This is a genomic window from Geodermatophilus sp. SYSU D00814 (genome assembly GCF_054050055.1).
Genome location: NZ_JBJGYP010000030.1, coordinates 1 through 56,699, shown reverse-complemented (window position 1 = coordinate 56,699; position 56,699 = coordinate 1). Strand labels below are relative to the sequence as shown.

53 protein-coding genes, 2 tRNA genes and 1 pseudogene are annotated in these 56,699 nt (G+C 74.5%); 22 read left to right on the top strand and 34 right to left on the bottom strand.

Annotated features, from left to right (window positions below; all coding sequences use genetic code 11):
• Positions 1-940: 940 nt before the first annotated feature.
• Positions 941-1,708: a TIGR03936 family radical SAM-associated protein gene (locus tag ACI780_RS20015; protein ID WP_456871127.1), complete on the bottom strand. Its 768-nt coding sequence runs from the start codon at positions 1,706-1,708 to the stop codon at positions 941-943.
• Positions 1,709-1,722: 14 nt separating this feature from the next.
• Positions 1,723-3,648, bottom strand: coding sequence for a TIGR03960 family B12-binding radical SAM protein (locus ACI780_RS20010; protein ID WP_457005204.1), 1,926 nt, complete (start codon positions 3,646-3,648; stop codon positions 1,723-1,725).
• A 116-nt stretch (positions 3,649-3,764) separates the two neighbouring features.
• Here ACI780_RS20010 and ACI780_RS20005 point away from each other — a divergent pair, with 116 nt between their 5' ends.
• Positions 3,765-6,116 (top strand): putative bifunctional diguanylate cyclase/phosphodiesterase, encoded by a 2,352-nt coding sequence (locus ACI780_RS20005; protein ID WP_457005202.1) that lies wholly within the window; start codon positions 3,765-3,767, stop codon positions 6,114-6,116.
• 10 nt (positions 6,117-6,126) lie between these two features.
• Here the strand turns inward: ACI780_RS20005 and ndk are convergent, their stop codons facing one another.
• The gene (ndk, locus tag ACI780_RS20000) at positions 6,127-6,537 is read right to left on the bottom strand and encodes a nucleoside-diphosphate kinase (protein WP_089404985.1); all 411 of its coding nucleotides are present in this window, start codon (positions 6,535-6,537) and stop codon (positions 6,127-6,129) included.
• 74 nt (positions 6,538-6,611) lie between these two features.
• Between ndk and ACI780_RS19995 the strand changes: the two genes are divergently transcribed.
• Together ACI780_RS19995 and ACI780_RS19990 are read left to right on the top strand one after the other, a co-directional pair.
• A complete protein-coding gene (locus tag ACI780_RS19995; RefSeq protein ID WP_456871130.1) occupies positions 6,612-6,851 on the top strand; it encodes a helix-turn-helix domain-containing protein in 240 nt (79 codons plus the stop codon).
• Position 6,852: 1 nt separating this feature from the next.
• Positions 6,853-7,389, top strand: coding sequence for a Clp protease N-terminal domain-containing protein (locus ACI780_RS19990; protein ID WP_456871131.1), 537 nt, complete (start codon positions 6,853-6,855; stop codon positions 7,387-7,389).
• 9 nt (positions 7,390-7,398) lie between these two features.
• Here the strand turns inward: ACI780_RS19990 and ACI780_RS19985 are convergent, their stop codons facing one another.
• The gene (locus tag ACI780_RS19985) at positions 7,399-7,779 is read right to left on the bottom strand and encodes a DUF4233 domain-containing protein (protein ID WP_456871132.1); all 381 of its coding nucleotides are present in this window, start codon (positions 7,777-7,779) and stop codon (positions 7,399-7,401) included.
• Entirely contained in the window at positions 7,776-9,116 is a 1,341-nt protein-coding gene (gene folC / locus ACI780_RS19980; RefSeq protein WP_457005198.1) for a bifunctional tetrahydrofolate synthase/dihydrofolate synthase, read from the bottom strand. Before folC ends, ACI780_RS19985 begins: the two co-directional genes overlap by 4 nt.
• A 42-nt stretch (positions 9,117-9,158) precedes the next feature.
• On the opposite strand from folC, the gene valS reads away from it, so the two are divergent.
• The 4 genes from valS to ACI780_RS19960 all read left to right on the top strand — a co-directional run bounded on the left by valS (position 9,159) and on the right by ACI780_RS19960 (position 14,449).
• Positions 9,159-11,738: a valine--tRNA ligase gene (gene valS / locus ACI780_RS19975; protein ID WP_457005196.1), complete on the top strand. Its 2,580-nt coding sequence runs from the start codon at positions 9,159-9,161 to the stop codon at positions 11,736-11,738.
• A 108-nt stretch (positions 11,739-11,846) separates the two neighbouring features.
• A complete protein-coding gene (locus ACI780_RS19970) occupies positions 11,847-12,833 on the top strand; it encodes an asparaginase (RefSeq protein WP_457005194.1) in 987 nt (328 codons plus the stop codon).
• Positions 12,834-12,869: 36 nt separating this feature from the next.
• Positions 12,870-13,751, top strand: coding sequence for a polysaccharide deacetylase family protein (locus ACI780_RS19965; RefSeq protein WP_457005192.1), 882 nt, complete (start codon positions 12,870-12,872; stop codon positions 13,749-13,751).
• An 8-nt stretch (positions 13,752-13,759) separates the two neighbouring features.
• Positions 13,760-14,449 carry a hypothetical protein gene (locus ACI780_RS19960; protein WP_457005190.1) on the top strand — a complete coding sequence of 230 codons (690 nt, stop codon included), beginning with the start codon at positions 13,760-13,762 and terminating at the stop codon, positions 14,447-14,449.
• A gap of 9 nt (positions 14,450-14,458) precedes the next feature.
• Here ACI780_RS19960 and ACI780_RS19955 read toward each other — a convergent pair whose 3' ends face one another.
• From ACI780_RS19955 to ACI780_RS19920, 8 genes are all read right to left on the bottom strand, one after another.
• On the bottom strand, positions 14,459-15,388 hold the full coding sequence (locus tag ACI780_RS19955) for an oxygenase MpaB family protein (RefSeq protein ID WP_457005188.1): 930 nt from the start codon (positions 15,386-15,388) through the stop codon (positions 14,459-14,461).
• Positions 15,389-15,477: 89 nt separating this feature from the next.
• On the bottom strand, positions 15,478-16,395 hold the full coding sequence (locus tag ACI780_RS19950; protein ID WP_457005186.1) for a DUF559 domain-containing protein: 918 nt from the start codon (positions 16,393-16,395) through the stop codon (positions 15,478-15,480).
• A gap of 253 nt (positions 16,396-16,648) precedes the next feature.
• Entirely contained in the window at positions 16,649-17,923 is a 1,275-nt protein-coding gene (clpX, locus tag ACI780_RS19945) for an ATP-dependent Clp protease ATP-binding subunit ClpX (RefSeq protein ID WP_089404995.1), read from the bottom strand.
• A 306-nt stretch (positions 17,924-18,229) separates the two neighbouring features.
• Positions 18,230-18,856, bottom strand: coding sequence for an ATP-dependent Clp protease proteolytic subunit (locus ACI780_RS19940; RefSeq protein WP_089404996.1), 627 nt, complete (start codon positions 18,854-18,856; stop codon positions 18,230-18,232).
• 20 nt (positions 18,857-18,876) lie between these two features.
• The gene (locus ACI780_RS19935) at positions 18,877-19,512 is read right to left on the bottom strand and encodes an ATP-dependent Clp protease proteolytic subunit (protein ID WP_425432458.1); all 636 of its coding nucleotides are present in this window, start codon (positions 19,510-19,512) and stop codon (positions 18,877-18,879) included.
• A gap of 308 nt (positions 19,513-19,820) precedes the next feature.
• Entirely contained in the window at positions 19,821-21,320 is a 1,500-nt protein-coding gene (gene tig, locus ACI780_RS19930; protein ID WP_457005183.1) for a trigger factor, read from the bottom strand.
• Positions 21,321-21,409: 89 nt separating this feature from the next.
• Positions 21,410-21,483: transfer RNA gene (locus ACI780_RS19925), tRNA-Pro, on the bottom strand.
• 38 nt (positions 21,484-21,521) lie between these two features.
• Positions 21,522-22,967: an amidase gene (locus tag ACI780_RS19920; protein WP_457005181.1), complete on the bottom strand. Its 1,446-nt coding sequence runs from the start codon at positions 22,965-22,967 to the stop codon at positions 21,522-21,524.
• A 118-nt stretch (positions 22,968-23,085) separates the two neighbouring features.
• Between ACI780_RS19920 and ACI780_RS19915 the strand changes: the two genes are divergently transcribed.
• Positions 23,086-23,592: an ester cyclase gene (locus ACI780_RS19915; RefSeq protein ID WP_457005179.1), complete on the top strand. Its 507-nt coding sequence runs from the start codon at positions 23,086-23,088 to the stop codon at positions 23,590-23,592.
• 262 nt (positions 23,593-23,854) lie between these two features.
• A tRNA-Gly gene (locus tag ACI780_RS19910) sits at positions 23,855-23,925 on the top strand.
• Between the two features lie 672 nt (positions 23,926-24,597).
• On the opposite strand, the gene ACI780_RS19905 is transcribed toward ACI780_RS19910, so the two are convergent.
• Complete coding sequence (locus tag ACI780_RS19905) at positions 24,598-26,472, bottom strand: PKD domain-containing protein (protein ID WP_457005208.1); 1,875 nt, start codon at positions 26,470-26,472, stop codon at positions 24,598-24,600.
• Between ACI780_RS19905 and ACI780_RS19900 the strand changes: the two genes are divergently transcribed.
• Both ACI780_RS19900 and ACI780_RS19895 read left to right on the top strand, forming a co-directional pair.
• Positions 26,393-26,614 (top strand): hypothetical protein, encoded by a 222-nt coding sequence (locus ACI780_RS19900; protein ID WP_457005210.1) that lies wholly within the window; start codon positions 26,393-26,395, stop codon positions 26,612-26,614. The genes ACI780_RS19905 and ACI780_RS19900 overlap by 80 nt on opposite strands.
• 474 nt (positions 26,615-27,088) lie before the next feature.
• Positions 27,089-27,523, top strand: coding sequence for a RidA family protein (locus ACI780_RS19895; RefSeq protein WP_457005206.1), 435 nt, complete (start codon positions 27,089-27,091; stop codon positions 27,521-27,523).
• 12 nt (positions 27,524-27,535) lie between these two features.
• Here ACI780_RS19895 and ACI780_RS19890 read toward each other — a convergent pair whose 3' ends face one another.
• The 3 genes from ACI780_RS19890 to ACI780_RS19880 are packed head-to-tail and all read right to left on the bottom strand — an operon-like array spanning position 27,536 to position 28,684.
• Entirely contained in the window at positions 27,536-28,126 is a 591-nt protein-coding gene (locus ACI780_RS19890; RefSeq protein ID WP_457005177.1) for a nitrile hydratase subunit alpha, read from the bottom strand.
• Entirely contained in the window at positions 28,123-28,401 is a 279-nt protein-coding gene (locus ACI780_RS19885) for an SH3-like domain-containing protein (RefSeq protein WP_456871152.1), read from the bottom strand. The genes ACI780_RS19890 and ACI780_RS19885 overlap by 4 nt, the downstream gene beginning before the upstream one ends.
• Complete coding sequence (locus ACI780_RS19880) at positions 28,394-28,684, bottom strand: hypothetical protein (protein ID WP_457005175.1); 291 nt, start codon at positions 28,682-28,684, stop codon at positions 28,394-28,396. Before ACI780_RS19880 ends, ACI780_RS19885 begins: the two co-directional genes overlap by 8 nt.
• Between ACI780_RS19880 and ACI780_RS19875 the strand changes: the two are divergent.
• From ACI780_RS19875 to ACI780_RS19865, 3 genes and pseudogenes are all read left to right on the top strand, one after another.
• Positions 28,674-29,126, top strand: a pseudogene (locus tag ACI780_RS19875) (toll/interleukin-1 receptor domain-containing protein); the annotation flags it as partial. The gene ACI780_RS19880 and the pseudogene ACI780_RS19875 sit on opposite strands and share 11 nt — an antisense overlap.
• Before the next feature lie 91 nt (positions 29,127-29,217).
• Positions 29,218-29,844 carry a hypothetical protein gene (locus ACI780_RS19870; protein WP_457005173.1) on the top strand — a complete coding sequence of 209 codons (627 nt, stop codon included), beginning with the start codon at positions 29,218-29,220 and terminating at the stop codon, positions 29,842-29,844.
• Positions 29,845-29,876: 32 nt separating this feature from the next.
• The gene (locus ACI780_RS19865) at positions 29,877-30,362 is read left to right on the top strand and encodes a DUF4231 domain-containing protein (RefSeq protein WP_457005171.1); all 486 of its coding nucleotides are present in this window, start codon (positions 29,877-29,879) and stop codon (positions 30,360-30,362) included.
• Positions 30,363-30,389: 27 nt separating this feature from the next.
• Here the strand turns inward: ACI780_RS19865 and ACI780_RS19860 are convergent, their stop codons facing one another.
• The gene (locus ACI780_RS19860) at positions 30,390-30,581 is read right to left on the bottom strand and encodes a BBE domain-containing protein (RefSeq protein WP_457005169.1); all 192 of its coding nucleotides are present in this window, start codon (positions 30,579-30,581) and stop codon (positions 30,390-30,392) included.
• A gap of 15 nt (positions 30,582-30,596) precedes the next feature.
• Positions 30,597-31,070 carry a hypothetical protein gene (locus tag ACI780_RS19855; RefSeq protein ID WP_457005167.1) on the bottom strand — a complete coding sequence of 158 codons (474 nt, stop codon included), beginning with the start codon at positions 31,068-31,070 and terminating at the stop codon, positions 30,597-30,599.
• Between the two features lie 275 nt (positions 31,071-31,345).
• On the opposite strand from ACI780_RS19855, the gene ACI780_RS19850 reads away from it, so the two are divergent.
• Together ACI780_RS19850 and ACI780_RS19845 are read left to right on the top strand one after the other, a co-directional pair.
• Positions 31,346-32,311: a DUF5715 family protein gene (locus ACI780_RS19850; RefSeq protein WP_457005165.1), complete on the top strand. Its 966-nt coding sequence runs from the start codon at positions 31,346-31,348 to the stop codon at positions 32,309-32,311.
• Entirely contained in the window at positions 32,311-33,900 is a 1,590-nt protein-coding gene (locus ACI780_RS19845; RefSeq protein ID WP_457005163.1) for an asparagine synthetase B family protein, read from the top strand. The genes ACI780_RS19850 and ACI780_RS19845 overlap by 1 nt, the downstream gene beginning before the upstream one ends.
• Before the next feature lie 12 nt (positions 33,901-33,912).
• On the opposite strand, the gene ACI780_RS19840 is transcribed toward ACI780_RS19845, so the two are convergent.
• The 12 genes from ACI780_RS19840 to ACI780_RS19785 form a co-directional block, all read right to left on the bottom strand.
• Positions 33,913-35,076, bottom strand: a complete 1,164-nt coding sequence (locus tag ACI780_RS19840) for a M15 family metallopeptidase (RefSeq protein WP_457005161.1) — start codon at positions 35,074-35,076, stop codon at positions 33,913-33,915.
• Positions 35,077-35,103: 27 nt separating this feature from the next.
• On the bottom strand, positions 35,104-36,252 hold the full coding sequence (locus ACI780_RS19835; RefSeq protein ID WP_457005159.1) for a hypothetical protein: 1,149 nt from the start codon (positions 36,250-36,252) through the stop codon (positions 35,104-35,106).
• Positions 36,252-37,709, bottom strand: a complete 1,458-nt coding sequence (locus ACI780_RS19830; RefSeq protein ID WP_457005157.1) for a hypothetical protein — start codon at positions 37,707-37,709, stop codon at positions 36,252-36,254. The genes ACI780_RS19835 and ACI780_RS19830 overlap by 1 nt, the downstream gene beginning before the upstream one ends.
• Positions 37,706-38,206 carry a hypothetical protein gene (locus ACI780_RS19825; RefSeq protein WP_457005155.1) on the bottom strand — a complete coding sequence of 167 codons (501 nt, stop codon included), beginning with the start codon at positions 38,204-38,206 and terminating at the stop codon, positions 37,706-37,708. The genes ACI780_RS19830 and ACI780_RS19825 overlap by 4 nt, the downstream gene beginning before the upstream one ends.
• 5 nt (positions 38,207-38,211) lie before the next feature.
• A complete protein-coding gene (locus ACI780_RS19820) occupies positions 38,212-39,534 on the bottom strand; it encodes a hypothetical protein (protein ID WP_457005153.1) in 1,323 nt (440 codons plus the stop codon).
• Between the two features lie 36 nt (positions 39,535-39,570).
• Positions 39,571-40,191, bottom strand: a complete 621-nt coding sequence (locus ACI780_RS19815) for a hypothetical protein (RefSeq protein ID WP_457005151.1) — start codon at positions 40,189-40,191, stop codon at positions 39,571-39,573.
• Positions 40,192-40,213: 22 nt separating this feature from the next.
• Positions 40,214-41,179: a hypothetical protein gene (locus ACI780_RS19810; protein ID WP_457005149.1), complete on the bottom strand. Its 966-nt coding sequence runs from the start codon at positions 41,177-41,179 to the stop codon at positions 40,214-40,216.
• Between the two features lie 96 nt (positions 41,180-41,275).
• Positions 41,276-41,764 carry a helix-turn-helix transcriptional regulator gene (locus ACI780_RS19805; protein ID WP_457005147.1) on the bottom strand — a complete coding sequence of 163 codons (489 nt, stop codon included), beginning with the start codon at positions 41,762-41,764 and terminating at the stop codon, positions 41,276-41,278.
• 254 nt (positions 41,765-42,018) lie between these two features.
• On the bottom strand, positions 42,019-42,528 hold the full coding sequence (locus tag ACI780_RS19800) for a DUF4396 domain-containing protein (RefSeq protein ID WP_457005145.1): 510 nt from the start codon (positions 42,526-42,528) through the stop codon (positions 42,019-42,021).
• A 127-nt stretch (positions 42,529-42,655) separates the two neighbouring features.
• The gene (locus tag ACI780_RS19795) at positions 42,656-43,657 is read right to left on the bottom strand and encodes a sigma-70 family RNA polymerase sigma factor (RefSeq protein ID WP_457005143.1); all 1,002 of its coding nucleotides are present in this window, start codon (positions 43,655-43,657) and stop codon (positions 42,656-42,658) included.
• Between the two features lie 185 nt (positions 43,658-43,842).
• Positions 43,843-45,639 carry a bifunctional metallophosphatase/5'-nucleotidase gene (locus ACI780_RS19790; RefSeq protein ID WP_457005141.1) on the bottom strand — a complete coding sequence of 599 codons (1,797 nt, stop codon included), beginning with the start codon at positions 45,637-45,639 and terminating at the stop codon, positions 43,843-43,845.
• Between the two features lie 94 nt (positions 45,640-45,733).
• Complete coding sequence (locus ACI780_RS19785) at positions 45,734-47,374, bottom strand: hypothetical protein (protein ID WP_457005139.1); 1,641 nt, start codon at positions 47,372-47,374, stop codon at positions 45,734-45,736.
• Between the two features lie 244 nt (positions 47,375-47,618).
• On the opposite strand from ACI780_RS19785, the gene ACI780_RS19780 reads away from it, so the two are divergent.
• Together ACI780_RS19780 and ACI780_RS19775 are read left to right on the top strand one after the other, a co-directional pair.
• Positions 47,619-48,917, top strand: a complete 1,299-nt coding sequence (locus ACI780_RS19780) for a sensor histidine kinase (protein ID WP_457005137.1) — start codon at positions 47,619-47,621, stop codon at positions 48,915-48,917.
• On the top strand, positions 48,914-49,579 hold the full coding sequence (locus ACI780_RS19775; protein WP_456872964.1) for a response regulator: 666 nt from the start codon (positions 48,914-48,916) through the stop codon (positions 49,577-49,579). Before ACI780_RS19780 ends, ACI780_RS19775 begins: the two co-directional genes overlap by 4 nt.
• On the opposite strand, the gene ACI780_RS19770 is transcribed toward ACI780_RS19775, so the two are convergent.
• Positions 49,564-49,992, bottom strand: coding sequence for a hypothetical protein (locus tag ACI780_RS19770; RefSeq protein ID WP_457005135.1), 429 nt, complete (start codon positions 49,990-49,992; stop codon positions 49,564-49,566). The two genes, ACI780_RS19775 and ACI780_RS19770, sit on opposite strands and share 16 nt — an antisense overlap.
• A gap of 64 nt (positions 49,993-50,056) precedes the next feature.
• Between ACI780_RS19770 and ACI780_RS19765 the strand changes: the two genes are divergently transcribed.
• On the top strand, positions 50,057-51,295 hold the full coding sequence (locus ACI780_RS19765) for a GNAT family N-acetyltransferase (RefSeq protein WP_457005133.1): 1,239 nt from the start codon (positions 50,057-50,059) through the stop codon (positions 51,293-51,295).
• On the opposite strand, the gene ACI780_RS19760 is transcribed toward ACI780_RS19765, so the two are convergent.
• Entirely contained in the window at positions 51,292-51,786 is a 495-nt protein-coding gene (locus tag ACI780_RS19760) for a ribose-5-phosphate isomerase (RefSeq protein ID WP_457005131.1), read from the bottom strand. The two genes, ACI780_RS19765 and ACI780_RS19760, sit on opposite strands and share 4 nt — an antisense overlap.
• 25 nt (positions 51,787-51,811) lie before the next feature.
• Here ACI780_RS19760 and ACI780_RS19755 point away from each other — a divergent pair, with 25 nt between their 5' ends.
• Together ACI780_RS19755 and ACI780_RS19750 are read left to right on the top strand one after the other, a co-directional pair.
• Entirely contained in the window at positions 51,812-52,486 is a 675-nt protein-coding gene (locus ACI780_RS19755) for a DUF429 domain-containing protein (RefSeq protein WP_457005129.1), read from the top strand.
• Positions 52,483-53,244: an MBL fold metallo-hydrolase gene (locus ACI780_RS19750; protein WP_457005127.1), complete on the top strand. Its 762-nt coding sequence runs from the start codon at positions 52,483-52,485 to the stop codon at positions 53,242-53,244. The genes ACI780_RS19755 and ACI780_RS19750 overlap by 4 nt, the downstream gene beginning before the upstream one ends.
• 58 nt (positions 53,245-53,302) lie before the next feature.
• On the opposite strand, the gene ACI780_RS19745 is transcribed toward ACI780_RS19750, so the two are convergent.
• Complete coding sequence (locus ACI780_RS19745; RefSeq protein WP_457005125.1) at positions 53,303-53,965, bottom strand: mycothiol-dependent nitroreductase Rv2466c family protein; 663 nt, start codon at positions 53,963-53,965, stop codon at positions 53,303-53,305.
• Positions 53,966-54,100: 135 nt separating this feature from the next.
• Here ACI780_RS19745 and pepN point away from each other — a divergent pair, with 135 nt between their 5' ends.
• Positions 54,101-56,650, top strand: a complete 2,550-nt coding sequence (pepN, locus tag ACI780_RS19740) for an aminopeptidase N (protein ID WP_457005123.1) — start codon at positions 54,101-54,103, stop codon at positions 56,648-56,650.
• The last annotated feature ends 49 nt before the right edge of the window (positions 56,651-56,699 follow it).

Here is a 56,699-nt window from a genome sequence, read left to right as displayed (position 1 = left end):
CCCCCCCCCCCCCCCCCCCCCCCCCCCCCCCCCCCCCCCGCCCCCCCCCCCCCCCCCCCCCCCCCCCCCCCCCCCCCCCCCCCCCCCGGCTCCGGCGCGAGCGCGGCGCGGGGGCCTCGTCGTCCTCGGCCGGTGCGGCGTCGTCGGCGACGTCCTCGACGTCCTCGACGTCGGGCGACTCGGGCAGCGGCCGGCGGCTGCGACGGCGGGGCGCCGGCGGGGCCTCGGCCTCCGGCGGCGCCACGAAGCTGACGAAGGCCGGGACCGCCGGCGCGGCGACCGGCGGCGGCGGGGCGAAGTCCCCGGGGTCGGCGGCACCGGCCGGGCGGGTGGCCCGGCGGCGCGGCCGGGCGATGACCGCCGTCGGCTCCGGGGAGCTGAACTGGGCGCCGAAGGGCGAGCCGACCGGCTCGTCCTCGGGCTCCTCGGGCTCCTCGGGCTCTTCCCGGGGCCCGGCGCCGGCCTCCGCCGGCGACTCGGCCGCAGCCGTCTCGGCCGGCTCCTCCGCTGGGGTCTCCCCCGCGGCCGCCTCCCCGGTGAGCACCTCCGCGACGGCGGCGGCGTCGCCGCCCGGGGTGCTGTCGGGAGTGCTCTCGGGAGTGGTCGTGTCGCTGCTGGTGTCGTTGTCCTGGTCGGCCACGAGGGCTCGCCTCCTGTGTGGTGCTCCCGGGCGCCGGTCCCCGCGGGGACAGGCGGCCGCGCAGGAGCACGGGTTGGGCGGGCCGGGCGGCCGCTCCGGGTGCGGCGGCGCGTCCGGCCTGCGAAGTCTGTGGTCGGTCCCGGTCGGCGGTGGCCGCGTCCGGGGCCGGTCTGCAGGTGGTGCGGGACTGCAGGTGGTGCGGTGGTCTGGGGTGGTGCGGTGGTCTCGGTGGTGCCGGGCGGGCGCGTCACGTCTGGCAGCCGTGCCGCTCGACGTCGCGGTGGCGCCCGGGCTCGCCGGTCAGACCGCGGCGTGCTCCCCCTGGCAGCGGGTGCGCGCCACTCGGTCGGGACCGAGCGGATCGGCCACGGTCCCGCTGTCGTCGAGCCGGCCCTGCGCCTCACGCACGGCCCGGGGGGGCGACGGCGGGCGCAGGTCGGCGACGGCAGCGAGAGCGGCCACCACGTCGTCGGGTCGAACGGCGGGCGTCACCTGCCGGACGACCACGTGCAGTATGGCACGTCCCGCCGCACCGCCCGCGGTCGCCGAGGCCACGGGGCCCCGCGCATCGACGTCGCGCAGGCCGTTCTTGGTGCGCTTGGCCACGGTGACCTCGTCGCGGGCGAGGAACGCGGCGAGCGCCGCAGACAGCTCGGCGGGCTCGACGCCGGGCAGCTCGATGCTCCACCGGGCGGCGTCGATCCGGTCGGCGAGCGACCCGCCGCCCTCGGCGGCCTCGACGCACTCGAGCACGTCGATGCCCGGGGGCAGCGAGGCGTCGAGCGCCGCGCGGACCTCCTCGGGGTCGCGGCGCTCGGCCAGGCCGATCTCCAGGTACTCCGCCTCGCTGGCCGCCCCGGTCGGCGCCGCGCCCACGTAGCTGATCTTCGGGTGCGGGGTGAAGCCGGCCGAGTAGGCCATCGGCACCCGCGACCGGCGCAGCGCCCGCTCCAGCGCGCGGGCGAGGTCGCGGTGGGAGGCGAAGCGCAGCGGGCCGCGCTTGGCGTAGCGCAGCCGCAGCTTCTGCACGGTCGGCGGCGGGGGCGGGCCCTCCGGGGAGCGGGCCACCTCAGCGGCCCATCTCAGCGGCCCACGACGGTGAGCGGCAGCAGGCTGCGCCCGGTGGGGCCGATCTGGATCTCGGTGCCCATGGTGGGGCAGACGCCGCAGTCGTAGCAGGGGGTCCACCGGCAGTCGGCGACCTCCTCCTCCGAGAGCGCCTCCTGCCAGTCGTCCCAGAGCCACTCCTTGTCCAGCCCGGAGTCCAGGTGGTCCCAGGGCAGGACCTCGTCCTGGCTGCGCTCGCGGGTGGTGAACCAGTCGAGGTCGACGCCGAACGGGGCGAGCTCCTCGGCGGCGGCGACCCACCGCTCGTAGGAGAAGTGCTCGCTCCAGCCGTCGAACCGGCCACCCTCGCGCCAGACCCGCTCGATCACCCGGCCCACCCGGCGGTCACCGCGGGAGAGCAGTCCCTCGATCACGCCGGGCTTGCCGTCGTGGTAGCGCAGGCCGATGGAGCGGCCGATGCGGCGGTCGGCGTTGATGGCCTGCCGCAGCACCCGCAGCCGGTGGTCGATGGTCTCGGCACTGGCCTGCCCGGCCCACTGGAACGGCGTGTGCGGCTTGGGCACGAAACCGCCGATGGAGACGGTGCAGCGGATGTCCTTGCGGCCGCTGGCCTCCCGGCCGGCGCGGATGACCTCGACGGCGAGCTCGGCGATCTCGAGCACGTCCTCGTCGGTCTCCGTGGGCAGGCCGCACATGAAGTAGAGCTTCACCTGCTGCCAGCCGTTGGCGTAGGCGGTGGTGACCGTGCGGACCAGGTCCTCCTTGGACACGGTCTTGTTGATCACCCGGCGGATGCGCTCGCTGCCGCCCTCGGGCGCGAACGTCAGGCCCGACCGGCGGCCGTTGCGGGACAGCTCGTTGGCGAGGGTGACGTTGAAGGCGTCGACGCGGGTGGAGGGCAGCGACAGCCCGGTATTGGTGCCCTCGTAGCGGTCGGCGAGCTCCTTGGCCACCTGGGCGATCTCGGAGTGGTCGGCGCTGGACAGCGACAGCAGCCCGACCTCCTCGTAGCCGGTGGCGCGCAGCCCCTGGTCGACCATCGAGCCGATGCCGGTGATGGTCCGCTCCCGGACCGGGCGGGTGATCATCCCGGCCTGGCAGAACCGGCAGCCGCGGGTGCAGCCGCGGAAGATCTCCACGCTCATCCGCTCGTGCACGCTCTCTGCCAGGGGCACCAGCGGCGTCTTCGGGTAGGGCCACTCGTCGAGGTCCATGACGGTGCGCTTGCCGACCCGGGCCGGCACGTCGTCGCGGGTGCGGGTCACCGCCGCGATCGCGCCGTCGGGACCGTAGGAGACGGCGTGGAAGCGCGGCACGTAGACGCCGTCGACGCGGGCGAGGCGGGCGAGCAGCTCCTCGCGGCCGCCGGGGCGGCCGGACTCCTTCCACGCCTTGACGACGTCGGTGACGTCGCCGACGGCCTGCTCGCCGTCGCCGAGGACGGCGCAGTCGACGAAGTCCGCGATCGGCTCGGGGTTGAACGCCGCGTGCCCGCCGGCGACGACGACCGGGTGCGTCTCGTCGCGGTCGAGCGCGTGCAGCGGGATGCCGGCGAGGTCGAGGGCCTCGAGCAGGTTGGTGTAGCCGAGCTCGGTGGCGAAGCTCACCCCGAGGACGTCGAAGTCGCGCACGGCGCGGTGGGCGTCGACGGTGAACTGCCCGACACCGTGCGCGCGCATGAGGGCGGCGAGGTCGGGCCAGACGGCGTAGGTGCGCTCGGCCAGGGCGTCGGGCCGCTCGTTGAGCACCTCGTAGAGGATCATGAGGCCCTGGTTGGGCAGCCCCACCTCGTAGGCGTCGGGGTACATCAGCGCCCAGTGGACGGCGACGTCGTCCCACGCCTTGACCTGCGCGTTCAGCTCCCCGCCGACGTACTGGATGGGCTTCTGCACCTGGGCCAGCAGCGGCTCGAGACGGGGGTAGAGGCTCTGTCCGGTCATGACCGGTCCAGGGTAGACGCCGGGCCCGCGGCACCGGACTCCTCCGTCGAACTGCACCCCAGCGTGATCGCTCCTAAACTCATCGTCACCAAACGGGGGACGTCACGAGGGGGACCATGGGCCGGCCGGCCGGGGGCACGAGCACGCTGCAGGACGCCGACGGCGAGCTCGGCACCCGACCCCGGGGCCCGGCGGCACTGTCCCTCCCCCGCGGCCGGACCATGCCCCCCGAGCAGTGGTCGGCCCACCACGCCTTCGTCCTGCGCACGCTCGCCGTCCTGGTCGCGGCCGTGCCGGCCTACGCGCTGCTGCGCGGCCACGACGTGGTGTCCGCGGCCCTGCACACCGCTCCCCTCGCCCTGCTGGCGCTGCTGGCGTGGGCGCCCGGGGTGGGCCGCGACGCCCGCGCCGCGGCCGCCGCCCTCGCGCTGATGACCACCGCCGCGCTCGGCGTGCAGCTGTCCCACGGGGCGACCGAGGCGCACTTCCTGTTCTTCGCGCTGCTGCCGCTGGCCGCGCTCTACGCCGCGCGGGCGCCGTTCCTGCTCGCGATTGCCTTCGTCGGCGTCCACCACTTCCTCATCGGCACGCTGGTGCCGCACGCGGTCTTCGAGCACGACGTCGCGCCGCTGCCGATGGCCTGCCTGCACGCGGCGTTCGTGCTGCTGGAGAGCTGGGCGTGCCTGGTGGCCTGGCGGCGGTTCGACGACCGCCGCGAGATCGTCGAGGCGCTGGTCGCCGAGCGCACCGCCGAGCTCGCCGCCCAGCGCGACGAGCTCGCCGGCCTCGCCGCCGTCGTGCAGTCCACCGACGACGCGGTGGTCACCGCCACCCCCGACGGGCGGATCACCTCGTGGAACCCCGGCGCCGAGCGGCTCTACGGCTGGCCGGCCGCCGAGGTGCTCGGCCGGCACGTGTCGCTGGTCGGGACCGGTCAGGAGCTGCCCGCGGACCTCACCACGATGCCCACCGGGACGATGGAGCGGCGGCAGCGGCGCCGCGACGGGTCGGAGGTCGACGCGCTGGTCACCCTCTCGGTCGTGCGCGGGCAGGACGGCACGGCGACGGGCGTGGCCGCCATCGTCCGCGACATCACCGGGCGCAAGCGCAGTGAGGCCCAGGCACACGCGACCGCCCGCCAGCTCGAGCAGCAGGCCGGCGAGCTGGCGCGGATGGCGCTGCACGACCCGCTCACCGGGCTGGCCAACCGCGCGCTGATGCAGGACCGCCTCGAGCACGCCCTCGCCGACCGCCGCGTCCGCCGGCACGCGGTGCTGCTGCTCGACCTCGACGACTTCAAGGCGGTCAACGACGTCTGCGGGCACGAGGCCGGCGACGCGGTCCTGACCGCCGTCGCCCGGCGACTGGAGTCCTCCGTGCGCCCGGCCGACACCGTCGCCCGCCTCGGCGGCGACGAGTTCGTCGTCCTGATGGAGGACGTCGAGGGCCGCCGCGACGTGGTGACCGTGGCCGAGCGGCTGCTGCGGGCGCTGCGCGAACCCGTGGCCTGGGGCGAGGAGCGGTTCACCGTGGGCGGCAGCGTGGGGGTCACCCTCACCGACGCCGGGGACCGCCGCGGCATGGACGACCTGCTGCGCGACGCCGACCTGGCCATGTACGTGGCCAAGTCCGGCGGCAAGAACCGGGTGCGGGTCTTCGAGCGCGGGATGCGCGAGGAGGTCGCCGCGCAGGACGAGCTGGTGCGCGACCTGCGCCGGGCCGTCGACGGCGGTGAGCTGCGGCTGCTGTACCAGCCGCAGGTCGACCTGCGCACCGGCGCGGTCACCGGCGTCGAGGCGCTGGTGCGGTGGCAGTCACCCGGCCGCGGGCTGGTGGAGCCGGCCGGCTTCGTCCCGGTCGCCGAGGCCACCGGGATCGTCGACGCCATCGACGACTGGGTGATCGCCGAGGCCTGCACCCAGCTGCGGTCCTGGGACGCGGCGGGCCTGCCGGAGCTGCGCATGGCGGTCAACGTCTCCCCGCGCCGGCTGGCCACCGGCGACCTCGCGGTCTCGCTGGCCGCCGCCGCGCGCGCCGCCGGGGTCGACCCCGGGCGGCTGGAGATCGAGGTCCCCGAGGCGGTGGCCGCCGGGCCCGACGCCGCGGCCGGCATCCGCGAGGTCCGGGCGCTGGGCGTGCACGTGGCCATCGACGACTTCGGCACCGGGTCGTCGTCGCTGGCGCGGCTGCGGGAGCTGCCGCTGGACCGGCTGAAGATCGACCCGTCGTCGGTGGCCCTGCTGGGCGACGGGGCGGCGGCCGGCTCGCTGGCCCGTGCCGTGGTCGCCCTCGGAGACAGCCTGGGCCTGGAGGTCGTCGCCGAGGGCGTGGAGCAGCCGGGTCAGCTCGCCGCGCTGCGCGCCCTCGGCTGCGACGCCGCGCAGGGCCACCTGCTCGGCTCGCCGGTGCCGGCCGCGGCGGTGGCCCGCCTGGTCGGCAGCGGTCGGCCGCTGATCAGCGCGGCGTAGGCGCGCCCGCTCAGGAGAGACCGGGGAAGAACAGGCCGATCTCGCGGGCGGCGGACTCGGCGGAGTCCGAGCCGTGCACGATGTTGGACTGCACCTCGAGGGCGAAGTCGCCGCGGATGGTGCCGGGCGCGGCCTTCACCGGGTCGGTGGCCCCGGCCAGCGCGCGGAACGCCTCCACCGCGCGCGGCCCCTCGACGACGAGGGCCAGCAGCGGGCCGCCGGTGATGAACTCGACCAGCGAGCCGAAGAAGGGCTTGTCGCGGTGCTCGCCGTAGTGCTCCTCGGCGACCTCGCGGGTCAGGGTGCGCAGCTCGGCGGCGACCAGGCGCAGGCCCTTGGCCTCCAGCCGCGAGACGACCTCTCCGACCAGGCCGCGGGCGACGCCGTCGGGCTTGACGAGGACCAGGGTGCGATCAGTCACGGGACGGCAGCCTACGGGGACCGATCTGTCAACTCGGGTTGACAGGTCGGCGTTCGTCAACCACAGTTGACACCATGACCGGCCGCACCTCCGACGAGACGCTCACCGCCGCCACCAGCGACGACCCGGCGGTGGGCCTGCGCGGGGTCCGCGCGCTGCGCGACCTCGCCGACCGGCTGGAGGTGCTGCAGGTCGCGGCCGCCCGCCGTCGCGGGTGGTCGTGGCAGCAGGTCGCCGACGCGCTCGGCGTCACGCGGCAGGCGGTGCACAAGAAGCACGCCCGGTCATCCGGTCACTCGTGGGAGGAGTCCTGAGGTGTTCGAACGATTCGCCGCCGAGGCCCGCACCGTCGTGGTCCTGGCCCAGGAGGAGGCCCGCGCCGCCGGCGCGGACAGCGTCGACCCGGTGCACCTGCTCGTCGCCCTCGCCGCCGCCCCCGGCCCCGCCGGCCGGCTGCTCGACGACGCCGGCGCCTCCGCGGCCGGCCTCCGGGCGGGCCTGGCCCCCGCCGCGGGCAGCGGCCCGCTCGACGCGGAGGCGCTGGCGGCCCTGGGCATCGACCTCGACCGGGTGCGGGCGGCCGCCGAGGCCGCGTTCGGCCCGGGAGCGCTCGACCGCGGGTCGCGCACCCGGCGGTCGGGCCACCTGCGCTTCGCCGCCGGCAGCCGGGAGGCGCTCAAGCAGGCGCTGCGCGCGGCGATCCGGCGCGGCGACCGGGTCATCGACGGCCGCCACCTGCTCGCCGGTGTGCTCGCGGTGGGCGACCCCCCGGTGACCGGGGCGCTGGTCCGGGCGGGCGCCGACGTCGCCGGCCTGCACCGTCGCCTGGCCGGGGAGGCCGACGCCGCCTAGTGGGGCTGCTCAGGGCTCCCCGGAGGGGGCTGCCGGCTCGCCGAAGGGCGAGCCGAGCAGCTCCTTGCGGATCTGCAGCAGGTAGAGCCAGATGAGCACGAAGACACCGCCGACGAACCACATGGCGGCGTCGATCAGGCCGGTGAGCAGCAGCGGCACCTGCAGCGCGGTGCCGACCTCCAGGCCGCGCGGGCGCCGCTGGATGCCGCTGGCCAGCACCAGGACGGCGGCGAGCACGAGCAGGACCGTGAGCCGGACGCCGCCCAGGCCGGCCTCGGTCTGCGCGATGGCGCGCGGGACGAACAGCACCGCGATGCCCTCCAGCAGCAGCACCGCCGCGGCCGCGCCGCGCAGCGCCCGGGCCGCGCGGACCGGGTCGGGTGCGGTCACGGTCGCCCGCCGAGCACGGTGCGGGCCTCCCCCGCGGTGACCACGCTGCCGGTGACGAGCACGCCGGAGCCGCCCAGCGCGTCGTCCGGCCCGGCCTCGGCCAGCTCGATCGCCTCGGTGAGCGCCTCGGGCAGCCGCGGGGAGACGCTCACCCGGTCGGCGCCGAACACGTCGACGGCCAGCGCGCCGAGCTCGTCGGCCGGCATCGCGCGCGGCGAGGCGTTCTGGGTGACCACCAGCTCCGCGCAGACGGTCTCCAGCTCGCGCAGCATCCCCTCGACGTCCTTGCCGCGCACGCAGCCGACGACGCCGACCAGCCGGGTGAAGTCGAAGGACTCCCGGATCGCCTCCACCGTGGCGGCCATGCCGGCGGGGTTGTGCGCGGCGTCGACCAGCACGGTGGGACTGGTGCGCACCCGCTCCAGCCGGCCCGGGGAGCGCACCGCGGCGAACGCCGCGCGCACGGTGTCGACGTCGACCGGCCCGGTGGACGCGCTCGCGCCGAGGAACGCCTCGACGGCGGCCAGCGCGGTGGCGGCGTTCTGCGCCTGGTGCGCGCCGAACAGCGGCAGGAACACCTCGGCGTACTCCCCGCCGAGGCCCTGCAGCCGCAGCTGCTGCCCGCCGACGGCGACCTTCCGCTCCAGCACGCCGAACTCGGTGCCCTCGCGGGCGACGACCGCCTCGACCTCGACCGCGCGGCGCACCAGCGCGTCGAGGGCGGCCGGCTGCTGGCGGGCCAGGACGGCGATCGAGTCGGGCTTGACGATCCCGGCCTTCTCGCCGGCGATCGTGCCGACGTCGGGCCCCAGGTACTCGGCGTGGTCGAGGGCCACCGGCGTGACGACGGCGACCCGGGCGTCGACGACGTTGGTGGCGTCCCACGTGCCGCCCATGCCGACCTCGACGACGGCGACGTCGACCGGGGCCTCGGCGAACAGCGCGTACGCCATCCCCACCACGACCTCGAAGAAGCTCATCGGGTGCTCGCCGGCGGCGTCGACCAGCCGCACGTACGGCGCGATGTCGTCGTAGGTCTCGACGAACCGCTCCTCGCTCACCGGCTCGCCGTCGAGCACGATCCGCTCGCGCACCGACTGCAGGTGCGGGCTGGTGAACCGGCCCACCCGCAGGCCGAAGCCGCGCAGCAGCTCGTCGACCATCCGCGCCGTCGTCGTCTTGCCGTTGGTCCCGGCGACCTGCACCACCGGGTAGGCCCGGTGCGGGTCGCCGAGCAGGTCCACGAGGGCGGCGATGCGGGCCAGCGAGGGCTCCAGCCGGGTCTCCGGCCAGCGCGCCAGCAGCTCCTCCTCCACGCGGGTCAGGTCGCTGCTCATCCTCCCCAGGATGCCAGCCGCGCGGTTCCTAGGATGGAGGTCATGGTCGCCGACACCCGCACCCCGGTCAGCACCGCTCCGGGAGCCGGCGCGGGCGTACCCGACAAGCCCACCATCGACGGTCTGGAGGAGAAGTGGGCCGCCCGCTGGGCGGAGGCCGACACCTACGCCTTCGACCGCGCGGCGGCGCTGTCGGCCCCCCGGGAGCAGACGTACTCGATCGACACCCCGCCGCCGACGGCGAGCGGGTCGCTGCACGTCGGGCACGTGTTCAGCTACACGCACACCGACTTCGTGGCCCGCTACCAGCGGATGCGCGGCCGGCACGTCTACTACCCGATGGGCTGGGACGACAACGGCCTGCCCACCGAGCGCCGGGTGCAGAACTTCTACGGCGTCCGCTGCGACCCCTCGCTCCCCTACGACGCGTCGTTCGAGCCCCCGGCCAAGCCGGGCAAGGACCAGCTCCCGGTCAGCCGGCGCAACTTCGTCGAGCTGTGCATGCAGCTGACCGAGGAGGACGAGCGCGCCTTCGAGCAGCTGTGGCGCCGCGTCGGGCTGTCGGTGGACTGGTCGAACGTCTACCGCACGATCTCGGAGACCTCCCGCGCCACCGCGCAGCGGATGTTCCTGCGCAACCTGGCCCGCGGCGAGGCCTACGCCCAGGAGGCGCCGACCCTCTGGGACGTCACCTTCCGCACCGCCGTCGCCCAGGCCGAGCTCGAGGACCGCGACCGCCCCGGCGCCTACCACCGGATCTCCTTCCACGGCCCGGCCGGCCCGGTCTTCATCGAGACCACCCGCCCCGAGCTGCTGCCGGCCTGCGTCGCGCTGGTCGCCCACCCCGACGACGAGCGGTACCGGGCGCTGTTCGGGTCCACCGTGCGCACGCCGCTGTTCGACGTCGAGGTCCCCGTGGTCGCCCACCGCCTGGCCGAGCCGGACAAGGGCTCGGGCATCGCGATGATCTGCACCTTCGGCGACCTCAACGACGTCACCTGGTGGCGGGAGCTGCAGCTGCCCACCCGCGCGGTGATCGGCTGGGACGGCCGCTTCGTCGCCGACGCCCCCGAGGGGGTGCCCGCCGAGGTCTACGCGGAGCTGGCCGGCAAGACGTCCTACAGCGCCCAGCAGCGGATCGTGGAGCTGCTGCGGGAGTCCGGCGACCTGCACGGCGAGCCCACGGCGATCACCCACCCGGTCAAGTTCTACGAGAAGGGCGAGCGGCCGCTGGAGATCGTCACCACCCGGCAGTGGTACATCCGCAACGGCGGCCGCGACGCCGACCTGCGCGAGGCCCTCATCGCCCGCGGCCGGGAGATCCAGTGGGTGCCCGAGCACATGCGGTACCGCTACGAGAACTGGGTCGAGGGCCTCAACGGCGACTGGCTGATCAGCCGGCAGCGCTTCTTCGGCGTCCCGTTCCCGGTCTGGTACCGGCTCGACCCCTCCGGCGACCCCGTCTACGACGACCCGATCCTCGCCGCGGAGGAGTCGCTGCCGGTCGACCCGTCCTCCGACGTGCCGCCCGGCTTCGAGGAGTCCCAGCGCGGGGTGCCCGGCGGGTTCGCCGCCGACCCCGACGTCATGGACACCTGGGCGACGTCGTCGCTGTCGCCGCAGGTGGCCTCGGGCTGGGACACCGACCCGGAGCTGTTCGCGCACGTCTTCCCGATGGACCAGCGGCCGCAGGCGCACGACATCATCCGCACCTGGCTGTTCTCCACCGTCGTCCGCTCGCACTTCGAGTTCGGCACGGTGCCGTGGTCGCACGCGACGATCTCCGGGTTCGTCGTCGACCCCGACCGCAAGAAGATGTCGAAGTCCAAGGGCAACGTGGTCACCCCGATCGACGTGCTCGAGCGCTACGGCACCGACGCGGTGCGCTGGCGCGCCGCCGGTGCCCGGCCGGGGGCGGACTCGCCGTTCGACGAGGCGCAGATGAAGGTCGGCCGGCGGCTAGCCATGAAGATCCTCAACGTCGGCAAGTTCGTGCTCGGCCTCGGGGTCACCGCGGGGCTGACCGGCGAGCAGGTCACCGAGCCGATCGACCAGGGGCTGCTGCGCCGGCTCGCCGACGTCGTCGACGAGGCCACCGCGGCGATGGAGGCCTACAACTACACCCGCGCGCTCGAGGTCACCGAGACGTTCTTCTGGTCGTTCTGCGACGACTACGTGGAGCTGGTCAAGTCCCGCGCGTACGGCACCGGCGCGGCGGCGGAGTCGGCGCAGGCCGCGCTGGCGCTGGCGCTGTCGGTGCAGCTGCGGCTGTTCGCGCCCGTGCTGCCGTTCGTCACCGAGGAGGTCTGGTCCTGGTGGCAGGGCGGCTCGGTGCACCGCGCCGCGTGGCCGGCCGCCGCCGAGCTGCCCGCCGGCGGCGACCCGGAGGTGCTGCCGGCGGTGGCCGCCGCGCTGGCCGGGGTCCGCAAGGCCAAGTCCGACGCCAAGGTGTCGATGCGCGCCGACGTCGAGTCCGCGACCGTCACCACGCCCGACGTCGCGCTGGTCGAGGCCGGCCGCGGTGACCTCGTCGCCGCCGGGCGGATCGCCGCGCTGACCGTCGTCGCCGGTGAGGGACCGCTGTCGGTCGACGTCGTCCTGGCGCCGCCCGCGGAGGGCTGACCCTCGCGGCTCCCCGCCCCCGAGGGGCCGGGGAGCCGCCCGTGCGGGATCGTTCGACGCAGACGTCGGCGGTCCCGGGCGGGCCGCGCGCCGGGAGGGGGACGGGCCGTGCCACTGGTGACCGTGCTGGCGACCGGCGGCACGATCGCCACCCGCGCCGACGCCCGCGGGGTCGGCACCGCCCGGGACGCCGGCGCGGACCTGGTGGCCCGGCTCGACCTGCCGCCCGGCGTCGAGGTCCGCGTCGAGGACGTGCTGCGGGTCGGGAGCTACCTGATGACCCTGCAGCGGGTGCACACCCTCGCCGTCCGGGCCGCCGACGTGCTGGGCGACCCCGGCGTCGGCGGGCTCGTGGTCACCCACGGCACCGACACCATCGAGGAGACGGCCTACCTCCTCGACCTCTTCCACGCCGACCCGCGCCCGGTCGTGGTGACCGGGGCGCAGCGCCCCGCCGACGCGCCCGACAGCGACGGGCCGCGCAACCTCACCGAGGCGGTCACCGTGGCGGCGAGCGACGCCGCCCGCGACCTCGGCGTGCTCGTCACCTTCGGCGGGCGGGTCTTCGCCGCCCGCGGGGTCCGCAAGGGCCACACGCTGGCCGCCGACACCTTCACCGCGCCCGACACCGGCCCGGTCGGGTGGGTCACCGCGGGCCGGGTCGGGATCGAGAGCCGGCCCGTCCGCGGCCCGGCCCTCGACCTCGCCGCCTTCGACCCGGCCGGCGTGCGGGTCGACGTCCTCGCCTGCCACCCCGACGCCGACGCCGTCGCGCTGCGGGCCTTCGCCGACGCGGGCGCCCGCGGGATCGTGCTGGAGGCCACCGGCGCCGGCAACGCCAACCCGGCGGTCGTCGCGGCGGTCGAGGAGCTGGTCGCCGCCGGGGTCGTCGTCGTGACGTCCACCCGGGTGGCGGCCGGGCGGGTCGCCGCGCTGTACGGCAACGGCGGCGGCGCGGACCTGCTGGCCGCCGGCGCCGTCCCCAGCGGGCTGCTGCGCCCCTCGCAGGCCCGCGTCCTGCTCGCCGCCCTGCTGGGCGTGCACCGCGACCCGGGCACCGTCCGGGCCGGGTTCGCCGCCCGGGTCACCGGCTGACGCCCGTCGGCCGGGTCCTCGAGGAAGGGAAGTGCCATGGCCAAGGAGATCCTCTGCGCCTTCGGGATCGACGTCGACGCGGTGGCCGGGTGGCTGGGGTCCTACGGCGGCGAGGACTCGCCGGACGACATCTCGCGCGGCATGTTCGCCGGCGAGGTCGGCACCCCGCGGCTGCTCGACCTCTTCGCCCGCCGGGACATGACGACGACGTGGTTCTGGCCCGGGCACTCGATCGAGACCTTCCCCGACCAGTTCCGCCGGTGCGTCGACGCCGGGCACGAGATCGGCGTGCACGGCTACAGCCACGAGAACCCGATCGCGATGAGCCGGGAGCAGGAGGCGGCGGTGCTCGACCGCTCGATCGAGCTCATCACGCGGGTCACCGACCGCCGCCCGACCGGCTACGTCGCGCCGTGGTGGGAGTTCTCCCCCGTCACCAACGAGCTGCTGCTCGAGCGCGGCATCACGTACGACCACTCGCTCATGCACGACGACTTCACGCCCTACCGGGTCCGCGTCGGGGACAGCTGGACCAAGATCGACTACTCGCAGCCGGCCGACACCTGGATGAAGCCGCTGGTGCGCGGCGAGGAGACCGACCTGATCGAGATCCCGGCGAACTGGTACCTCGACGACCTCCCGCCGATGATGTTCATCAAGGCCAGCCCCAACAGCCACGGTTTCGTCAGCCCGCGCCACCTCGGCGAGTCCTGGCAGGACCAGTTCGACTGGGTGTACCGCGAGATGGACTACGCGGTGGTCACCTTCACGGTCCACCCCGACGTCTCCGGGCGGCCGCAGGTGCTGCTCATGCTCGAGCGGCTCATCGAGCACGTGAACGGTCACGAGGGCGTGCGCTGGACGACCTTCGACCAGATCGCCGGCGACTACGCCGCGCGCTTCCCCCGGCAGGGCTGAGCGCCCGCGTGTGCGGGGCGTGCGGCACCCGGTCCGGCGTCGACTGGGCGGCGCCCTTCCTGGGTGCTGCGCCCGCCCGGTCGGCCGCCGCGCGGGTGGTGCGCTCGGCGACCGGCCGGCCCGCCGACGTCCGGCCCGTGGCGGGGGGCTGGCTGGTGCGCCGGCCCACCGGCGCGTCGGCAGTGGCTCACACGCTGACGGCGCTGGTCGGCTCCCTCGGGCCGCCGGCCGACGCCGACGTCGAGCTGCCGGTGGCCCCGGGGACGCACCTGCCGGCACCGGACCGACGCCGTCCCGTGGTCCTGGTGCACGGGCCCGCTCCCGGGGCGGTCGACGCCGGGGCCCCGGACTGGGGCGAGCGGCTGATGACCGGCCCGTCCGGCATGGTGGCCACGCCCGGGGACCCGCGGCCGGTGCTCGCCGCGCTCCTCGGTGACCCGCTGCGCCGGCACGTCCGGGTCGAGGGGCTCGACGCCGCGACGCTGCCCGGCTGGGGTCCGGTCACCGGCCGGCTGCCCGCGGTCCCGGCCGCCGTGCTGCCCGGGCAGGTCCCGTCGCTGGTGGCGCTGCTCGCGCTGCGGCTGTCGGGCCGCCCGCCGGGTGAGCGCACCCGCACCCGGGTCGACGCCGGGCGGGCGACGGTGGTCCTCGACGCGCTCGGCCCCACGGTGCTGGGGGCGTGGACGGACGTGGCATGAAGCCCGTCCTCAGGCGGCGTCGTCCTGGGCCCAGTCCGGGGCCGGGCCCATGCCCAGCCGCCAGCGGGCCGCCTCCTCCGACGGGCTGCGGTCGCCCAGCGCCAGCCGCAGGGCGCCCAGCTGCGCCCGGGCCACCGCGACCGGCGCCGCTCCGCCCCGGCCGCGACCGGGGACGCCGGCGCACCCGGCGAGCGTGGGCGAGACCAGCTGGGCGGCCGCGCCGGACAGGCCGCGGTAGAAGACCCGCTCCGGCGGGCTGAGCCCCGGCGGGGCGGCGAGGAAGGCCCGCAGCGAGTCGGGGACGGGTGCCAACTGGGGCCGGTAGGCGGCCAGCGCGTCGGCGAGCTCGGCGGCGCTGCGCGGCAGGTTGGTGGCGCCGAGGTGCTCGGCGCTGCGGGCCCAGTCGGCGACGTAGGCGTCGGGCCAGGACCGGCCGAAGCGGGCGGTGAGGTCGCGGCCGACGGCCTGCTGGGCGGCGAGGAAGGCGTCGGTGAAGGCCAGGTGCACCCAGCGCAGCAGCTGCGGGTCGGAGGCGGAGTAGGGGCGGCCGCGCACCCGGCCGCGGACGCTGCCGTGCATGCCGCGCACCCGGGCGGCCTCCCGCTCGGCGAGCTCCGCGGAGCCGAAGGTGGTCACCACCAGCCAGCGGGCGGTGCCGGCGAGGCGCTTCCACGGGTCCTCGCGGTAGGCCGAGTGCTGCTGCACGCCGGCGAGCGCGAGCGGGTGCGCGGCCTGCCCGAGCAGGGCCGCGACCCCGCCGACGAGGGTCGAGAGGTCGCCGTGCACCCGCCAGACGACGCCGTCGGGCTCGAACCACCCCGGCCCGGTCCCCACGCGGGCGATGTCGCGGACCCAGTCGGGAGCGCCGGTCGGGTCACCGGAGACGCGGGAGCGGAACGCCGCGCGCGCCGCGTCGGGGAGGGCGGTGAGGACGCGCACGCCGTCGAGGGTGCCACCCGACCGGATCGTGCGCCGCCTGACTGCGAGCGTGGGCGCCGGCGCCGGGTCCTGGGCCCTCACGTGCTGCGTCAGCGCACACGCTGGGGGTTCAATAGACGGCAGCGCGCCCGGTGCACCGCGCGGATCTCGGCGCGGCAGGCCTCCGGCTCGGCGGTCAGCCGCCGGAACCCGAACCGCAGCGTCTGCCAGCCCGCCGTCGCCACGAGCGCGTCACGCCTGATGTCGCGTTCGCGCTGGGTCCGGGAGCCGTGCCAGGCGGCGCCGTCCATCTCGACGGCCAGCAGCGCCTCCTCGCAGGCGGCGTCGAGGAGGAAGACCTCCCCCGCGACCTCCAGGCGGCGCTGCAGCGTGAACGCCGGCATGTCGGGCCCGCGGAGCACGGCCAGGCATCCCCAGATCTCCAGCTCGCTGCGGCACCCCTCGGCCAGCAGCCGGGTGAGCTCGACCAGGTCCGCCCGTCCTGGCAGGCAGGGCCGGCGCCGGAGCTCCCGGGCCAGGTCCGCCGGCCGGCACAGCCGGCGACGGACGGCGTCGATGGCGGCGGCACGGAGCTGGTTCCTGGTCAACCCGCCGGGACGGCCCCAGGCGTCGACCACCGCCCGCTCGGGACACGACACCGGCAGCCCGTCGACCCGGCGCACGCTGTGGTCGAGGTCCCGGGTCCGGTGCAGGACCACGCCCGGGGTCCCCCGGCCGCTGCGCGTGAGGCCCACGGTCAGGTGGACCGGGCCGCCGGGCCGGGCCAGGTCCCAGAGCGCCAGGGCGGACCCGTGGCTGACGACCCCGGCACACGACCGCGCCGCCGCCTCGATCCGCAACCGCCAGTCCCCGACAGCACCGGGCAGCGCGTAGACGCCGGGCTGCAGCCGTCGCAGCCGCCCGTCGGCCACCCAGCGGGCCAGCGTGCTGCGGTCCACCCGGGCGGTGAGCGACTCCCAGGTCGCCCACCCGTCCGGGCCGACGACGGTGGCCGGGTCGTGTGCCATGCGGCGAGGCTCACCGGGACCGCAGCCGGACGGGCGCGGGTGGCACGAGCTGTGGACGGCGGGCCGACCCGTGGACGACGGCGTGCGTGTGCGCCCACGCCGCGTTCCGGGCCGTGGAACCCGGCGCCGGCGCACACACACCGGGCTGCGGCCCCACGACCCGGCGCCGGCGCACACGCTCGGCCGGTCCACCCACGCAGAAGAGCCCGCCCCCGGAGGTCGGGGACGGGCTCGTCAGCGTTCGGTCAGCGCCTCAGGCGCTCTTCTCGCGGCGCTCGCGGGTGGGCTTGCGCGGCACGATGGTCGGGTTGACGTGCTCCAGCACGACCTCCTTGGAGATGACCACGGAGGCGACGTCGTCGCGGCTGGGCACCTCGTACATCACCGACTGCAGCACCTCCTCCATGATCGCGCGGAGCCCACGGGCGCCGGTGCCGCGGAGGATGGCCTGGTCGGCGATGGCCTCGAGGGCGTCGTCGGTGAAGTCCAGCTCCACCCCGTCGAGCTCGAACAGCCGCCGGTACTGGCGCACCAGCGCGTTCTTCGGCTCGGTGAGGATCTGGATCAGCGCGTCCCGGTCGAGGGCCTGCACGCTGGTGATCACCGGGAGCCGGCCGATGAACTCGGGGATCATGCCGAACTTCAGCAGGTCCTCGGGCATGACCTCGGCGAAGGCGCTGGAGGCCTCGATCTCCTTCTTGCCGCGGATCTCCGCGCCGAAGCCGATCCCCTGCTTGCCGACCCGCTGCTCGATGACCTTCTCGAGGCCCGCGAAGGCACCGCCCACGATGAACAGCACGTTCGTCGTGTCGATCTGGATGAACTCCTGGTGCGGGTGCTTGCGGCCGCCCTGCGGCGGCACCGACGCCGTCGTCCCCTCGAGGATCTTCAGCAGCGCCTGCTGCACGCCCTCGCCGGAGACGTCGCGGGTGATCGACGGGTTCTCGCTCTTGCGGGCGATCTTGTCGACCTCGTCGATGTAGATGATCCCGGTCTCGGCGCGCTTGACGTCGTAGTCGGCGGCCTGGATCAGCTTGAGCAGGATGTTCTCGACGTCCTCGCCGACGTAGCCGGCCTCGGTCAGCGCCGTGGCGTCGGCGATCGCGAAGGGCACGTTGAGCATCCGGGCCAGCGTCTGGGCCAGGTGCGTCTTGCCGCAGCCCGTGGGGCCCATCAGCAGGATGTTGGACTTGGCCAGCTCGACGGAGTCGTCGCGGCTGGAGCGCTCACCGCCGGCCTGCACCCGCTTGTAGTGGTTGTAGACGGCGACGGCGAGGGTGCGCTTGGCCTTCTCCTGGCCGATGACGTACTGCTCGAGGAAGTCGTGGATCTCGCGGGGCTTCGGCAGCTCGTCGAACTTCAGGTCCGACGACTCCGAGAGCTCCTCCTCGATGATCTCGTTGCAGAGGTCGATGCACTCGTCGCAGATGTAGACGCCGGGGCCCGCGATGAGCTTCTTGACCTGCTTCTGGCTCTTCCCGCAGAACGAGCACTTGAGCAGGTCACCGCTCTCACCGATTCGTGCCACCTGCTGACCTCCACCTCGGGGGGGAGCAGACCCTGGGGAAGCGGGCCTGCGGATGTCGTGTCACTGCTGTGCCCGTGCTCGGTCCCGCTGGTGGCGGGGTGCCGTGAGGACGGTCCTCCCGGCGCTGCTGGCCGGGGATCGGGCGCTCGCCGACCGTACCCGTCGCTCCCGACGCCGCGGGGCTCCGACGCCCCGGTGCGCCGGGGGCGCTCGACTCGCTCGTCACTCCCGGCACTGCCCCCCGAACGGTACGGGGTACGACCGCGACACGCGCGGGTTTCCCGTCCCGTCCGGGGGACGACGCGGTCACGCCGGGAGCGCGTTGAGCTTCCGGCTCTGGATGACCTGGTCGACGATGCCGTACTCCTTGGCCTCCTCGGCCGTGAGGATCTTGTCGCGGTCGATGTCGGAGCGGACCTGCTCCGGGGTCCGGCCGGTGTGCCGCGCGAGGATCTGCTCCATCTGCGTGCGCACCCGCTCGATCTCCGCGGCGTGGATCTCCAGGTCCGACACCTGACCGCCGGCCTCGCCGGAGGGCTGGTGGATCAGCACCCGGGAGTACGGCAGCGCCAGGCGCTTGCCCGGGGTGCCGGCCGCGAGCAGGACGGCGGCGGCCGAGGCGGCCTGGCCCATGCACACGGTCTGGATGTCGGGCCGGACGAACATCATCGTGTCGTAGATGGCCATCAGCGAAGTGAAGGAGCCACCGGGCGAGTTGATGTAGATCGTGATGTCGCGATCGGGGTCGGCCGACTCGAGCGTGATGAGCTGGGCCATCACGTCGTTGGCCGACGCGTCGTCGATCTGCACCCCGAGGAAGATGATGCGCTCCTCGAAGAGCTTGTTGTACGGGTTGGACTCCTTCATGCCGTAGCTGGTGCGCTCCACGAAGGAGGGCAGCACGTAACGGCTGGAGGGCATCTCGAAGCTCATGGCAGTTCTCCTCTCAACCGTCAGTTGTCGGTGACCGGGTTGGTGCTGTCGGTCATGGCGGCACGGCTGACGACGTGGTCGACGAAGCCGTACTCCAGGGCCTCCTGCGCCGTGAACCAGCGGTCGCGGTCGGAGTCCTTCTCGATCTGCTCGATGCTCTGGCCGGTGTGGAAGGACTGCAGCTCGTTGAGCTCGCGCTTCGTGCGCCGGAACAGGTCGGCCTGGATGGCGATGTCGGCCGCGGTGCCGCCGACGCCGGCCGAGGGCTGGTGCATCATGATCCGCGCGTGCGGCAGCGCGTAGCGCTTGCCCTTGGTGCCGGCGGTGAGCAGGAACTGGCCCATGGAGGCGGCCAGGCCCATCCCGTAGGTGGCCACGTCGCAGTCGATGAACTGCATCGTGTCGTAGATGGCCATGCCGGCGCTCACCGAGCCACCGGGCGAGTTGATGTACAGGTGGATGTCCTGCTTGGGGTCCTCGGCAGACAGCAGCAGCATCTGGGCGGCCAGCTGGTTGGCGATGACGTCGTCGACCTGGGTGCCCAGGAAGATGATGCGCTCGCGTAGCAGGCGCTCGTAGACCGAGTCGTTGAGGTTCATCCCACCGGCGCCACCCCGCAGGAGCGGGGAGTACGCCGGGTTCGGGTCGGTGCTCACGGGTGTGGTGACCTCCGTTGGCGTGGGTCGAGTCGGTCTCTCGGTGGGCGGGAGCGGGGCCGGCGGCCCCTGCGGGCCGTACCCCCGGCGTCGTCCCCGAGTCACGTCGACCCTAACGCGGACCCCCGGGCCCGCAGTCCCGGCGCGGGGCCCTGTTCGCCGTCGGCGCAGCGCCGGCGGCGGAGACGACGGACGCCGCCCTCCCCCGCGCACACGGGGCAGGACGGCGTCCTCAGCGAGCATCAGGGGTGGCCCCGTCCCGAGGCTCGCCCCGAGCTTGCTCGGGGTGAGGAGGACGGGGTCCTCACTCAGCCCTTGGCGACGTCCCCGCTGTCCTCGGTGGCACCCTCGGCGGCCTCGCTGGCCACCGCGGTGGCGACCTCGGCGTCGGGCGCGTCGTCGTCGGCCACAGCGGTGTCCTCGACGGTGTCCTCGACGGCGTCCTCCGGCTCCTCGGCAGCGGCGTCCTCGGCGCCGGCCCGGACCGTCTGCGGGCGCAGCGCGTCCAGGTCGACGACGTTGCCCGACGCGTCGGTGATCGTCGTCTGCTCGAGCAGCTGGGCCAGCGTCTTGGTGCGGCGGACGTCGGCGACGAACTCGGCGATGTTGCCGCCCTGCTGCAGCTGCTGGGCGTACTGCTCCGGCGTCGTCCGGTTGCGCTGGGCCTGGGCGACGATCTGCGCCGACAGGTCGTCGTTGTCGACGGTGATCTCGCGGGCGTCGGCGATCGCGTCGAGGACGAACTGGGTGCGGATCGCCTCCTCGATGTTCTTGCGCTGCTCGGCGTCGTAGGACTCGCGGTCCTCGACACCCGACATCGACAGGAAGGTGTCCCAGTCCATGCCGGCGCGCTGCAGCTCGCCGGCGAGGGCGTTGTTGCGGAACTCCAGCTCGCGGTCGGCCAGGCCCTCGGGGAGCGGCACCTCGGTGGTGGCGAGCAGGTGCTCGACCAGCTTGTCGCGGGCCTGCGCGCCCTGCTGCATGGTCTTGGCGCGGCCCAGCCGGGTGCGGACGTCGTCGCGCAGCTCGGCGAGGGTGTCGAACTCGCTGGCGGTGGAGGCGAACTCGTCGTCGAGCTCGGGCAGCTCCTTGGCCTTGACCGAGCGGACGGTGACCGTGACGTCGGCCTGCTGCCCGGCGTAGGGGCCCTGGTGCAGGTCGGTCTGGAACGTGGCCGACCCGTCGGCCGACAGCCCGCGGACGGCGTCGTCGAGGCCGGGCATGAGCGAGCCGGAGCCGACCTCGTAGGACATGCCGCTGGTCGTGCCGTCCTCGAGGACCTCGCCGTCGACGCGCGCCTCGAGGTCGATGGACACGTGGTCGCCGTCCTCGGCGGGGCGCTCGACGGCGGTGAGCATGGCGAAGCGCTCGCGCATGACCGAGACCTGCTGGTCGATCTCCTCGTCGGTGACCTCGACGTCGTCGACGGTGACCGCGAGGTCCTCCAGCGGCGGGAGCTCGATCTTGGGGGCGACGTCGACCTCGGCGGTGAAGGCGAGGGTGTCGCGGTCGTCGAGGCGGGTGACCTCGATGTCGGGCTGGCCGATCACGCGGACCTGGTTCTCGCGGACGACCTCGGAGTAGACCTCGGGGATGGCGTGCTGGACGACCTGCTCGAGGACGGCGGGGCGGCCGACCCGCTGGTCGAGGACGCGCTCGGGCACCTTGCCGGGGCGGAACCCGGGGACCCGGACCTGCCGCTTGAGCTCCTTGTAGACCTCGCCGAAGGCGTGGTCCAGGTCTCCCCACGGCACCTCGACCGCCATCCGGACCCGCGTGGGGCCCAGTTCCTCGATGGTGCTCTTCACAGCGGCAGTGCTCCTCGGTACGACGGAAGGGCGACGCCGGGACCGGCGCCGGGTCGGCTCCCGAGTCTAGAGAGACGCCGGGAGCGGGGTCGGGGTGGCGGGATTCGAACCCACGGCCCCCCGCTCCCAAAGCGGGTGCGCTACCAAGCTGCGCCACACCCCGTGGCGGCTCCCGAGTCTAGGCGTGCCGCCGGAGCGGGCTCAGGCGGCGAGCGGCGGCCGGCGGTCGGCCCACGGCGCGCCCTGCTCCAGCGCGGCGGCGACCCGGACCAGCACGTCCTCCCGGCCGTAGGCGGCGACGAGCTGCACGCCCACCGGCAGGCCGTCGTCGGTGCGGTGCAGGGGCAGGCTGCTCGCCGGCTGGCCGGTGACGTTGAACTGCGCGGTGTAGGGGATGTAGCTGTTGACCCGCCGGCCCTCCTGCTCGGGCCCGGCGGCGGTGAACCAGCCCAGCTCCGGCGGGGGCGCGCCGACCGTCGGCGTCACCAGCAGGTCCACTCCCCTGCCGCCGAGCTCCGGCGGCGCCCAGAAGGCGGCCACGCGGCGGACCCAGTGGCCGAGCCACGTCCGCGTGCCCAGGTAGTCGGTGGCCGACATCGCCGAGCCGACGGCGCGGTAGGCGGCGTTGCGCGGCTCCAGCTCCTCGTCGGTGATCGGGCGGCCGAGGACGCGCTCGAAGGCGGAGATGGTCAGGGCGAAGTCGGCGGCGATGGTGGCGTTGAAGAACCGGGCGAAGCGCTCGTCGAACATCCGGTCGGGCGTGCCGGGCTCGACCGCGCAGCCGAGGTCCTCCAGCAGCCGGCCGGCGTGCTCGACGGCGGCGCGGCAGTGCGCGGAGTCGAGGTAGCCCTCGGGCGGGTCGGTGTCGAGCAGCGCCACGCGCAGCCGACCGACCGGCGCGCCGACCTCCTCGGCGAGCGGGCGCGGCAGCGGCGGGGCGGTGTACGGGTCGCCGGGCATGGGGCGGCCGATCCAGTCGAGCGCGGTGGCGGTGTCGCGGACGGAGCGGGTGACGACGCCGTCGATGGTCGCGCCGGCCCAGCCCTCGCCGACGTCGGGGCCCTGGCTGACGCGGGCGCGGGTGGGCTTGAGCCCGACCAGCCCGCACAGGCTGGCGGGGATGCGGATGGAGCCGCCGCCGTCGTTGGCGTGCGCGATGGGCACCAGCCCCGCGGCGACCGCGGCCGCCGAGCCGCCCGAGGAGCCGCCGGTGGAGTGCGCCGGGTCCCACGGGTTGCGGGCCGGGGGGTTGCAGGGCGGCTCGGTGGTGACGGTGGTGCCGAACTCGGGCACGTTGGTGCGGCCGACGGTGACCAGGCCGGCCTCGCGGAAGAGCCGGCCGAGGTGGCTGTCGTGGGGCCAGCGGACGCCGGCGAGGACCGACGTCCCGTAGCGGGTCTCGTCGCCGGCGACGTGGCAGCCGATGTCCTTGAGCAGGAACGGCACGCCGCGGAAGGGGCCGTCGGGCAGCTCGCCGGCGGCGTCTCGTCGAGCGTCCTCGAAGCGGTCGCGGACGACGGCGTGGAGCTGCGGGTTCAGCTTCTCGATGCGGGCGATGGCCGCCTCGAGCAGCTCGGCCGGGCTCACCTCGCCCCGCCGCACGAGCTCAGCCTGCGCCGTCGCGTCCAGCCACGTGGTCTCGGTCACGGTCGGACGCTAGCGGGCACGGCGGCCGCCGGGAGGGCCGCGCCAGGTGGGCCGTTCGGCTCACGGGTGTGCGGCAGGAGCTGGTTGGCACGAGGACGTCCCGGTGCCACGCTGCCCCATGACCTCCCCCGTCCCGATACCCGCGGACGTCTCGCCCGAGGCGGTCATCCGCTGGACGTTCGACCGGCTGAACGCGCACGACTCCTCGTCACTGCGCCAGCTCTACGACGACGAGACCGTGGACCACTTCCCGCAGCGGGTCTGCCGGGGCGCGGACGAGATCGCGGGCTTCTGGGAGGAGACGTTCACCGGGATGCCGGACTTCCACGTCGAGATCCTCGCGCTCGCCGAGCACGGTGACGACGTGCTCGTCCACTGGCGCATGACGGGGACCCATCGCGGCCCGTTGCAGGGCATCGCGCCGACGGGGAAGCCGATCTCGCTCGAGGGCATGGACCACTTCGTCGTCCGGGAGGGTCGCATCCGCAGCGGGTTCGTCGCGTTCGACCAGATGGAGTACGCGCGGCAGCTGGGCATGGTCCCGGCCGACGGCTCGCCTGGCGACCGACTCATGAAGAAGGTGTTCAACGCCCGGACGCAGCTGAAGCGCCGACTGCGCGGCTGAGGCACGGACACCGCCGAGCCGGCGACGCTGGTGACCGGCCGCCAGGCAGAGGCGATGCCCGTGCCTGCGCCGGGTCCGCCAGGACAGCAGCCGCGTCCCGCCTGGTGCTTTGGGTCGCCGTGGAGCATGCGGTCGTAGTGCGGGGCACGTCCCAGACCCGGCGCGCGCTACCCTCGTCCCGGACTGGAACCCTGGTCGACCACGGTCGCTTGGGTTCGCGTGGCGAGGGGACGGCTTCCTAGACGTTCGCTCCCACGGTCTCGCGGGTGTAGCTCAATGGCAGAGCCCCAGCCTTCCAAGCTGGCCATGCGGGTTCGATTCCCGTCACCCGCTCTAGACGTCTGCTCAGGCCAGCGGCCGGTACTGCCTTCTGGAGAAGGTCTAGAGGACCCTCTGGAGGGCCCGTCTCAACCCTTTTCGGGCCCCTGCTCTCCGTCGCGCTGGTGGTGGATCGGTCACGTCGGACGGCCCCACATAGTCAGGTGGAGGCGCAGGTTCCCCGTCATGACCACGCCCGTTGCGGGGTGAGATCGAGATCGCGCCGACTGAGACCCGCAGGAGGAGTTCCGGCCCTGGGCCCGCCCACCTCGAGCAGGTAGCGCTGAGGCGACACCTCGGACACGAGGTCTCCGCGCAAACGGCATGCGAGGCGGCAGTGCGGTAATGGGGCGGACCTCTAGGGCATTCGCTCCGCGAGCACCAGCTCGTTCGGCCCCGGGTCGAGGCGGTGGTTCAGCCACTCGAACAGCGGGCACCCGCCGTCACCCGTCGGCGCATCGACGTCGTCCTCCAGGCCGACGAGAGGGCCGTCAAGGGACATCGTTTGTCCAGTCGATCGGCGGTGTCCTGGGCGCCGCACCTCGTGTCACACCGTCTCCGGTGCAGGGCCCACTGACGGGCGGCCACAGAACTCGTCGGCCGACCGGCTCCCAACGCCGGCGGGCTGGACGTCGAGGTGGTGTGCGGGTGCCCGAACGAGCACCCGCACACCAGTCCGACGTGTGGCTAGCCCGTGGTGGTCGAGTCGAACAGTGCACCCTGGTCCACCGGGGCCGACCCGCGCTGGTCGTGAGGAACCCCGACCGCGACGGTGCCGGTGCACTGGCCTTCGTGGCCGTCGGTCACGGTGAAGGCCACGTGGTACACACGGCCGTCGCCGCCCCCGGCCCGCTCGGCCAGCAGCAGTGCCGTGGACGTCCCGACCCCGGAGGCGTCCGGCGCCGTGCGGCCCGAGCCGGGCTCGCGGACCGGCTCGTCCTGCCGGACGCCGGTCACGACGACGGTGAGTGCATCGCCTTCTGCGTCGGTCAGCCCGGTGATGCCGACAGGAACCGGCTTGTGGTTGGGCGACCACAGGCTGGCGACGGTCGGGCTCGCAGCCGCACAGCTCGGGGCGCGGTTGAGCACGGTGACGGTCAGGCTGTCGCTGCCGGAGCCGCCGTCCTTGTCGGTCACCTGGAGGTCGACCTCATAGGTGCCCTCGAGCGGATAGGCCAGCTCGCGCTCCACGGGGACGTCGTAGGCCGCGTCCGCTGTGGTCCGCGTCAGGGGCGCGTCGCCGCTCCAGTCCGCGGTGTAGGGGTCGTCCAGCGCGCCGGCGGGGTCGTCGAAGGTGCCGCTGAGGGCCACCACGTCGTTGCGGTAGACCTCGAGGTCGTCGCCCAGGTCAACCGTCGGGGCCACGTTGAGGATGCGCACCTGGGCCTCATCCTCGGCGCAGACGTCGAAGGTGTCGCACACGCGCAACGCAACAGTCACGTCGTCGGGTCCGTCCAGGCCGACCGCGGAGAAGACCGGGGTCTCGCCGATGCCGTCGTCGAACGCCCCGTCGCCGTCGAGGTCCCACTCGATCGTGGCGATGTTGCCGTCAGGGTCGGTGACGCTGCCGGCGAGCGGAACCTGCCCGCCTTCGGGCACCTCGTAGCCGTCGCCGCCCGTGTCGGCCTCCGCGCTCGGCGGGTCGTTGAGGTCGCGCACCGTCACCTGGACGGTGTCCCGGTCGACGTACGCCGGTTCCAGCCGGTCCCGGACGGTCAGCTCGAAGCCCAGCGTCTGGTCCTCGGTGACCATGCCCACGGGGAAGGTCGGACGGACCGCGGTCGGGTCGTCCAGCGTCACGGCGGGCCCGGACACCTGACGCCACGCGTAGGTGAGGTCGGCATAACGGCTGCGGGAGCCGTCGAGGGTGACCGAGCTGCCCTCGTCGACGGTCTGATCGGGGCCGGCGTCGGCGTCCAGCCGCGGGGTCTTGGTGAGGCGGGCCATCAGCGGCACCTCGGTCGAGCCGTTCTCCGGGCTGACGGTGTGCTGCGCGATCGTGCCGTCGGTGTGGCGGAAGCCGATGATCTCCAGCCGGTAGGCGACGTTGCCCGCCTCGAAGGGGAACGACACGTTGGGCTGCGGCAGGGCGACCGCGTCGGCGCACTTGCTGTTCACCCGGCCATAGGGGCAGTCGGCGAGGTCGTCGGGGACCTCGTGGACGCCGAGCCTCATCGGCAGCGTGGCGGTGAACTCGACCGACCGGTCCTCGTCCTGCACCGTCGTGTTCACGTGGAGGTCGACGGCGGTGATGCCGTTGTACAACCCGACGACGGTGTTGGAGTGCTTCAGCATCCCGAGGGAGAACTCGCCGAGCCCCGTCGTACCGGTCGGGGTGAAACCGAGGCTGCTACGACCAGTGCCGCCGAATCCCCAGCTGACCTGGACGGGCGGGCCGCTCGCGCATGAGCTTCGGCCGGCGCCGCCGCAGTACCGCTCATCGGCGCCGCCTGGTTCCGGCACAGCACCGGAGAAGGTCGCCGTGGTCGTCGTCGACACCTGTGCCGCGGCACCCACCGGGATGGCCAACAAGGCCAAAGCTCCGGCGATGACCGCAGCCATCCGCTTCTTCCGCATCCTGCTCCGTCCTCACGTCGCCCCTGGCTACGACCAGGAGGTCGGAAGCGGATGCTGCACGCGCGCCAGGCGCTCCGCGGCCGGAACACGCAGCCTGGGAAGGCTGCGGCGGATGCGGCGCCTGTGACTCCTCACCAGGGCCCTTCCAATGGCGTCGACCTGGCAAAACGCCGACGAATCTGCCTGAACTGCGCGACCATGAGGGTGTCCGTACGACTGCAGACCCGGGCACCGGTGCCGAGTGGCTGCCGCCCTCGTCGACGCCGACACCGGCTCCGTTCTCGGCGTGGTGGACGGCCGCGGCTCCGCGGGCGTCGGCGCCTGGCTCCGGGCGCGGAGCCAGGCCTGGCAGATGTCCGGCTCGTCGGGGTGGGTCCGCGCGGCCGGTGACAACGCGGCCATGGAGTCGTTCTTCGCACTCCTGCAGAAGACCGTGCTCGACCGCCGACAACGGGCAGCTCCACATCTCACCCGGAGGTCTTCCTCGTGTCTCCGCTCCACGTCGCCCGCCGTCACCGACGTCCGTCGGGTCAGCCGGACGCCGGGCTGCCGAGTCCGGAGGTATCGGGCCGCTGCAGGTCACTCTGCTTGCCGCGCGAACGTGGCCAACCCGCAGCACGTTGTCGTGTTCGATGCGTACTGCGACGATCCCGGCATGGGTCGCCAGCTCATCCGCACCGACCGCGCCCCTCAGTCGCCCCTCTACAGCCAGGGTGTCCGGGTCGGTGACCACGTCCACGTCTCCGGGATGACGGGCACCGACCCGGCGACAGGCGCCCTCGCCGGCGAGACGGTCCAGCAGCAGACCCGGCAGGCCATCGCCAACTGCCTGGCGGTCCTCGAAGCCGGCGGCGCCACGAGCTCCGACATCGTGGAGGTCGGCGTCCTGTTGGCCGACCCGACGGACTTCGCCGGCCTCAACGAGGAGTACGCGCGGGCGTTCCCGACCGATCCGCCCGCGCGTTACGTGGCCAAGCTCGGCGTCGAACTGCCTGGGGTCCTCGTGTCCATCCGGATGACCGCGATCACCTCCTGAACGGCGCCGGCGTCAGACCGCGGCGGTCCCGATGAGCCCCTTGCGGGTCACGAGAGCGGCGAGCTGCTCCTCGAAGAGCCCCTCGGTGCCCTCGGGACGGCGCGGCACCACCATGTACCGCGACTCCGCGCTGGCGTCCCACACCGAGATCCGCGTCCCCTCGGGCAGCTCGAGCCCGAACTCGCGCAGCACGCTCCGGGGGTCGCGCACCACCCGCGAGCGGTAGGCCTCGCTCTTGTACCAGCCGGGCGAGGGCCCCAGCAGCGCGATCGGGTAGCAGGAGCACAGCGTGCAGACGACGACGTTGTGCTCCTCGGCGGTGTTCGCGACGACCTTCAGCCGCTGCTCCTGCAGGCCGCCGGCCATCGACAGCCCCACCTCGCGGATCGCCTCGTTCGCGTCGGTGAGCAGCCGCTCGAGAAACCCGGGGTCGACCCAGGCCCGGGCGGTGATCCGGGCGCCGTTGGCCGGCGAGCCACCGGCCAGGAACTCGTCGATCCGCCCGTCGATCTCGCCCTCGTCGAGCAGGCCCCGGCTCTCCAGCAGCGCCTCCACGTGGCGCACCCGCGCCGAGATGACCGAACTGGTGTGGTCGCCGCTCATGCGGGCTCCTCGATCGGGGTCAGGTAGTCGGACCACAGCTCCACGGTGACCGTGTGGTCGCCTGAGCCGAACAGGTCGGCGGCCGCGAACCGCACGTGCCACACCGACTGGGGCGTGCCGGCACGGCCCCGGGCCCGGTCGTCGGCCAGCGGGTGGCGGCCGGCCTCCTCGACCAGCACACCGACGGCGCCGCGCACGTACCGGGGCAGCCGGGTGTGGCCGTCGGGGTCGGCGGTGCGGGTCCGCACCCGCACGCCGGGAGCGAGCTCAGTCATGCGGCACGTCCAGCTCGTCCGGCGACGCCACGCCCTTCTCCGCGAGCAGCGTGGTGATCGCGGCGAACCAGCGCTCGTAGTACGAGGCGGCGAGGTACTCCTCCGGCGGCATCCGCTCGATCGCGTCGCGGAACTCGTCGAGGTTGTAGACGCCCCGCTTGATCAGCGCCCCGTTGAGGGCGAAGACGTGGGCCTCCCAGTCGGCGTGGAACGGCGGCTCGTCCGGTTCCTCGGCGATCGCCGGGAACCCGGCCATCCCACCGACGTCGTTGATGCGGCTCACCCGCCCTTCCTACCCCGCCGGGCGCCAGGAAGAGCGGGAACTCCGCTCGTTGCCCGTGCCGGGCCCGCGGTGGGACCCTCGGCGGGGGCGGCCGGGCGCCGCCGGAGCGCGCGAGAGCAGGCGTGCGGTGCGGATCTTCCTGAGCTACCGGCGCGGTGACGCCGGTGGGTACGCCGGGCGGCTGGCCGATGCCCTGCACGAGCGCATGGGGCCGAGGAACGTGTTCCAGGACGTGCTCGACATCGCCCCGGGCCAGGACTACACGGCCGTCATCGACCGTGCCCTCGACGACAGCGACGCGCTGCTGGCCGTCATCGGGCCGGGCTGGCTCACCGCGTCGACCCCGCAGGGCTCCCCCCGGCTCTTCGCCCCCGACGACTACGTGCGCCTGGAGATCGCCCGCGCGCTGCACCGCGACGTCCGCGTCGTCCCCGTGCTCGTCGGCGGGGCCCCGCTGCCCCCCGGCTGCCGCGCTGCCCGCCGACCTGCAGGGACTGCCGCAACGGCAGGGACTGCCGCAACGGCAGGCGGTGGTGCTGCGCGACGAGACCTGGCACCAGGACGTCGACGGCCTCCTGCGGGCGCTGCGGGGCGAGCCGGCGCTCCCGACCGCGCGCCGTTTCCCCTGGTGGGTGGCGCTCGCCATCGCGGCCCTGCTGCTCGCGCTGGGCGCGGGCGCGTGGTGGCTGTCCCGGCCGGCCGACGGCGGCGGGGATGGGGACGACGACGAGGCGGAGGCGGGGATCGCGGCCTGTGCGACGCCGACCGGCGACGGCTGGACCGAGATGGGGCTCGGCGCGGACCCTCGGGCGACGGAACAGGTCGAGGACGGGTCGCTGTCGTTCACCGTGGCGTCCGCCCACTGGCGTCCGGAGGGCACGGGGTGGCAGGTGGTCCTCGCGACGTCGATGGAGGCCGCCGTGCCGGAGGGCGCCTACCACGGCGACTGGCGGTACGACTCCCTCGTCGTCGCCCAGCGGCAGTTCGCGGTGACCTGCTTCTCTCCGGACTCGGAGTTCGTGGACGCCGAGACGGTCGGCGACGCGCTCGTCGGCTTCGACGTCACCTGTGAGCCGGCCGGCCACGTCCAGCTCCGGATCGAGAACGACGCGGCCCGGATCGACGTCACCTCCCCCGCCCTCGGACCGGGGGACTGCTGAGGCCGGGCGTCACCGACACCGAGGAGGGCGGGATGGACCACGACGGCGGGGCGCCGCCGCGCTACCCGGGCGAGCCGCCTGCGGGCACCGACCCGACCTGGGACCGCCTCCGCGACCAGCTGGCCTGGTACGACGGCAGGAGCAGGTCCGCCCAGCACGCCTACAAGCAGACCAAGATCGCGCAACTGGTGCTGGCCGCCGGCGTGCCGGTCGCCGTGGCGAGCGCGGCGCCGGGGCTGGTGACCGCGCTGCTGGGCGCCCTCGTCGTCGTGCTCGAGGGCGTGCAGCAGCTGTACCAGTGGCAGACGAACTGGGTGCTCTACCGGTCCACGCACGAGTCGCTGCGGCACGAGCAGTTCCTCTTCCTGGCCGGTGCCGGTCCCTACAGCGGCCCCCAGCGCCACCAGGTCCTGGCCGAGCGGGTGGAGGGCCTCGTCTCGCAGGAGCACGCCAAGTGGACCGAGGGTCGCCACCAGGCCCTCGCCGACCCCGACGTGGTGCCCCAGCGCGCCGGCTGACCGGCCATCGGCGCGCTGGACGGGGACCTAGGCGGAGGGTCCCCGGGGCGCGGGCGCCACCGGGCTGATGTTCGGGTTCAGCCGGAACAGGTTCCCGGGGTCGTAGCGGGCCTTGAGCAGGCGCAGCCGGTCGAGGTTCGTGCCGAAGGAGGCACGAAACCTTCTCCGTGGAGCCGGACTCCGGAGGTCGCCCGGGGGGAGTGGACGGGTTCCGTCCACTCCCCCCGAACTGTCTCAGTAGGAGTTCTTGGTCGTCAGCACATCGCCGTCGAAGCAGAACTGGAAGATGTCACCGAACTCGCCGCCTTCGCGGTTGAAGTAGAGGCACGATTGGTTGACGTCCGCGGCGTCGAGGACGCCCTGCTGCGTGAACTCCTGGGTGTCCTGCGGAACGGCGGGCGCGACAGCCGCGTCGACGTCGGCCCGCGTGGCACCGATCTGGATGGCGTCGAAGGTCTCCTGGGAGATAGCGCTGGCGGCCTGCTCCTCGTTGAGCTGGTTGACCGCCTCGTTGATGCCGGCACCGACGAGAGCCGTGCAACCCCCGACGATCACGACCATGAGGACCGCGAGCCCCAGGAGGATCTTGAGAGCGGCGCTCTTCTTCTTGTACTTCTTGCCGCAGTGCGGGCACTTGGTGTCCACGGTCTGGGCCTGGGCACTGCAGTGCGGGCAGACCTTCACGGGCGCGGTCAGCTGAGCAGTCACAACACGTCCTGGGGTGGTGGCGGACCATTCCGCCGCTGGCATGACCCGGGAAACGTAGGTACTCCGTTCCAGTACGCCGCGCTCCACATGTCCATCGCGGCGTGTTCTCATCCAACCCGTCTCGCCCGTCGCGGCAGCCACGTCAGTCCGCCGACCTCGCCCTTCGACGGGGCCGCTCGGTGGTCCTCCCCGCTGCCGCTCCGGTCATCGGCGTGGCGAGCCGATCGGCCGGTGGTGCTTGTCGTGTTCCGGGCCGGGTTCGTACAGTTCCAGCGGTGGAGGCCCCCCGCGCCCGCCGAGCCGTCCTCAGCCGTCAGCTCCGGCACGAGCGCGGTTCGCCGGCGGTCGGCGTCACCGACCGCCCCCGGGGACTCGCCGGGACCGGCCCCTCGCCGGCGGACCTGGCCGCCTACCGCAGCGCCGTCGACGACGTCGTGCAGCGTCTCGAGCACGACGGAGCCGCCGCCACTCTCGAGCGGGTCGCCGGGCACCCGGAGGTGCGCGCCGTCCTGGACCTCGTGCCCGGCGGCACCGACGACGTGCTGCAGCGGATCAACCAGGAGGTCGGCGGCTTCCGCCCCAGCCCCCGGTCCAACGCGCGCACCCCGGCGACGTTGCTCAAGATCCTCCTGCTGCAGCAGATCGACGTCCTGTGGTGGTCCTCGGTCCGCCCCTTCACCGACGACCCCGACGTCCTGGGCTCGCCGGAGATGGCCTGGCTGCCGTCGCTGCGCCGCCGGCGGCTGCTGGCCTTCCGCTACCGGGTGTGCGCCACGCACTTCCCGGCGCGGGCCCGCAACCACGCGGTGCACCGCTGGGCCCCGGGACGCGAGCCGGTCTCGTCGGGGCTGAGCTACCCCGTCGCCCGTCCGGCGATGGTCGCGCTGCTCAACGAGGTCGCCGACCGGTTCGCCCAGGCCGCCGGGCCCTGGCCGGGCAGCCTGTGGGTCAACTGCATCGTCCGCAGCACCGCCGTCCAGCAGCGGCTGCGGGCGCTCGGGTACTCGGCCCTGCTCCCGAGCGCCCACTGCACCGGCCACGCCGCCGACATCGAGATGGCCTGGCTGCGCCGGCACGGCGTGGCCGCCGCCCTGGAGGACGTCCTGACCGCCTACCGGACCGAGGGAGTGCTGAACGTGATCGACGAGGGCCAGGCCTGGCACGTGTGCCTGAACCCCGCCGTGGTGGGCCGGTACGAGCGCCTGGCGCCGCCGACCGCCGGCCCGGCGGGGAGCCGCTGATGTGCGGCATCGCCCTGGTGCTCGGGGAGGGCGCCGAGCGCGAGCAGGCGCTCTTCGCCTCGATGCTCGCCGCGATCTCCCCCCGCGGCGAGGTCGACGAGGTCCTGCACGACGACGCCGCCCTGCTGGGCACCTCCCGGCTGCGCATCGTCGACCGCGAGCACGCCGTCCAGCCCTGGACGTCGGAGGACGGGCGCTGGGCGCTGTGCTTCAACGGCGAGGTCTTCAACCACGGCGACCTGCGGGCGCAACTGCACGCCGAGGGCCGGCGCACCCGCTCGGAGAGCGACACCGAGGTGGTGCTCGAGACGGTGCTCGCCTGGGGCGAGGACGCGCTGCTGCGGATGCGCGGTGAGTTCGCCTTCGCGCTCGTCGAGCGCGACACCCGCCGGGTGTTCCTCGCCCGCGACCCGGTCGGCGTCAAGCCGCTGTACTGGGCGCACGCGGGCGGTCGGCTGCACGTCGCGTCGGAGGTCAAGGCCCTCGTCCCGCTCGGCGCGCGGGTGCACGAGGTGCCCCCTGGGCACTGCGGCTGGGCCGCACCCGACAGCCCGCCGGACCTGCACCCCTACATCGACCTCTACCGGCTCGGCGAGGGCCTGCCCGAGCTGGCCGACGTCGAGGAGGCCGCGGCGGCGGTCCGGACCACCCTCACCGACGCCGTCCGCATCCGGGTCGACACCGACCTGCGCGTCGGCGTCGTGCTCTCCGGCGGTCTCGACAGCTCGCTGACGCTGCTGCTGGTGCGCGAGCTGCACCCCGACTGCGTCGCCTTCACGGTGGGGGCGGAGGGCAGCGAGGACCTCGCCTACGCCCGCCGGCTCACCGCCGACCTCGGCGTGGAGCACGTCGTCGTCCCCGTCCGGCCGCGGGAGCTCGGCCTGGGCGACGTGCGCGAGGCGATGCGGGTCTCCGAGCTGACCGAGTACGGCGACATCATCAACGCCGTCGTCTCCCAGCGGCTGTTCGCCGCCGTGCACGAGGCCGGCGTGAAGGTGGTGCTCACCGGCGACGGCTCCGACGAGCTCTTCGGCGGCTACGCCATGTACCACCGGATCGGTGACGCCGACCGTCGCCGGCTGTTCCTGCACAAGATCGCCCACCTCAGCCGCACGGAGCTGCAGCGCGTCGACCGCACCTCGATGGGCCACCGGGTGGAGGCGCGGGTGCCGTTCCTCGACGTGACGATGCTCGACCTCGCCATGCGGATCCCGCAGGAGCTCAAGCTCCGCGACGGCTACGAGAAGTGGATCGTCCGGCACGCCTTCGCCGACGTCCTCCCCGACTACATCCAGGCGCGGCACAAGAACCCGATGTCGCACTCCAGCGGGCTGCACGAGCGGATCCGGCTGTTCCGGCCGCTGTTCCCGCGGCTCTACCGCTCCCTCGGCTACGACTGCGCCGCCCCGCTGCAGCGGGACTTCTCCGAGGTGCTCCGGGAGCACGACTACGACCTCGACGCCGCCGTCGACGCCGCCCGGACCCCGCGCGACCTCACGCCGGTCGAGCACGCCCGCGACCTCGCCGGGGCGCTGCGCTGGAACCTCGCCTCCCTGGTGCGCCGGCCCGCCCGCACGACCGGCCCCTGACCGGTCCGCTCGTCAGCCGCCGCGCAGTCCCCGGCGCAGCTCGTCGGGGCTCACGTTGACCTGGAAGTGCATCGCGTCCTTGACCGACCGCCACCGCCCGCCCCAGGCGAGCACCGGCAGGCCGTCGACCGTGGTGATCGCCTCCACCGCGGCGACCTGCTGCGGCGTGAACGCCGTGTCGGCGCGCCCGGCCTTCACCTCGGCGCACCGCTGCTCCTGGGTCGGCTGGGACGAGAAACGGACCACGGGCCGGTCCGGGGTCACGCGGTAGGGGTTGCAGGACGGGTCGATGTCGGTGGCGATGCCGTAGGCGTGCAGCGAGGGCGCCGAGCCGCCGGTGATCTGCCGGTTGACGTAGTTCCACACGCTGCGCGGTCGGTAGCCGGTGGCGGTGAGCGCCCGCTCCAGCGCCCGCCACGCCTCGACCGTGTAGGGGTGCACCGGCGTCGCGCGCAGGCCGAACAGCCGCAGCGGCACCATCCGGACGGTCTTCTCCGCCAGGTGCTCGGCCCACGCCCGGCGCAGCCACGTCGTCGACCGGGCGACGCGGCCGGCGGCGGGCGGCCCGGCCGGCCCGGCGGCGAACAGCCGGTGCAGGGCTGGGCGGACGACGCCGTCCCGGATCCGCCGCCACTCCTGCGCCAGCGCCGTCTCGTGCCGGGCGATCGGCGCCCCCCGGCGCTCGGGGTGCTGCGCGGCGAAGAGCAGGTCGGTGAGCGCGTTCTCGTCCCGGGTCCCCAGGGCGAAGGCCGCGGCGACCGCCTCGGGCCAGCGCCGCGCGGCCAGCGCGGCGCGCAGCTGCTGGTCCGGGCCCGGGGCCGGACCCTGCGTCTCGCGCTCCTCCGCGGCGGCCTCCCAGGCGGCGTCCCGCTCCGGCGGCACGGCCGTCGCCGCGGGCAGCAGCCCGGGCGCGCCGCGGCCTGGCCTCCCGCCGTAGAAGTACCGCGCGCCGGCCCGCCGCCGCGCCGTCCCCCCGTCGGGCCGCCGGGTCACCCGGGCCAGGTGGAAGTGCGGGCGCGGCCGGGCGTCGTGGACGACGGTCCAGCCCGGGCCGAGCGCCCGGGCCCGGCGCACCGCGAGGGCCCTCGCGTGGGCCCGCGAGGCGCACCAGAGGTCCTGCCGGTCCCTCCCGTCGACGACGGAGGGAGCCGCGGGCGGGGATGACGTCCGGAGCACGGGGACTCCTCTCGGGCAGTGCGGCGGTCAGCCGAGGGCCAAGTCGCGGCGCGGGGAGGGCCGTACCGGGACCACCGGGCGCGGACGGCGGTCGTGGACCGGCAGCGCGGTGACCCGCGGGGCCGCCCGGTCGGTGACGACGCCGATCGCCTGGGCGCTGGTCAGCCACTCCTCGGAGTCCTCGGCGACCTGCAGCAGCAGCGCCTCGAACTCGGTCCGGCCGCTCTGCAGCACGTGCGGCTGGGCCAGCCAGCGCAGGATCTCGCGGCCGGTGACGGCCATCCGCTGCCGCGGCGAGGTCATCAGCGGCTCGTGGAAGTAGCGGGTGAGGACCTCCTCGACGACGTCCCAGGCGTTGTCGGCCCCGAAGACGCGCTTGACGTCGTCGGCGTCGAGGATGCGGAACGCCTCCTCCAGCAGCTGCATGACCTCGACGCGCAGCACGTTGATGTTGCCGTAGGACACGAACTTGAGGTTGTTGCGCAGGTCCAGGCCGGCCCGGCGGACGACGGCGATGCTGCCGAACGTCGGGTCGTTGGCACGGTCGCGGATGACGTCGGAGATGCGCTTGTCCCGCCAGTACTGGGCGACGTGCCGGTTGAACAGCGTGAACAGCGGGTGGAACTCCCGGTTCGGGCGGGCGTCGCCGGGCGGCACCTTGGCGCCGTAGCCGAACGCCCGCCGGTAGGCCGCCGCGCGCTCGTGCCGGGTGCCGCGCAGCACCTCGCGGCGGTCGAACTGGTACAGCCCGTAGGCCCCCGGGCCCGCCGACAGCCGGACGGCGCCGTTGCGGAACAGCTCCCGCAGCTTGCGGACGACGCGGAAGACCCCGACGCGTTCATGCTGGTAGATGTAGTAGAGGTCGCCGATCGCGATGATCCGCTCGGACGTGACCGTCTCGTCGTAGTGCTCGACGCCCTGCGGGATGCGGGTCTGCCCGAACTGCCGCGCCGCCTCCGGGCCGAGGCCGACCAGCTGGGCCAGGCCGCTGTCGGGCGGGATCGGCGCGGCCTTGTCGGCCTCCTCCGCCTGGCGCACGTAGTCGTCGATCTGGTCGACGAGGGCGTCGGCCAGCCGCGGGGTCTCCAGCAGGTCCACCCCGAGCTGGTCGATCGCGTCCTGCCGCAGCTGGGCGAACCGGTCCAGGAGGGCCTGGTACTGCGCCTCGGTGGCCATCAGAACACCTCCACCCCGACAGCGTCATCGGGCTTGCTTGAGGCTTTACGAGTGTCGAAGGTCGCCACGTAGCGCCCTGGATGGACGGCTGAGTACTGGAATGGTCCCGCTGCCGGTGTGGGGTACTGCTTCTTGGTGGCTGGAGCACGCACGAGGACCTGCAGCTGCTCCCCCGCATCCAGATGGACAGGCTCGGTCCGATAGATGTTGCCGCCCTCGTCGAAGAGCTTGAGCGCGGTCTCGTTCCTCTGAGCGTCCACGCGAGCGGCCGTGTGCTTCGGAGCCGGACGTACACCACTCGGATCCCAGGCGAGACGGAACAGTTGCTTCTCGAGCGCTGTCAGCGCCAAGAACACCGATGGCGCGGAGAACCCCAGCCCATCGCCCCCTGCGCTGAGGACGGCAGCGGCCTCAATTGCCCGGCGCAGTTCACGGGCGCCTGAACGGAGAGCGCCGTTGAGAGCGAGCCGGCCGCCGTCCTTGACGAGCCGGGGACCCTCCTCGGTCGCGAAGTCCTCCGCCCAGTCGAGCACGTCCTCAAGGTAGAAGTCCCCGGTGGGTGACGGGATCGGGAAAGTCCGCCGCTCGTCCGGATCGAGGAGCACCGCATCGAGCGCCGACCGCAACTCGCTGACCGATCCGGAGACCACGGCCAGCTGACGTTCCACGAGAACCAGTTGCATGCCGAGGAAGGCTGGGTTGTCCGATGCTCCGAAGAAGCTCTTGTCTCGATCCCAACTGGCACGTAGCGAGACGAGATCGTCGACGATGATCCGGAAACTCGTGAGCTGCTGCTCCTCCGCGGCGTTGATGACGGTCCTGTCCGAGCCCGCCTGACAGAGACCCAGTTCCTCCCGCAGCTCACCGAGTTGCCCGCCGACCCCGTCTGGGTCACCGCCGGCGGCGGCGACCGGACCCAGTAGCACCCGCCACAGCTGGTCGACACGGTGGACCCGTGGGCCGCCGAGGCGGCCCAGTTCCTCGACCAGCTCTCGGGCCTCTGTCTCGATGATGCTCTTGAGGGCCGCCGCGACGTCGTCGTCCGCCGTCTCGTTCAGCGCCTCCAGGTCCTCCAGGAGCGGCAGTGAGCGGTTGACGGCCTCCTTCGCGCGCACGTGGAGGCTGGCCTGCGCCCCCACGACGCCACCGTCGAGCTCGCTGTGGAAGCTGGCGATGTTCGGCTTGTGCCGGTAGAGCGTGCGGCCGTGCTCCTCGTAGGGCTCGAAGGCCTGCTCGAGTGCCGCGACGACGCCGTCGATCTTCGCAGGGCGTCGTCGCCAGCCCAGGACGTTGCCGATCGCCTGGTCGACGGACCCCTTGAGGTCGCCGGGGCGGCGGTCGTCCCGGTCACGTGCAGGGGTCGTGGGAGCGGTCCGCACCGGGTAGGCGAGCAGTTCGCGCAGGGCCTTGATCAGGTCCTGGTTACTGCCGCCACCGCCCGCGATTGGCAGATTCATGCCGTCCTCCCCGGCGTGTGTACGTAGACCGGCCCGGCCGAGGCACGGTCGGCGAGCTCCTGCCAGCACCGGCACTGCGCCTCCTGCAGCGCGGTGACCCGCGGCCGGCAGCGGTCGATCCCCTGCCGCACGACCCGCACCCAGGCCGGCCACTCCCGGCCGCGGTGCCGCAGCGCCGCGACCGGCTCGAGCGCCTCGTAGGAGACGACGTCGTCGCGGAACCGCTCCCCCAGCGCGGTCAGCGCCGCCTGCGCCGCGGCCAGCCGGCGCTGCACCTCCACGAGGTCGAGCCGGTCGGCGGCCTCGGCGGCCAGCAGCAGCGCGTGGTGCGCCTCCTCGGCCCGCCCGGTCAGGTCGTCCACGGCCCCGCCGAGCCGGTCGACCACGGACAGGTCCGCCGGGGCGTCCTCGCGCAGCGTCAGCGCGAGCGAGCGCAGCTCCGCCCGGAGCTGCTGGCAGCCCCCGGTGAGGTCGGCGAGCGCGGCCGGGACACTCATCGTGCTCACCGCCGCGCGAGGTCGCGGTAGAAGTGGCGGGTGATGACCTCCGGCGTCGCCAGCCGGCGGTCGAAGGCCAGCCGGGCGGCACCGATGAGGAACCGCTCGGGCAGGATGCCCGGGTCGATCCCGCGGGCCAGCCGCCCCGCCGCCTCCTCGATCATCTGCTGCTCCTTGGGCGCGAAGCGGACCACCTGCGCCAGCGACCGGCGGCCGAGCGTCTCGTAGGGCCGGAAGCACATCGTGTCGACGACGAGGCGCACCGCGTCGTCGGCGGACTCCAGCACCGCCTTCGGGTAGGGCGCCGCGGGCCGGCCGTAGGCGCGCCGCCACGCCCGCCGCGAGCCCTCGGCCTCCTCGGGGAACCCCATCCGCGACAGCAGCTCGGCGCTGAGGAACAGCCGCAGGTACGGCGTCGGGTGCACCGCCGTCGGGTTCCAGGTCCAGACGCTCACCGGCGCGCGGGCCAGGATGTCCATCAGCGAGGCGACGACGGCCGGGCCGCCCAGCAGCAGGCCGCACAGGTCGGCGAAGGTCTCCCGGTTCCAGCGCCGCCACACCCGCGCGACCTGCGGCGGGTGTCCCGCCTCGACCAGCCTGCGCTCGACGGTCTCCGGGACCACCCGCGCGAGGCCGAGCTCGTTCTGCAGGTTGTGGCTGACCTCGTGCAGGACCGCGCCGAGCGTCCAGGGGTTCACCAGCCGGTGGTAGGGCAGCTGGATCTGCGGGAACGGGTTGCGCTGGAACCCCAGCCGCCGCAGCCGGACGTCGCGCCGGAAGGTGGCCGGGGTGGGCCCGGACTCCATGCTGCACATCGGCGCCGGCTGCGGCACCGACCTGGCGGTGCCCAGGCCGAGGAAGGCGTCCTGGTAGCAGTCCAGGGCGATCCGGTCGCAGCCGAGCAGCCACTCGCCGAACCGCCCCTGCCGCTGACCGAAGAAGACGGTGTAGAAGTCCCACACCCGCTCCACCGCCCGCACGTGCTCGTGGGCCACCTCGCCGGCGGTCACGAGCGCCCGCAGCCGCTCCGGGGTGGGGTCGGTCCGCGCCTGCTCGGCCAGGCCGGCGACCTTCCGGGTGATCGTCAGCAGCGGCTCGCGCAGGCGGGTGATGAGCGCGTTGACCGCCTCCACGTGCCCCTGGGTGGGGGCGGCGTGCCCGCTGCCGAACTCCTCACGGGTGAAGGGGCGCAGGGCGAGGGTGTGGCGCTCGAGGTTGCGCGCCTGCGCGCTGGTCCACCGCGCGAGGACCGCGGCCGGCCGCGGCGGCGACGGGCGGGGGGTGCTCCCCCGCCCGCGCTGCGTCGCCGCCGCGGCTGGCGCGCTCATGACCACGCTCCCTGACTGGACCCGGTGGGGTGCTGCTCAGCACCGGCACCAGCGCTGTCCGTTGACGACGATCGACCGGCCCGGGACGGCCGGCGGACGACCCGGCCCCGCCCCGTTCGCCTGCTGGGCCCGGCGCCGGGCGTCGGCGATCCACGCCTGGTCGGCCCGGCGGCCCCGCTGGACCACGCGGCGGCGCCGGTCCGGGTCGCGCAGCGCCCGGGAGGCGTGGTGCGCGAAGCGGCGGGTCACCAGGTCCAGCGAGACCGGGGCACCACGCGAGTACCGCCCCGCCACGTCGGCCGTCGTGCGGCGCACGACGTGCGGGAGCGCCTGGACGTAGGGTTTGGCCGCCGGGCTGTTCCACAGCTGCCGGCCGAGCTGCACGGCACGCTTGGTCAGCTCGGGGACCCAGCGGGCCGCAGCGGGCGCGAGCCGCGCCGCGAGGGCGGGCAGCGCGCCGAAGAAGGCCTCGGCCTCCGCCTCGGACTCCGTCTGGGCCGCCATCGCCGCCAGGTGCTCCATGAGCCGGATCTCCGCGGCCGGTGAGGCCGCCGACTCGTACTCGAACTCGGGCTCGCCGTAGAACTCGTCCTCCGGGTCGCCGTAGAGCTCGAGCTCGCGCGCGGCGGGGAGCAGGTCCGCCATCGTCATCGACATCGCCGGTCTCCTCGGACGGTCGTCAGCCGGTCAGCGCGCCGCGGCGCGCCCGGGGCGGCTGGGTGATCCGGCGGACGGCCCGTTGGTTGCGCTGCGCCGCACGGGCGGCGACGCGCGGCTGGGTGAGGGCCCGCCGGGTCTGGGTCTGCACGACGCGGCCGACGGTGCTCCGCGTCACCGGCTGCCCGCGCCGGGCACGGCGCACCAGCGGCCGGACCGTCGCGCGGGTCACCGCGGTCGGCAGGATCGTGACGAGCGGCTGCGTGCCCTGCCGGCGGCGTGCCATGCGGGTGAGGATGCTGTTGACCTGCACCAGCTTCGGCACGATGTCGGGGACCAGCCGCTGCAGGACGGCCTGCTCCCGCGGCGTGATCATCATGACCGTCGCCGCCCCGATCAGGGCCTCGGCCTCGTGCGTCGACGGCGTCCGGGCGGCCGCGGCGGCCATCGTCTGCGCGATCGCCTCGTTCTTCGTCATCGGCGCGGCCGGGGACTCGTCCTCGTACTCCAGCTCGTACTCGAGCTCGTCCTCGTACTCCCCCTCGTACTCGCCCTCGCGGCGGCGGACCCGCCGGCGGCGACGGCCGAACAGGCCGCTGATGGCGCTCATCGCGCCGGGCAGGAACTTCGCCGCCAGGGGCAGCGCCTTGGCGGCGAGCGGTGCGGCGGCGGCCAGCAGCGGCAGGAACTGCTCGTCCTCGAACTCCGCCTGACCGGTCCCGGCCGCGCCGAGGACCTCGTCCTCGAACTCGTCCTCGAACTCGTCCTCGTACTCGCCCTCCCCCAGGCCGAGCGCGCTGCCGAGCCCCTGGACCAGCCCGCCGAGGAAGTCCTCGCCCTCGTCCTCGAACTCGTCCTCGAACTCCCCGAGCGGGCTCTCGGCCGACGGCTCACCGAACAGCTCGTCCTCGAACTCGTCCTCGGGTTCGCCCATGAGTTCCGGGTCGAGCGTCTCGAACCCGACCTCTCCGTCCTGCGAAACGCTCATGAGGCCCTCCCTCATCGTGCATTCCTGGCGCCCGCGACGTTAGGGAGGAAACGGCACCGGCCCCATTCACACGTTCCCGGGTCACGTGTCCCGGTGTCACGTGTCCCGGGGTCGCGCGTCCCGGGGTCGCGTGGACGGGGGACGCGGGTCGCCGTCGGCGAGGAGCCGGGCGACCATGGCGGCACGCGAGTTGACCTCGAGCTTGGTGAACACCCGCCGCAGGTGGGTGCCCACCGTCCACTCGCTGATGTCGAGGACCGAGGCGATCATCCGGTTGGTGCAGCCGCGGGCGACCATGCGGACGATCTCCTCCTCGCGCGGGCTCAGCGACACCCCGGCCGGCTGCGCCGGCGCGTCCACGACGGTGACCTGGCAGTCCAGGCCGTCGACGTCGAACTGGACGACGAGCCCGCCGTCGGCTGCGGGCCGGTGGCGCAGGATCTCCCGGACCGTGCGGCGCAGGTCGTGCACGGCGCGGTCGACGGCGTCCTCGGCCTCGGGGAGCGCTCCGCGTGCGGCTGCCGCCACGCCGTCGGCGGACTCCCGGGGCGCCGCCGTCCGGCTGGTCGCTGCGGTCGCTGGCACCCCGGCCTCCGTTCCCCCGGCCCGGTCGGATCGGGCCGACCGTAGACCCGCACGCGGGGTGCACTCGCGTCACACGTCCTGAGGACTGCTGCACCGGCGACCTCTCCCGACCATTCCGCGCGCCATTCCCGGGAGCACGGGGAATGGCCGGACGCAGCTGTCTGCGCCGGTGCGGGCGGCCCCCGGAGGAGGATGCCGCCCGCACCGTCACGGGAGCGTCACCGCCGCGTCACCGCGGGCAGGGTCCTGCGCGGTCACTGGTAGGCGTGGACGACGGCGTGTCCGCGGCCGCGGCCCATCAACCAGCGGTTGACCGGGGTGGTGACGACGAAGGCGACGGCGAACGCGCCGGCCAGCGACAGCCAGAACAGCGCCGAGGACAGGCCGGCCTCCATCGCGCCCGGCACCGACACCACGACGGCGTTGTCGACCAGTTCCATCACCGCGATCGAGATCGTGTCGGCGGCCAGGGCCACCCGCAGCGCCCGGCGGAACGGCAGGCCGGCCCGCAGCACCCCGCGCATGGTCAGCGCGTAGCCGAAGACGAAGGCCAGGGCGACGGCCAGCACGACCGTGGCCGCGGTCCCCCATCCCAGCGCGGTGCCGATCACCATGCCGAGCACCTCACCGATGGCACAGCCGGTGAGGCAGTGCAGCGTGGCCTGCACCGCCGCGGACCAGGAACCGGGGCCGTGCCCGTGCGTCCCGTGCTGGTGGGTGCCGTGCCCGTGTGCCGTGTGCCCGTGAGCGGTGTGCGTCGTCATCTCGTCCTCCGCGGTCGATGCCGTCCGATTTATACCCCCGGGGGGTACCTGCGTCAACCGTCGAGGGCACGGACGACGACCGCCGCCCCACCCGGCGGGTGGAGCGGCGGTCGCGGCGGGGAAGGCGTCAGGAGCGGGCCTGGTCCAGCTCCTCGGCGGAGGGAAGGCCGAGCCGGCGGAAGAGGTCGTTGTCGAGGTCGAGGAAGCTGGTGATGTGCCGGATCCGGCCGTCCTCGATCTCCAGCACGTGCAGCGCCCAGGGCGCGTGGCCGCCGTCGGCGGTGGGCCGGTACTGGGCCACCGCGGGGCTGCCGTTGGCCTCGGTCTGCAGCAGCCGGGAGTTCCGGCAGCCGCTGCCGGGGCCGAGCATCCAGGTGCCGATGTCGGCCGCGCTGCCCAGCCACATCTCGAACGGCGGCATGTGCTGGGTGGCGTCCTCGTGCAGCAGCTTCACGAACGCGTCGATGTCGTAGCGCTCGAACGCGTCGAGGTAGCGGGCGAGCAGCTCGCGGTGGTCGGCGTCGAGGGGCCGCTCCTCGGGGGCGCCGCCCATCGCGGCCAGGGTGGCGCGGGCCCGCTGCAGCGCGCTGTTGACCGAGGCGACCGTGCTGTCGAGCAGCTCGGCCACCTCGTCGGCGTGCCAGCGCAGCACGTCGCGCAGCAGCAGCACGACGCGCTGCCGGGGCGGCAGGTGCTGCAGCGCCGCGACGAAGGCCAGCCGCACCGACTCCCGGGCCACCGCCCGCTCGGCGGGGTCGCCGTCCTCGGGGAGGACCTGCCGGTCGAGGACCGGCTCGACCCAGGCCTCGGCCGGCCGCTTGGCGGCCAGCGAGGCCTCCACCGGCGACCAGGACTGGCCCGAGAGGTCCATCGGCAGCGCCCGGCGCTGCCGGCCGGAGAGCTGGTCGAGGCAGACGTTGGTGGCGATGCGGTAGAGCCACGACCGCAGCGACGAGCGCCCCTCGAAGTCGGCCAGGCTCTTCCACGCCCGGACCAGCGTCTCCTGCACCGCGTCGTCGGCGTCGAAGCTCGACCCGAGCATCCGGTAGCAGTACCCGGTCAGCTCGCGCCGGTGCTCCAGCAACCGTGGGTCGATCTCACCGGACACCCCGCTCAGCACGCTGGTCACTCCGGGCTCCCTCCCTGGTCGGCACCCCTGTCGACGTCCTCCGTCGGCGAGGCGTGCAGTCCACCACGGGGCACCGACCGAACGGGAGCCCCGGAGTGCGCTCCCCGCCCGGACGGGCGGGGAGCCGGCCCCCCTGCAGGGTCCCGCCACGAGCGTGCGAGTGGCGGGGGCAGGGGGGTCCTTCCTCAGGGCAGCAGCGGCTGACCGGCACGCACGAGGCGCCAGTTCTCGGCGGCGAAGTCCGCCGGGTCGATGACGCCGGTCGACTGCGCGCGCTCGATGAGCAGCTGGCGGATCTCCTGCTGCTCGTTGTAGACCACCGGCGCGGTCGAGATGGCCGGGAAGCCACCCCCGCCCGAGCGCCGGTAGTTGTTCACCGCGACGACGAACCGGGCGTCGTCGGCCACCGGCTGCCCGTCGTGGGACAGGCCCACGATCCGCGACCCGACCGGCTGCGCGACGTCGACGTCGTAGGTGACGCCGGACAGCTGGTCGTAGTTGTAGTCGGGGATCCCGTTCGGCGCCTCGGCGACCACGGCGTTGGTGAGCGTCGCCGGGTCGACCTCGCCGGTGGCCGGCGCCGGCTTGTAGTACCGGGCCGAGTACTCGAGGTACTCCCGCAGCTGGGCGCCGGTCAGCGTCACCGCCTCGAGGGTGTTGTCGAAGACGTAGAGCCCGGCGATGTCCCGGACCGTGACGTCACCGGCCGGGAAGGTCGCCGTCCGGCTGAACGGCGCGGCGATCGACAGCACGGGCAGGTCGGCGTACTCCGTCCCCTCGAGCGCGGCGTCGACGGTGTCGGCCTGGACGTCCTGGACGAAGTCGAGGATCGGGGTGTCCTCCCAGGGGCTGGTGGCCGCCGACAGGGCCTGCGCCGAGGTGGCGACGACCTGGTTGACGTAGCCGACCGTGGTCTCGTGCGCCGCGGCGGTCGCGGCGAGCACCTCGGGGTCCTCGGGGTGGTCCTTGGTCCGCAGCGCCTCGGCCGTGACGCCGGTGACGTCCCACTGGCCGCGGGTCTTGGCCAGCGCGACGTCGACCCGGCTGACGGTGGCGCCCCAGCGGTAGGGCTGGGTGAGCACGACGTCCTCGCCGGTCACCTCGTTGCGCACGACCTGCGACGGCTTGTCGAGGTGGGTGTGGCCGACCACCATCGCGTCGATGCCGGGCACCGTGCGGGCGATGACGTCGGTCGGGTTCTCGGTCGGGGCGGCGTCGGGCCCGTAGGACGACGTGCCGCCCACGCCCGCGTGCGACAGGACCACGACGACGTCGGCCTGCCGGTCGACGATCGGCACCCAGTGCTCCGCCGCGGCCACCATGTCCTGGAACTCGACCCGGCCCTCCACGTTGCCGCGGTCCCAGATGGCCGAGCCGGGCGTGGTCAGCCCCAGGATGCCGACGGTCACCGGCTTGTGGCCGGGCACCTGCACCTTCTGCAGGGTGTAGGGCGGCAGGTAGGGCTCCCCGGTGGCGGCGTCGACGACGTTGGCGCCGAGCACCGGGTGGTCGACGTCGTCGGTGTAGGCCTGCAGCAGGTCCAGCCCGTAGTTGAACTCGTGGTTGCCCACGACCTGGGCGTCGTAGCCGATCGCGTCGTAGGCGGCGGCCATCGGGTGCTCGGCGCCGGTCTCGGTGACCGGCTCCTGGCGCGCGTAGTAGTAGCTCAGCGGCGTGCCCTGCAGGAAGTCGCCGTTGTCGACGACGAGGACGCGCTCGTCCCCCTCCTCGGCGCGCACCTGGTCGACGACCGAGCCGACCCGGGCCAGGCCGGTCGTGTCCCCGGAGCGCTCGGTGTAGGGCGCGTTCTTGAAGTAGTCCCAGTCCTGGACCCGGCCGTGCAGGTCCGTGGTGGCCAGCAGGGTGATGTCGAGCTCGTCGGACGGGCCGGGCGGCGCGGCCGCCGCGGGCGTCGTCGCCCCGGCGGCCACGGCCAGCACGGCCACCCCGGCCGAGAGAGCCCAGTTCCTGCGTCGTTGCATGCGGTTGTCGTCCCCTCGCGTTCGCACGCCCGGCGGTCGCGGGCGCCGAGGGACGGTAACCCGTGACGGATGGTTCCGCCACGATCCCGGTGTGTTACTGGTAGGTGATCAGCTGGGGACGCGGCGAGACCTGGGCGATCGTCTCCTCCGGGGTGAGCATCGGGACGTCCTCGTCGTAGAAGTTCTTCCAGCCCCAGTTCAGCCCCGGCGGCCCCACGCTCTGCAGCACCCGCCAGGTGTCCTGCTTGGCCGGCTGCGAGCCCTGCCCGTCGACGTGCACCATGACCGCCAGCTCGTCGCGGGACAGGTCGACCTGCTCGCGGCCGGGGATCATGTCCACCCGGAACTGGTGCAGGACCAGCAGCTTCTGCGGCAGCTGCTTCTCGCGGGTGAGGTCGGCCAGCCAGGTGACCACCCGGTTGACCTCCTCGATCGAGACCGAGCCGATCTGGGTCAGGTGCACCTCGTTCGGCGCGAGCCGCCACTCCGGGTCCAGCGCCAGCCCCACGTAGGGCAGCTCCAGCAGCGGGCGGTACAGCTCGGCCTGGGTGACGAAGTCGGCGCGGCCGGGCTGCAGGTCGATCACGACGTAGAGGCCGGCGGCGCCGGCGGCCTCCACCCAGGGCCGCAGCTCGTCGACCGGCGTCTCGAAGGAGTAGTCGTTGCCGTCGGTCGGGAACGCCGAGGCCACCGTGGCGATGATCTCGAAGGACGGGACGACGGTGGCGTCGGGCACGAGGGCCTCGTAGGGCGCGGCGTGGTCGCGGGCCCGCTGGATCGACGCCTGGACGTCCTGCTCCCCCAGCACGCCGAGCGAGGCGGTGCCCGGGTGCCCGTAGAGCGCCACCATGAAGTGCTCGGGGAACAGCAGCTGCCCGCCGCCGGGCAGCTGCGTACCGGTCGCGGCGGTCGCCAGCTTCCAGTCCAGCCCCTCCTCGGCGCCGAAGGCCGCCCCCAGGGCGACGACGGTGTCCGCGCCGGCCACCGCCTCGACGACGTCCCCGGAGGAGCGCGGGTCGGTCTGTCCCTCGGTGACCTGCACCCGCGCGCCGGCGGCCCGGGCGGTGGCGACGCCGGCCAGCGCGGCGGGGTCGCCGTCGGCGAGGACCAAGGTGGTCTCCAGCGGCTCGCCGCGCTCGACCGCGGGCAGCTCGCCGGAGGACTCGCCGTCGGCCGGCTCCCCGGCGTCCTCGGGGAGCAGCGCGGCGGGCGCGTCCGGCTCGAGGGCGGCCACCGCGGCGGCCTCGCCGCCGGCGGGCACCGGGTCGGCGTCGGCGAGGTCGAGGCCGGTGGCCGCGGCGACGGCGTCGGCGGTGGCCGGGACGGACACGACCTCGACGTCCCCGGGCGCGGTGTCGGCCCCCACCGCGAGGACGGTGCCGGCGCCCAGCCGGTCGAGCTCGGTGGCGACCGCGTCGTCGGAGCCCTCGCCCTCGGGGTCGAGCAGCAGCGGGACGCCCAGGCCGACGGCCGCCGACGACGCCAGCAGCGTGGCCGCGGAGTCGCCCGCGGGGGCGACCACGGCGACGTCGGACTCCGCGAACAGCGCCCGGCTGGCGCTGACCGCGGCGGCGACGGGCTCGGCGTCGGCGACCACGGTCAGCCGCTCGCCGGGGGCGGCGGTGGCGGCCCGCGCGGGCTCCGCGTCCCCGCCGCCGGCACCGCCGCCGGAGGAGGTGCAGCCGGCGGCGAGCAGCAGGGCGCTCACGGCGAGGGGGGCGGCCCGATGGCGCACGCGCGGCACCTCCGTCCGCCGGGCACCCGGTCGCGGGGAGCGCGACGGCGGCGGCGCGCCCGGCGCCTCGACAGTAGCGACGTCCTGGACACCGCCGCCCGCCGCCGGGACGATCGGCGCTCGACATGGACCTCGACACGGACGCAGACGCAGACGGCACGGCAGCCGCTGTCGGGCCAGCCCGACAGCGGATCGACCGGGTGACGGGATCGGCCGGCCGGCGGCGCGTCGGCAGGCTCGGGTCATGACCAGCGAGACCCTCGTGATGCCCACCGCGACCACCCCCTACCGCTCCCGCGTGGCCCGCCAGGCCCTGGTCGACTCCGGCTACGCGCTGCTGTCGCTGCCGATCGGCGTGTTCGCCTTCACCCTCGTCGTCACGGGCGTGGCGGTCGGGGTCGGCACGCTGGTGATCTGGGTCGGGGTCGCCGTCCTCGCCGGGACGCTGCTGGCCGCCCGCGGTCTGGCCGCCGCCGAGCGGGCGCAGCTGCCGGCGGTGCTGGGCCACGAGGTCCCCCGGCCGGCCTACCTGACCCCCGACGGCGGCCGGGTGCGCCGGCTGCTGACCCCGCTGCGCGACCCGCAGTCCTGGCTCGACGCGCTGCACGCGGTGCTGCGGCTGCCGGCGGCCGTGCTCGCCTTCTCGGTCACCGTGACGACGTGGGCGCTGGCGCTGGGCGGGCTGACCTACTGGGCCTGGGACTGGGCGCTGCCCGACCCGTCGGCCGACCCCGAGAACGCCGACCTGCTCGAGCTCCTCGGCCTCGAGTCCTCCCCCGCCCGGCGGATCCTGCTGTACGTGGCCGTGGGCGTCGTCGCCGCGGTGCTGCTGCCCGTCGTCGTGCGCGGTGTCGCCCTGCTGCACGCCGGACTCGGCCGGGTGCTGCTCACCTCGCGGGCCGCGACCCAGGCCGAGATCGGCCGGCTCTCCCGCGGCCGCGACGCCGCCGTCGCCGCCGAGGCCGTGGCGCTGCGCCGCCTGGAGCGCGACATCCACGACGGCCCGCAGCAGCACCTGGTGCGCCTCGGCATGGACCTCTCCCGGGCGCAGCGGCAGCTCGACCGCGACCCCGCCGCCGCCCGCACCACGATCACCGAGGCCGGCGTCCTCGCCCGCGAGGCGCTGGAGGAGCTGCGCGCGCTGTCCCGCGGCATCGCCCCGCCGGTGCTGGCCGACCGCGGCTTGGCCGCCGCGCTGGCCGCGCTGGCCGCCCGCTCGCCGGTGCCGGTCGAGCTGGCCGTCGACCTGCCGGAGCAGCGCCTGGCCCCGGCCACCGAGAACAGCGCCTACTTCGTCGTCAGCGAGGCGCTGGCCAACGTCGCCAAGCACAGCGGGGCCCGGGTGTGCCGGGTCGAGGTGGGCCGGTCCGGCGACCTGCTGCGGGTGGTGGTCGAGGACGACGGCGCCGGCGGTGCGCTGACCGTGCCCGGCCACGGCCTGGCCGGGCTGGCCGACCGGCTGCGGGCGGTGGACGGGGTGCTGACCGTCGACAGCCCGCCCGGTGGCCCCACGCGCACGGTCGCCGAGCTGCCGTGGGTGTGAGCGAGCCCGGCCGGCCGCTGCGGGTGGTGCTCGCCGAGGACTCGGTCCTGCTCCGCGAGGGGCTGGTCCGGCTGCTCGAGGAGGCGGGCACCACCGTGGTGGCCGCGGTCGGCGACGGCCCGTCGCTGGTGCGCGCGGTCGGCGAGCTGCGGCCGGACGTCGCCGTCGTCGACGTGCGGATGCCGCCCACCCACACCGACGAGGGGCTGCGCGCCGCCGTCGAGGTGCGCCGAGCGGTGCCGGGGACGGCGGTGCTGGTGCTCTCGCAGTACGTCGAGGTCGCCTACGCCGACGAGCTGCTGGCCGACGGCCGCGGCGGCGCCGGCTACCTGCTCAAGGACCGGGTCACCGACCTCGACCAGCTGCTGGCCGCGCTCGACGACGTCGTCGCCGGCGGCACGGTGCTCGACCCGCAGGTGGTGGCCCAGCTGTTCGCCCGGCGCCGCGCCGACGACCCGGTGCGCCGGCTGACCCCGCGCGAGCGCGAGGTGCTCGGGCTGATCGCCGAGGGGCACTCCAACACCGCGATCGCCCGCGTCCTGGTGGTCACCCCCGGCGCGGTGGAGAAGCACACGCAGCGGATCTTCGCCAAGCTCGGCCTGGCCCCCGACGAGGACCGCAACAGCCGGGTGATGGCGACGCTGGCCTACCTGCGCGGCTGATCGGCCAGCGCCGCCTCGACGTTGGCCACCATCCGCGCCAGCCCGGCCACGACCGCGGCGTACTCCTCGGCGGTCAGCCCGTCGGCCACGCGACGTCGGAAGGCCCCGACGGCGGCGGCCAGCCGCTCGTGCGCGCTCCGCCCGTCCGCGGTGGGCGCGAGCGTCGCGCCGTCGTCGGCCAGCCAGCCGCGGGCGGCCAGGTCGGCGAGCGCGGCGTCGAGGTCCGCCGGCCCGGCGAAACCGGCCAGCGCGGCGTGCAGGTCCGCGCGCGGCACCGGCCCGCCGGCCACCGACTGCAGCAGCTGCCAGTGCCGGCGGGTCAGCCCCTCCCCCGCGACGACGCCGTCGAGACCCTCCTCGAGCAGCTCGTCGAGCCGCCTGACCCACCACCCGACCGGCCGCTGTCCCTGCACGCGGGCATCGTGGCACCGCGGAACACGGTCGCGGGACGTCGTCCCCGCCCGGTAGACAGCAGGGGTGACCGATGTCGCCGACCTGCGCCCCGCGACCGCCGAGGAGTGGCCGGCCTTCGGCCGCGCCCTGTTCGACACCTTCGGCGAGGAGCCGCCGGGCTCGTTCCTCGAGCGCGTCCCCGTCACCGCCGAGCTCGACCGGTCGCTGGGGCTGTGGGAGGGCGACCGCGTGGTCGCCACCTCGGGCGTCTACACCCGGGAGCTGACCGTCCCCGGCGGGGTCGTCCCGTGCGCCGCGGTCACCTGGGTGACCGTGGCGCCGACGCACCGGCGCCGCGGCGTGCTGACGGCGATCATGCGGCGCCAGCTCACCGAGCTGCACGAGCAGGAGCGCGAGCCGGTCGCGGCGCTGTGGGCCTCGGAGTCCTCGATCTACGGCCGCTTCGGCTACGCCCCGGCCACCGTGCGCGGTGGCCTGTCCGGCGACGTCGCGCGGATGCGACTGCGGCCCGACGTCGACCTGGGCACCGGGCGGGTGGAGCTGGTCGGCGCCGACGACCACCGCGCGGCCGTGGTCGGCCTCCACGACCGGCTGCGCCGCACGGTGCCGGGCAACCTGGACCGCGACGAGCGCTGGTGGGGCCGGCTGCTGGAGGACGACCCGGGCCAGCGCCGCGGCGCCACCGAGCGCCGGTACCTGCTGCACACCGAGACCGACGGGACGGTCACCGGTTACGCCGCCTACCGGGTGAAGGCGCACTGGACCGACGACGGCCAGCCCGACGGCACCGTCGACGTCGAGGAGCTGCGCGGCGCCACCCCGTCGGCGCACGCGGCGCTGTGGCGGTTCGTGCTGTCGCTGGACCTGGTCCGCACCGTGCGCGCGTCGACCGCCTCGCCCGACGAGCCGCTGCGGCACCTGCTGGCCGAGCCGCGGGCGCTGCGCTCGCAGCCGTTCGACGCGCTGTGGGTCCGGCTGGTCGACGTCGGCCGCGCCCTGGCCGCCCGCCGCTACCCCGCCGTGGTCGAGCTGGTCATCGAGGTGCGCGACCGCACCTGCCCCTGGAACGACGGCCGCTGGTGGCTGCGCGGTCACCCGGCGGGGGCGTGGTGCGCCCGCACCGAGGCCGACGCCGACCTGGTGGTCGACGTCGAGGCGCTGGGCGCCGCCTACCTGGGCGGGGTGTCGCTGGCGACGATGCAGGCCGCCGGCCGGGTCACCGAGGTCAGCCCGGGCGCGGTGACCCAGGCCGCCACGGCGTTCCGCTGGCCGGTCACCCCCTGGTGCCCCGACGAGTTCTAGTCAGACGACGTCGCCCGGGTCGGCAGACCCCCGGCGGGGCGGTGGCGGTTCTGCTCGTAGTCCGAGATCAGCCCGATCCGGCGGACGTGCCGCTCGTCGCCGCTGAACGGGGTGCGCAGGAACTCCATCACCAGCGCGGTGGCCTCCTCGACGGAGTGCTGCCGGGCGCCGACGGAGACGACGTTGGCGTCGTTGTGCTGGCGGGCCAGCTGCGCGGTCTCGGTGTTCCACACCAGCGCGGCCCGCACGCCGGGCACCTTGTTGGCCGCGATCTGCTCGCCGTTGCCCGAGCCGCCGATGACCACGCCGAGGCTGCCCGGCTCGACCACCACGCGCTCGCCGACCTCGATGCAGAACGGCGGGTAGTCGTCCTGCGGGTCGTAGTCGAAGGCGCCGCAGTCGACCGGCTCGTGACCGGCCTCGGTGAGCACCTGCTTGAGGTGCTCCTTGAACTCCAGCCCGGCGTGGTCGGTGCCGACGAAGACGCGCATGGGCCGAGTCTGTCAGGGTCGGCCCGTGGCGGTGCTCGGGGTCGACGGCTGGCGCGGGCGCTGGGTGGGGGCGCTGCTCGAGGGACGGTCGGTGCGGTTGCTCGACCTGCCCGACGCCGCCGCCGTCCTCGCCGTGCCCGACGTGGCGGTGGTCGCCGTCGACATGCCGATCGGCCTGTCCGACGACGGCCCGCGGGCCTGCGACGTCGCCGCGCGGGACGCCCTGCGCGGGCGAGGCGCTGCCGGCTCGGTCTTCCCCGCGCCGGTCAGGGCGGTCCTGGCCGCCCGGGACTACGCCCACGCCCGCGAGCTGTCGGTCGCGGCGACCCGCGGGCGGTCGCTGTCGGCGCAGTCCTTCCGGCTGACGCGCGCGATCCGCGACCTCGACGACGCCCTCGGGCAGCCGGCCGACCCCCGGGTCCACGAGGTGCACCCGGAGCTGGCGTTCCGGCAGCTCGACGACCGGGTGCGCGACCCGAAGCCCACGGCGCGGGGTCAGGGACAGCGGCTGCGCGCCCTCACGCCGGTCATGGACGTCCTGGACGCGCTGTCCGGGGCACCGGAGGGCGTTCCTGCCGTCGACGCGCTCGACGCGTGCGCCGCCGCGTGGTCGGCGCGGCGGGTGGCCGACGGCGACGCGGAGTGCGTGGGCGACGGGTCGACCGACGCCCGCGGCCGGCCGATGCGGATCTGCTGGTGAGCGTCACCGAGGTCGCCGACGGCGTGTTCGTCCGGCGGCACGCGTCGCTCGACCTCAACTGCGGCCTGGTCGTGGGCGACGGCGCCTGCCTGGTCGTCGACACCCGCTCGTCCCTGGCCGAGGCCGCCGACCTCGCCGCCGCCGTCCGGCGGGTGACCCCGCACCCGTGGACGGTCGTGAACACCCACGCCCACTACGACCACTGCTTCGGCAACGCGGCGTTCCGGCCGGCGACGGTGTGGGGCACGCGCGGCTGCGCGGCCGACCTGCGGGCCACCGGCGAGGCGCAGCGCGCGGCGCGGGTCGCCGAGCTGCGCGCCGCCGGGGACGACGCGGCCGCCGAGCAGGTGCGGCAGGCGCCGCTGGACCCGCCGGACGCGCTGGTCGACGACGTGGCGGTGCTCGACGTCGGCGGGGTCGAGGTGGTGCTGCGGTTCCTCGGCCGCGGGCACACCGGACACGACCTCGTCGTCGAGGTGGAGGACGGGACCGTGTTCGCCGGCGACCTGGTCGAGCAGGGCGCCCCGCCGGCGTTCGAGGACGCCTTCCCCGCCGAGTGGCCCGCGACGCTGGGCCGGCTGCACGCGCTCGCGCGGGGCGCCGTCGTCCCGGGGCACGGCGCCGTCGTCGACGCGGACTTCGTCGGGGCCCAGCGGGAGGAGCTGCTCGCGGTGCTGGCCGCGGTCCGGGCCGGTGACCTGGACCGGGGGCCCTACGACGCGGCGACCATGCGCGTGGCGGCCGCCCGGCTCCGGTGAGGCGCGTGCACTTCCGCGGATGTGCCCTGGGCACGTCCGCGGAAGTGCACGGTGGGGGTCAGCGGCGGGTCAGCTGCAGCACGTCGGCCGGCACCGAGGACATGTCCGGGCCGGAGGTGCGGGTGCGCTTGAGCTCCCAGAAGTCGGGGAGGTTGGCGAGCAGGACGGCGCCGTCGAAGGCGCGGCCGGCGTCCTCACCGGTGGGCACCCTGCTGATGACCGGGCCGAAGAACGCGACGCCGTCGATGTGCATAACCGGCGTGCCGACGTCGTCGCCGACCGGGTCCATGCCGGCGTGGTGGCTCTTCTCCAGCGCCTCGTCGTACTCGGTGGAGCCGGCCGCCTCGGCGAGCTCGGCGGGCAGGCCGACCTGCTCCAGGGCCGGGGCGATGATCTCGTCGAGCTCCTTGCCCTCGTGGTGCCGCAGCGTGCCCATGGCGGTGTAGAGGTCGCCGAGGACCTCCTCGCCGTGCTTCTCCGCGGCGGCGATCGCGACCCGGACCGGGCCGATCGCCTGCTCCATCATCTGCTGGTACTCCTCCGGCAGGTCCCGCCCGCGGTTGAGCACCGACAGCGACATGACGTGCCAGTGCAGGTCGATGTCGCGCACCTTCGCCGCCTCGAGGACCCAGCGGCTGGTCAGCCAGGCCCACGGGCACAGCGGGTCGAACCAGAAGTCCACCCGGGCCGTCGTGGGGGCGCTCTGCACTGCCTCGGTCATCGCGGGAACCCGCCTCTCGTCGTCGTCCGGCCGCCGGCGAGCGGCGGCCACTCCACCGCTCGCAAGTGCCCCGGCCGGGCGGTTGTTCCCCCGTCGCCGCCGGGCGTGTCGGACGGCCGTGGGAAGCTGCCGCGTGTGGCCGTACCCAACCTGACCCGCGACGACGCCGCCGCGCGCGCCCGCCTCCTGGCCGTCGACAGCTACGACCTGGCGTTCGACCTGACCGACGGGGAGGGTCGCCCGGGCGCCGGGACCTTCCGCTCGACGACGACGGTGACCTTCACCTGCCGCGAGCCGGGGGCGGGGTCGTTCGTCGACCTGGTCGCCGAGACCGTCCGCTCGGCCACGCTCAACGGGGTGGAGCTCGACGTCTCCACCTACACCGAGGAGGGCGGGCTGCCGCTGCCCGACCTCGCCGCGGACAACACCCTCGTCGTCGACGCCGACTGCCGGTACTCCAACTCCGGGGAGGGCCTGCACCGCTTCCAGGACCCCGAGGACGGCCAGGTCTACCTCTACACGCACTTCGAGCCGGCCGAGGCCAAGCGCGTCTTCGCCTGCTTCGACCAGCCCGACCTCAAGGGCACCTACACCGTCCACGTCGTCGCGCCGTTCGACTGGCAGGTCGTGTCCAACACCGGCGACCGCACGATCGAGGCCGGTCCGGCCGGCTCGCAGCTGGTGCACTTCGGCGCCACCAAGCGGCTGTCGACCTACCTGTTCGCGCTGGTCGCCGGCCCCTACGCGCGGGTCACCGACGCCTACGAGGACATCCCGCTCGGGCTGTACTGCCGCGCCTCGCTGGCCGAGCACCTCGACCCCGACGAGCTGTTCCGGGTCACCAAGCAGGGCTTCGAGTTCTTCCAGCGGGTCTTCGACTACCCGTACCCGTTCGACAAGTACGACCAGCTGTTCGTGCCGGAGTTCAACGCCGGGGCGATGGAGAACGCCGGCGCGGTGACCATCCTGGAGGACTACGTCTTCCGGTCCCGGGCCACGCGGGCCACCTACGAGCGCCGCGCCGAGACGGTGCTGCACGAGCTCGCGCACATGTGGTTCGGCGACCTGGTGACCATGCGCTGGTGGGACGACCTGTGGCTCAACGAGTCCTTCGCCACCTACATCTCCACGCTGTGCCAGGCCGAGGCCACCGAGTACACGACCGCGTGGACCACCTTCGCCAACGCCGAGAAGGCCTGGGCCTACGCGCAGGACCAGCTGCCCTCGACCCACCCGATCGCCGCCGACATGGTCGACGTCGCCGCCGTCGAGGTGAACTTCGACGGGATCACCTACGCCAAGGGCGCGTCGGTGCTGAAGCAGCTGGTGGCCTACGTCGGCCGCGAGGAGTTCCTCGCCGGCATCCGCCAGTACTTCCGCACCCACGAGTACGGCAACACCACGCTGGCCGACCTGCTCGACCCGCTGTCGGAGGCCACCGGCCGCGACCTCACCGAGTGGTCCCGGCAGTGGCTGGAGACCAGCCAGGTCAACACGCTGCGCCCGGTGTCCGAGGTCGGCGACGACGGCCGGTACACCTCCTTCGCCATCGAGCAGACCGCCGTCCCCGAGCACCCGGTGCTGCGCCGGCACCGGCTGGCCGTCGGCCTCTACGACCGCGGTCCCGAGGGGCTGACCCGCACCACCCGGGTGGAGCTCGACGTCGACGGCGAGCGGACCGAGGTGCCCGACCTGGTCGGCCACCCGGCCGCCGACCTGGTGCTGGTCAACGACGACGACCTCACCTACGCCAAGCTGCGGCTCGACGAGCGCTCGCTGGCCACGCTGCGCGAGGCGATCGGCGCCCTGTCCGACCCGCTGGCGCGGGCGCTGTGCTGGTCGGCGGCGTGGGACATGACCCGCGACGCCGAGCTGCCCGCCCGTGAGTGGGTGCAGCTGGTGCTGGCCGGCATCGACGCCGAGACCGAGATCAGCGTGGTGCAGTCGCTGCTGGCGCGGGTGCAGTCGGCGCTGACCTCCTACGCCGACCCGGCCTGGGCGCCCACCGGCTGGACGGCGCTGGCGGACGAGGCGCTGCAGGAGCTGGAGTCGGCCGAGCCGGGCAGCGACGTGCAGCTGCAGTGGTCGCGCACCCTCGCCGCCGCCGCGCGGACCGAGGAGCACGCCACGGTGCTGCGCGGGCTGCTCGACGGGTCGCGGACGGTCGAGGGGCTGGCCGTCGACGCCGACGCGCGCTGGGCCTTCCTCAACGGCCTGGTCGCGATCGGTGCGGCCGGTGACGCGGAGATCGACGCCGAGGCCGAGCGGGACGCCACCGCCACCGGCGCCCGGCGGGCTGCCACGGCGCGGGCGCTGCGGCCGACGGCGGAGGCCAAGGAGGAGGCGTGGAAGCGGGCCTTCCACGACGCCGACGTCCCCAACGCCGTGCACGAGGCGCTGGTGGCCGGGTTCTGGCACCCCGCGCAGCGCGAGCTCACTGCCGGGTACGTCGACCGCTACTTCGCCGAGATCGGCCCGATGTGGGAGCGCCGCCCGGGTGAGATCGCGAAGAACGCCGTCCAGTACCTGTTCCCGCCGGTGGTCGAGGAGCGCACGCTGCAGGCCGCCGACGCCTGGCTCGGGCAGGACGGCCAGCCCGCGCCGCTGCGCCGGCTGGTGACCGAGGGCCGCGACGGCATCGCCCGCGCGTTGCGCGCCCGGCAGCGGGACGCCGCCGCGAACTGACCCGCACGGCCGCCGAGGGCCCGGGAGGACGCCGTCCTCCCGGGCCCTC

Excerpts from the sequence above, each read along its gene's own strand:
- ACI780_RS19885 (WP_456871152.1), bottom strand. The coding sequence starts at position 28,401 with ATGACTGAGCTCGCTCCCGGCGTGCGGGTGCGGACCCGCACCGCCGAC.
- folC (WP_457005198.1), bottom strand. The coding sequence starts at position 9,116 with ATGAGCAGCGACCTGACCCGCGTGGAGGAGGAGCTGCTGGCGCGCTGG.
- ACI780_RS19780 (WP_457005137.1), top strand. The coding sequence starts at position 47,619 with ATGACCAGCGAGACCCTCGTGATGCCCACCGCGACCACCCCCTACCGC.
- ACI780_RS19845 (WP_457005163.1), top strand. The coding sequence starts at position 32,311 with ATGTGCGGCATCGCCCTGGTGCTCGGGGAGGGCGCCGAGCGCGAGCAG.
- ACI780_RS19745 (WP_457005125.1), bottom strand. The coding sequence starts at position 53,965 with ATGACCGAGGCAGTGCAGAGCGCCCCCACGACGGCCCGGGTGGACTTC.
- ACI780_RS19810 (WP_457005149.1), bottom strand. The coding sequence starts at position 41,179 with ATGAGCGTTTCGCAGGACGGAGAGGTCGGGTTCGAGACGCTCGACCCG.
- ACI780_RS19815 (WP_457005151.1), bottom strand. The coding sequence starts at position 40,191 with ATGTCGATGACGATGGCGGACCTGCTCCCCGCCGCGCGCGAGCTCGAG.
- ACI780_RS19835 (WP_457005159.1), bottom strand. The coding sequence starts at position 36,252 with ATGGCCACCGAGGCGCAGTACCAGGCCCTCCTGGACCGGTTCGCCCAG.
- ACI780_RS19830 (WP_457005157.1), bottom strand. The coding sequence starts at position 37,709 with ATGAATCTGCCAATCGCGGGCGGTGGCGGCAGTAACCAGGACCTGATC.
- ACI780_RS19760 (WP_457005131.1), bottom strand. The coding sequence starts at position 51,786 with ATGCGCGTCTTCGTCGGCACCGACCACGCCGGGCTGGAGTTCAAGGAG.
- ACI780_RS19865 (WP_457005171.1), top strand. The coding sequence starts at position 29,877 with ATGGACCACGACGGCGGGGCGCCGCCGCGCTACCCGGGCGAGCCGCCT.
- ACI780_RS19890 (WP_457005177.1), bottom strand. The coding sequence starts at position 28,126 with ATGAGCGGCGACCACACCAGTTCGGTCATCTCGGCGCGGGTGCGCCAC.
- ACI780_RS20005 (WP_457005202.1), top strand. The coding sequence starts at position 3,765 with ATGGGCCGGCCGGCCGGGGGCACGAGCACGCTGCAGGACGCCGACGGC.
- ACI780_RS19905 (WP_457005208.1), bottom strand. The coding sequence starts at position 26,472 with ATGGCTGCGGTCATCGCCGGAGCTTTGGCCTTGTTGGCCATCCCGGTG.
- ACI780_RS19940 (WP_089404996.1), bottom strand. The coding sequence starts at position 18,856 with ATGAGCTTCGAGATGCCCTCCAGCCGTTACGTGCTGCCCTCCTTCGTG.
- ACI780_RS19800 (WP_457005145.1), bottom strand. The coding sequence starts at position 42,528 with ATGACGACGCACACCGCTCACGGGCACACGGCACACGGGCACGGCACC.
- ACI780_RS19820 (WP_457005153.1), bottom strand. The coding sequence starts at position 39,534 with ATGAGCGCGCCAGCCGCGGCGGCGACGCAGCGCGGGCGGGGGAGCACC.
- ACI780_RS19915 (WP_457005179.1), top strand. The coding sequence starts at position 23,086 with ATGACCTCCCCCGTCCCGATACCCGCGGACGTCTCGCCCGAGGCGGTC.
- ACI780_RS20010 (WP_457005204.1), bottom strand. The coding sequence starts at position 3,648 with ATGACCGGACAGAGCCTCTACCCCCGTCTCGAGCCGCTGCTGGCCCAG.
- valS (WP_457005196.1), top strand. The coding sequence starts at position 9,159 with ATGGTCGCCGACACCCGCACCCCGGTCAGCACCGCTCCGGGAGCCGGC.
- ACI780_RS19790 (WP_457005141.1), bottom strand. The coding sequence starts at position 45,639 with ATGCAACGACGCAGGAACTGGGCTCTCTCGGCCGGGGTGGCCGTGCTG.
- ACI780_RS19995 (WP_456871130.1), top strand. The coding sequence starts at position 6,612 with ATGACCGGCCGCACCTCCGACGAGACGCTCACCGCCGCCACCAGCGAC.
- ACI780_RS19825 (WP_457005155.1), bottom strand. The coding sequence starts at position 38,206 with ATGAGTGTCCCGGCCGCGCTCGCCGACCTCACCGGGGGCTGCCAGCAG.
- ACI780_RS19950 (WP_457005186.1), bottom strand. The coding sequence starts at position 16,395 with ATGGCACACGACCCGGCCACCGTCGTCGGCCCGGACGGGTGGGCGACC.
- ACI780_RS19965 (WP_457005192.1), top strand. The coding sequence starts at position 12,870 with ATGGCCAAGGAGATCCTCTGCGCCTTCGGGATCGACGTCGACGCGGTG.